This is a genomic window from Bacillus sp. SJ-10 (assembly GCF_002843505.1).
In the GTDB taxonomy this organism is placed as follows: Bacteria; Bacillota; Bacilli; order Bacillales; family Bacillaceae; genus Bacillus; species Bacillus velezensis.
This window is the reverse complement of the sequence record NZ_CP025258.1, coordinates 2,817,665-2,874,718: the sequence shown is the minus strand read 5'-3', so window position 1 is coordinate 2,874,718 and position 57,054 is coordinate 2,817,665. Positions and strand designations below refer to the sequence as shown.

Genomic DNA, 57,054 nt, shown 5'->3' with positions numbered 1-57,054 from the left:
TATCGGACGAGATACACTGGAGAAGATCTATGCTGATGTGTTCGGAGGAGAGGCGGGACTCGTGCGGCCGCAAATCATTTCCGGAACGCATGCGATTTCAATCGCGCTTTTCGGTGTGCTGAGACCCGGGGACGAATTGCTTTATATTACAGGCAAGCCTTACGATACACTTGAGGAAATCGTCGGAGTAAGAGGCGGGGAGTATTCAGGCTCGCTTAAGGAATTTCAAATCGGATACAATGCAGTCGATTTAACATCAGAAGGCAGAGTGGACTTTGAAGCGGTCCGGGCTGCAATCCGGCCGAATACAAAAGTGATCGGCATCCAGCGTTCAAAAGGATATGCGAATCGTCCGTCTTTCAGAATAAATGAAATTGAAGAGATGATTCGTTTCGTAAAGGAAATCAAAGAAGATGTCATTGTTTTTGTGGACAATTGCTACGGAGAATTTGCAGAAGAGCGGGAACCCTGCCACGTCGGAGCGGATCTTATGGCCGGCTCCCTGATTAAAAACCCGGGCGGCGGCCTTGCTAAAACGGGCGGCTATCTTGTAGGGAAAGCCAAGTGGATTGAGGCCTGCTCTTACCGGATGACCTCCCCGGGAATCGGAAGTGAAGCCGGGGCTTCGCTTTATTCACTGCAGGAAATGTATCAAGGTTTCTTTCTCGCTCCGCATGTAGTGGCGCAAAGCTTGAAGGGAGCGGTATTTACCGCCCGTTTTCTTGAAAAGCTCGGCTTTACGTCAAACCCTGCATGGAATGCGCCGAGAACGGATCTGATTCAATCAGTTGAGTTTCAGGACCCTGAAAAGATGATCGCTTTTTGCCAGGCGATACAATATGCTTCACCGATTAATGCGCATGTGACGCCTTATCCGAGCTATATGCCGGGATATGAAGACGATGTCATTATGGCAGCGGGCACTTTCGTACAGGGAGCAAGCATTGAATTATCAGCAGATGGACCTATCAGACCGCCTTATGTTGCGTATGTCCAAGGAGGATTAACCTACGCGCACGTGAAAAATGCGATTTGCAGCGCCGTAAATGCTTTAATGGAAAAAGAGCTGATCTAGGCCGTTTGCAATTTTCAAAGAATTTGATGTTAAGATTCCTCACATTGTGTTGACACAAAATATAACATCACCTATAATGAGACTAAGATAAGAAAAGGAGGAAATTGAGATGAGTGATAACATTCGCCGCTCAATGCCTTTATTTCCAATTGGGATTGTCATGCAGTTAACAGAACTTTCTGCCCGGCAAATTCGATATTATGAGGAAAATGGATTGATATTTCCAGCGAGAAGCGAAGGAAATAGACGATTATTTTCATTCCATGATGTAGATAAACTGTTAGAAATTAAAAATCTGATTGAACAAGGCGTCAATATGGCGGGGATCAAACAAATTCTGGATAAGGCATCTGCCGAACCGGAAGAAAAATCCGAAAAAACCGCCAAACCGATGAAGCACGATCTGTCTGATGACGAACTCAGAAAGCTTCTGAAAAACGAACTGATGCAGGCAGGCCGTTTCCAGCGGGGAAATACTTTCCGCCAAGGTGACATGTCCCGATTCTTTCATTAATCCGTTAGCAACTGTTTTGCTATATACATTTACCTTTTAGAGGAGGAGTTTTACGAAATGGCAAAGTACACAAGAGAAGACATCGTAAAATTAGTAAATGAGGAAAACGTAAAGTATATCCGCCTTCAGTTCACAGACATTCTCGGAACGATTAAAAACGTGGAAATTCCTGTGAGCCAGCTTGAAAAAGCACTTGATAATAAATGCATGTTCGACGGTTCTTCCATCGAAGGTTTTGTCCGTATCGAAGAGTCTGATATGTACTTATATCCTGATCTGAACACATTTGTAATCTTCCCATGGACTGCTGAAAAAGGTAAAGTAGCACGCTTCATCTGTGACATTTACAATCCGGACGGCACGCCGTTCGAAGGTGACCCGCGTAACAACCTCAAACGGATTCTGAAAGAAATGAAAGAACTCGGTTTCAGCGATTTCAATCTTGGACCTGAGCCTGAATTCTTCCTGTTTAAATTAGATGAAAAAGGCGAACCGACGCTTGAATTGAACGATAAAGGCGGATACTTCGACCTGGCTCCGACTGACTTGGGAGAAAACTGCCGCCGCGATATCGTGCTTGAGCTTGAAGAAATGGGCTTTGAAATCGAAGCATCTCACCATGAAGTTGCTCCGGGTCAGCACGAAATCGATTTTAAATATGCCGGTGCCATCCGTTCTTGTGACGACATCCAAACTTTCAAACTGGTTGTCAAAACGATCGCCCGCAAACACGGTCTGCATGCGACATTCATGCCAAAACCGCTGTTCGGCGTAAACGGTTCCGGTATGCACTGCAACCTATCACTCTTTAAAGATAGCGTTAACGCATTCTTTGATAAAGACGCTGATCTTCAGCTGAGTGAAACAGCAAAACATTTCATTGCCGGTATCGTAAAACACGCGACAAGCTTTACGGCTGTTACAAACCCGACAGTGAACTCTTACAAACGCCTTGTTCCAGGCTATGAAGCACCTTGCTACGTGGCATGGAGCGCGCAAAACAGAAGCCCGCTGATCCGTATCCCGGCTTCCCGCGGCATCAGCACGCGTGTTGAAGTCCGCAGCGTAGACCCGGCGGCAAACCCGTACCTGGCGTTAAGCGTATTGCTTGCAGCAGGCCTTGACGGAATCAAAAATAAACTTGAAGCACCGGCTCCGATTGACCGCAACATCTACGTCATGAGCAAAGAAGAGCGCATGGAAAACGGCATCGTAGATCTTCCGGCGACACTGGCGGAAGCTCTCAACGAATTCAAATCAAACGAAGTCATGGTTGCAGCGCTCGGCGAGCACCTGTTCGAACACTTCATCGAAGCAAAAGAAATCGAATGGGATATGTTCCGCACACAGGTTCATCCGTGGGAGCGCGAACAATACATGTCTCAGTATTAATCTCTCAATCCCTTGGCACTATTGGTGTCAGGGGATTTTTTGGTTTCTTAACAAGTTTAATATCTTAATATAAATCAAGTATCACCCACAAAACACCCACAAAAAAACAATAAAAACTTACTCCATAATTGTGGAGGTATAATCCTTGTACTTATTCATTGAATCTCTGTCAATTTTTGTGCTGATGTGTGGGTAAATATCTGATGTAACTTGAATACTTTTATGGCCCAGTCGTTCTTGTATTATTCGATATTTGAAAGGTGAATACTCGGATCATGAACATAGTGTGAAACAGACCATAGATAAAATTATTAATTATTACATGGGCATTGATCAAGATATTAATAGAAAAATAGACGACTGGTTCAATCATGATTTTGAATCAGTTATGAAAGTGATGAAATTACTCGTTCTCTTTTGGGAGAACGGCTGGAGGGAGCTAAAAGAATCCGTTTCAAACTTTGAGAGCGAGGAAAAGGACCAGCTTTCCATAGAAATTTATGATGGGGACATGTCGTATTTTAAGGGGAAGAAAGCATGACAATTATTCACTGTAACTAATCGGAAACGGAGTTAAAAGAAATTCTGGGCAGCATGGTCATAATTGTGGATACGAGGGAGCAAAAAAATCAGCATGTTCTTGATTATCTCCGTAAAAAGAAAGCGGCAATCAATTTCAAAGGAAATTTGAATGCAGCAATTGCGGAAAAACGGAGTGGACGAGCTGGTGCAGTCGATAAAAGACCGCTCCCGTTCTGAAAATGAATTGATTCGGGCATCCAGGCATCCTTTCACTCTTCTGGTGGAAGACCTGGAAGGATACTAAAAGATTCTCATCGGGAAATATCGTTCAAAGTATGAACCGAAAGCGTTGCTGGGTAGCTTGAAAACATTTGAAGTTCGTTACAATTTTTCAACGGTATTTATCAGACCTACGCTACCGGAAATTACATTTACCACCCCTTTCGTTATATGGCCCGGGAACTGTTGAAAGGCGGGCTTGTGTGAATTAAATCTTAAGAAGATCAAAAGGAGGAAATAGTAATGGGATTAGTCAGGAACATTGTATTTGGAGATTTTGCATGCATTGGAACCGGCCGTGAGTTTGTTTTAGTTATTAAAAATAAAATATACGGCCCCTTTAAGAATTGAAGAAATGCTTAGGAAAATAATGTTGTAATTGAAAAAGATTAAGAAGCATGAAACTAATAAAAAGATAAAGGGGCTATAATATTACAGCAGAGCATGTGCAAACTCTGTTTAAATGTCAAATAAATTTATCCTAGAAAGAAGAAACTACTCCATTGCACTATAGGATGCTACTCCATCAAACTTTCGTTGGCTGATTTGTACACCGTTTATTCTGCATTGCCCTGAAGGGTTTTGTATTGGATAGACTACATACAAATGTTCTCTACCACGCGAGTCAAAGAATACTCTGTGAATAAATACACGTGTACCAACTTTCCAAAATTCAGTGTCTGCAGGGGCTCTAACAATTTGGCCTACGCGACCTTCATACTTTCTTTGATCGAATTCATCATGAATTCGATATGAATCAAATTCTTGGTTAACTGAATATGGAACAAAATAAGGGTAATACACTGGATACATTCTCAAACAGCTCCTTTGGAAAATTATTTACAGTGGCATCTTATTTCCAAATTATGTATTACGTGTTAGGTAAATTTTATCGTTCTTGTTTTAGGTATTTAATCACGCGCTTGGGTTTTTATAAACTTGATATTGAATAAAACATTGCCTAATTATGAAAGGAGGACGGGTGTGACAGAACAACTTTCATTCCTTCATCCAGTAGATTTGAAGGCAGTCCGTAAAATCGTGATCAAAGAACTCAAAGATTATCGAGCATTAAAAGTACAGCTTGAGAATAAAAAGGAATCGGTTGACGCTGGCATCAGCCCGTTTCCTTCAATCAGAGATTCTTTCATATATTAAATGAACTGAAGGTTAAGCAGATGGAAAGGGCGTTAGAAAACAGCCTGGATGATGAAGAACGCATGATCATTGAGAAAAAATCCTTAGCAGCCAGCCAAACGAAAGACATCCATATTTATATGGAACCTGGGATTTCAGTATATGCTGGAGCAATTGCAGGGGCAATGTTTGCTGGTAAGTATGCCATAAAAAAAGTATCCGATTATGGAAAGTACGGAATTTCTTATAATTGGATAATTGGTACCCCTGTTGTTGTACCTTGGAGAAATGGTTAATTATTAAGGTGGTAATGTCAAATGAATCGTATATTAGTCTCAATAGCTATTATTATATTCTTAATTGAATATATTGTGGCTCCACTCACAGATATAGATACCGGAAAATACGGCACGTTTATAGGCTTAATATTATTGAGTATTACGGTTCTAAGGCTATCTGATAATGACAAATCATAAAATTTTGAAGGGAGCAGACTTAGGTCTGCTCTTTTTTGTTTATTTTATTTGGGTGTAAAACACGACAAATAAGCGTCAAATTTCCGACAAAACAGGGAACAAATTGGGGGAGAAAAGGGGGACTATTTATGTTTGAAATCTCGATAAACTTAACCTATCAACAAAACACGGGTGACGCGCCTAACCCTTATTAATGGCGTATCCGGATACGGGACAAAGGTGTTGAGGAATGAAGCCGAACGAGAGGAACATTCTGAACCTGGATAGCAGCTAGTCTGCGGCGGCCGTATCGGGGAATAGTAATTTCGTTTTACCTTCGATCTTACTGTACTTGGCTTCCTCTCGAAGTATGTGTGAGGCGCAATTCTTATTAAGCGATTAGCATAAGGAGTTGATAAAAAAGAGCAACTCGAAAAGCGTGACAAACTGTAAAATACAGACGGGTTTCAGTGTTTTACCCTTAATAAAAAGACCGGGGTGTTGTTATCGCCCCGGCTCTGTAATAAAAGATGCCCATCAAAGGGCTTGCTCATCTGATATTCATGATAGACCTATTCCTTCAGGTTCTGAGGCTCAAGGGAGGTCTGTTTTTTTCTTATATACGTCAACAGTGCGTTATAAATGGCTCGAATAAACCATTTATATGTAAATAAGGATATTATAAGATTTCTTCATTTTCTTTTGAAATTTGATTTCTTTTAGGATGAAGGCTAAATGAAGCCAATTATGCTCTAAAATGGAACCGGCCATTTTTATTTTCAAAAAGCAGGAGCTTCATCAATTTTGATACGAAGTAAACTATAAGGTTTCTGTCGTAAGTCTTTTCCATAATGAAATCTAGCCTGCCGATGTAATTGGTTCACGATGACATATAAGTATTCATCCGGACCAATCGAAAAAGTATCCGGCCATAAAATTCTCGGATCATGTGCGATGGTTTCCATTGTGCCATTCGGCAGCATCTTTCGAATACTATTGTTCTCATAATCTCCGGCATAAATGGCGCCTTTTGCATCTGTAATCATTCCATCAGACGCGCCTTTTTCTCCCCAATAAGCTACATGATAAAGTAAATCCATGTCCGGTATATTTCTATCTCTCAGGGCTTCTGTTGAGATCGAGAACAGATGACGGCTGGTCAGTGGGCAAAAAAATAATACTTTTCCGTCAGGAGAAATCGCAATACCGTCGGATGCCAGCCTAAATGGGGAAGTTGAACCATCCCTGTTACGATTCATCAAAATTTTGCCTTCTACTTTCGGTATAAAATAGGAATCCGGTGAAGTAGGATTTGTTCCATTTAACCGTCTGCATGCATTTCCGGTTTCCAAATCAACGACGATAATCGCTCCTGGTCCTTTGGAAGAAGAATCCGTTATATAGGCATAACCTGCAGTTCCAACACGAAAATCAAATCGGACATCATTCAGGTAAGTTGTTGGCAGGACAACATCTTCTGTAAAGGTATACACTCTTCTGATTGTATTGGTTTTTAAATCAACAGCGACTAATTTTGCCCCGCCTTTAATTGGTTCAGAAAAATTGGGCGCCGCTGTATCTAGTACCCAAAGCGTTCCCCTTCCATCAGCAACTACACTTTGGGCACTGATGAAAGTCATTTTGATAGTCTCGGGGTTAACCAAATTGGTTTGTAAATCAGGATAAGGCTGCAATTTATCCCCAACTATTTCTGCCACCGTAAATTTAACATCGTCTCCCCATTTCGGAAAACAAATGAAAATACGACCAGTTTCCGAAACCGTAACACCGGTAGGCATAGCTCCATAAAATGCATAAACCAGTTCTAAATCACCAAAATACTTTTCAAAAGGCAGCATAGGTTTCATAATATCCTCCTCAACCAATTAAACGGGATATCACTTATATATGATTCTCATTTTTTCTAGTGCCTGTTTATTAATACGTTTTTCTATACGAAAAGATGATGGAAGTGCTTATCATTTTATAAGTCAGTCAGGTGACACAGGGGGTTTTTACTTAACGTCTGTCGAAGCAGTCGGCAATTACAACATGGTATGTCCTTTGGTCGGTTTTAAATTCTCTGAAAAAAGAGTTGAAAAAGCAGAAAAGATTTTATAATATGAAATCAAGTTAGTTTGTTCGGTCAACAAACTAATGAAACCCGCTTTAATTATCCATCATGTAAAGGTCTTAAATGGGAGGGGGATAAGAGGCTCGATTTAATTGGAGGTGTAGAAAGCGAAAGCCAAGTTTTTATCCTGTTCACTGCTATCTGATCACCATTTGGATGTTGAAAATGCTCTGTGAAAGTAAACCGCTGTCATTTTTTGAAAGCGCTTTTATATGCCGCTCACTGGCCGATAAAATTGAAGAAATGTTATACCATTTCATCATGTTCCTTATGTAAAGGATCGAAAAGGGGAGGAAATCATGCTCAGTGAAAATGTAAAGAAGATCAGCATGGTTGAAAAAGTTGGATATGCGTCTGGAGATTTTGCATGTAATTTAATTTATGCAACAGTGTCTACGTATCTTTTGTTCTTCTATACAGATGTTTTTGGTTTATCGGCAGCAGCAGCCGGTACGATGTTTTTAGTGGTTAGAATCATCGACGCTCTCGCTGATCCTTTTATCGGAACAATAGTTGACAGAACAAATAGCAGGTTTGGCCGCTTTAGACCGTATCTTTTATACGGAGCTTTTCCCTTTGTCATATTGGCAATACTCTGTTTTACAACCCCGGATTTTTCGGATATGGGGAAATTAATATATGCTTATATCACCTATGTCGGCTTATCGCTTACATACACAATGATAAACGTGCCATATGGCGCGTTAACATCTGCAATGACCAGAAATAATCAAGAAGTTGTTAGTATAACGTCTGTCCGTATGTTATTTGCGAATCTTGGGGGACTTGTCGTTGCATTTTTTGTTCCCTTACTGGCTGCTTATTTAAGCGATACTTCCGGCAGCGAATCTCTTGGCTGGCAGCTAACCATGGGTATTATGGGAGTTATAGGCGGGTGCCTTTTAATCTTTTGTTTTAAAAGCACAAAAGAGCGTGTCACGCTTCAAAAATCCGAAGAAAAAATTAAATTTTCGGATATATTTGAGCAATTTCGTGTGAATCGGCCTCTAGTTGTATTAAGTATTTTCTTTATTATTATTTTTGGAGTGAATTCAATCAGTAATTCGGTTGGCATCTATTACGTAACGTATAATTTAGAAAGAGCGGATTTGGTGAAGTGGTACGGTTTGTTGGGAAGTTTGCCTGCTTTGGTCATTTTACCGTTTATTCCAAAGCTTCATCAATTATTAGGGAAGAAGAAATTACTAAACTATGCATTATTACTGAATATGATCGGCCTCTTAGCTTTACTTTTCGTTCCGTCAAGTAATGTATTCCTCATACTTTCCTTTCGATTACTGGCCGCTGCCGGAAGTCTCACTGCCGGGGGATATATGTGGGCGCTTATTCCTGAAACAATAGAATATGGAGAGTATAAGACCGGGAAAAGAATGGGCGGTCTCATATACGCTATTATCGGATTTTTCTTTAAATTCGGTATGGCTTTGGGAGGGGTTGTACCGGGTTTGGTTCTAGATCAGTTTGGATATGTGGCAAATCAGGTGCAAACGCCGGAGGCATTGACGGGAATTTTAATTACAACAACCATTATTCCCGTGTTCTTACTGGTTCTGGCCATGATTGATATTAATTTCTATAACTTAGATGAGAAAAAATATAAAAGCATGGTTCGAGAATTAGAGAATAGAGATAAAGTTTATTTGGATCATATTGACGATTTCAAAGCTTAAAACATGATGAGTCAACAGAAAATAGCTGAGGAGGAGTTCAAAATGAAGATTATCAATCCAGTACTTAAAGGATTCAACCCCGATCCGAGTATTTGCAGGGTTGGAGAGGATTATTATATCGCTGTATCTACATTTGAGTGGTTTCCGGGAGTCCAGATACACCACTCAAAAGATTTAGTCAATTGGCACTTAGTTGCACATCCATTACAGAGAGTATCGCAATTAGACATGAAAGGAAATCCTAATTCAGGCGGGGTCTGGGCGCCATGTTTAAGTTACAGTGACGGAAAGTTTTGGCTGATCTATACGGATGTTAAGGTCGTAGATGGCGCCTGGAAAGATTGTCACAATTATTTAGTGACTTGTGACACGATTAATGGTGAGTGGGGGGAGCCGATACCATTAAACAGCTCGGGTTTTGATGCTTCTTTGTTCCATGATACGGATGGAAAAAAATATTTATTAAATATGTTATGGGATCAGCGTATTGATCGGCACTCCTTTGGAGGCATTGTCATGCAGGAATATTCTGATAAGGAGCAAAAACTAATCGGTAAACCGAAAGTGATATTTAAAGGAACTGAAAGAAAGCTCACAGAAGCGCCGCACCTTTACCGTATCGGGAACTATTATTATTTATTAACCGCAGAAGGAGGAACGCGGTTCGAACATGCTGCTACAATTGCCCGTTCTGCAAATATTGAGGGTCCATATGAAGTTCATCCTGATAATCCTATCTTAACGTCATGGCATGCGCCGGAAAATCCGCTGCAAAAATGCGGACATGCATCCATTGTACAAACACATACAGATGAGTGGTATTTAGCTCATTTAACGGGACGTCCCATTCATCCGGACGATGATTCAATTTTTCAGCAGAGGGGATATTGTCCTTTGGGCAGAGAAACTGCTATTCAAAAGCTCTATTGGAAAGATGGCTGGCCTTATGTAAAAGGCGGAAAAGAAGGGAGCTTGGAGGTGGATGCGCCTTCTATACCTGAAACAATGTTTGAAGACACGTATCCGGAAGTTGATGAATTTGAGGATGCAACATTAAATATTAATTTTCAAACGTTAAGAATTCCGTTTACGGAGAAATTAGGATCATTAACTCAAGTGCCAAATCATTTACGATTATACGGTCATGAATCCTTAACTTCGACATTTACTCAGGCATTTGTAGCCAGACGCTGGCAAAGTCTCCATTTTGAAGCCGAAACGGCTGTTGCGTTTTATCCGGAAAATTTTCAGCAAGCCGCTGGTTTGGTGAACTATTACAATACAGAGAACTGGACGGCTCTTCAAGTCACGTATGATGAAGAGCTTGGCCGTATTCTTGAATTAACGATATGTGATAACTTCTCTTTTTCACAACCGTTAAAAAATAAAATTGTGATTCCTCGTGAAGTCAAGTATGTCTATTTAAAAGTGAATATTGAAAACGAAAAATATTATTATTTGTATTCATTTAACAAAGAAGATTGGCACAAAATCGACATTGCATTGGAATCGAAAAAATTATCAGATGATTACATCCGCGGCGGGGGATTCTTTACAGGAGCTTTTGTGGGGATGCAATGCCAAGATACGAGCGGTCATCATATTCCGGCCGACTTCAGATATTTTCGTTATAAAGAAAAATAATTAGCACATGAAAAAGGAGATTTCTATTTTAGAACTCCTTTTTCATATAAGAAAGTGTCCTATGTCAGTATTGATTCAGAAATACTCCTAGAATAAAAAAACCCATCTTTAAAGATGAGCGTAAAACATAGAAGTATGTACATTTCAGTTATGAACCATGTCGAGAAAATGATCAATCACAATTGAGGACATTCCTAGAGCAGGGGCATTTTTTCCTAAGATAGATGGTAATAATTCATAGCTATTGTCTAGTTGGGAATAAACCCTGGATGACACTTCACCTTTAATTGAATGTAAAACCATAGGATGCGATTCAATGATGCTGTTTCTTAAAATGATGGCTTGCGGATTAAATGTATTTAAAATATTGGTCAGGCCTATTCCTAAATAGAAACCAAAATTCTGTAATGCCTGTAAAGTTCCAACATCATTCAGATGGGCGAGGTCTATGATATCTTGGCTGGACACTTTTTTCTCTTTCGTCTGAAGAGATGTTAATAAAGCCTTCTCTGAAGCATACAATTCCCAGCAGCCTCGGTTTCCGCAGCTGCATTTAGGACCCTTAAAGTCTATTGTCATATGTCCCATTTCTCCAGAAAATCCGCCAACCCCTCTATATAAATGATTGTTGATTATAACTCCGATTCCTATTCCTGTACCGATACTTGCATAAATCATGTTATCGTGATTTTTTGCCGCACCAAATACTTTTTCTCCATATGCGCCGGCATTTGCCTCATTTTCAATAAAAACGGGCACATTGAACTTCTCTCGGATGAAAGATTTTAAGTCAATATCTCTCCAGTTGGAGTTCGGAGTGAAAACAATTTTTTGATCTTTATCAATGAGTCCAGGCACGCAAATACCTATACCAATAAGCCCGTATGGAGATTGCGGCATATTTGCAATAAAGTGATGAATCATCTCAATTAAAATATCTTTAGTGATTTCTGGAGAATTGCATTCCAAATGATGGTGTTGATCAAGGACGATCGTCCCTTCAAGATCTGTTAAAATGCCATTAACATAATCCACGCCAACATCTATTCCTACGGAGTATCCTGCTTTTTTATTAAAAACAAGCATGACAGGTCTTCTGCCGCCGCTGGATTGTCCCTGACCTATTTCAAATACGAGGTTTTCTTTCATTAAAGTGTTTACCTGTGACGAAACAGTTGATTTATTTAATCCGGTCATTTCAGATAATTTTGCTCTTGAAATAGGAGAATTCTTAAGTATTTCGTTTAGTAATAACTTTTGGTTAACTTTTTTGACAAAGGCTTGATCAGCGATATCCACTTCATCCACTCCATTTGTATAATCTTTAAATTAAGTTGAACGTTCTGTGTTATCGTGCGAAACGCAGTACATAGCGAATCCAACCTTTATTATATCTAATGTGTTCGTAAAAAACTAAAAAAAATATTGAAAATACTGATGAGGTTATATAAGATGAAAATAAGTTAGTTTGTTTGGGCAACAAACTAATGTGCAACATGACATAAAAGCATCTGTATTTGAATGATCATGTTTAGAATTTATTTTTAAGGGGGAAATCACACATGGCTCACTCTCATTCCGGTTCAGTCAACTATTTTGAAAGCGTAAACAAAGTGATTTACGAAGGGAAAGAATCCACGAATCCTTTAGCATTTAAATACTATAATTCTCAAGAAGTAATTGGCGGAAAAACGATGAAAGAGCATTTGCGATTTTCTATTGCCTATTGGCATACATTTACCGCTGACGGCACAGACATTTTTGGCGCAGCTACGATGCAGAGACCGTGGGATCACTATAAAGGCATGGATCTGGCGAGAGCGAGGGTAGATGCAGCGTTTGAGCTGTTTGAAAAACTGGATGCGCCATTTTTTGCTTTTCATGACCGGGATATCGCACCGGAAGGAAGTACGTTAAAAGAGACAAATCAAAATCTGGATATAATCGTGGACATGATAAAAGACTACATGAGAACCAGCGGCGTTAAGCTATTATGGAATACTGCAAACATGTTTACGAATCCCCGTTTCGTCCATGGTGCGGCGACTTCTTGTAATGCAGATGTATTTGCGTATGCCGCAGCCCAAGTAAAAAAAGGATTAGAAACCGCAAAAGAGCTTGGCGCCGAGAACTATGTATTTTGGGGCGGACGTGAAGGGTACGAAACTTTGTTAAATACCGATTTAAAATTTGAGCTTGATAATATGGCCAGATTTATGCATATGGCAGTGGATTATGCGAAGGAAATCGGGTATACAGGGCAGTTTTTGATTGAACCAAAACCAAAAGAGCCGACCACCCATCAATATGATACGGACGCAGCAACAACCATTGCCTTTTTAAAGCAATATGGCTTAGACAATCATTTTAAATTAAATCTCGAAGCCAATCATGCCACATTAGCCGGGCATACATTCGAACATGAATTACGCATGGCGAGAGTGCATGGTCTGCTTGGCTCTGTTGACGCGAATCAGGGTGATCCGCTTTTAGGCTGGGACACAGATGAATTTCCGACAGATTTATATTCTGCGACATTAGCAATGTACGAAATTCTGCAAAATGGCGGTCTTGGAAGCGGAGGATTAAACTTTGACGCAAAGGTCAGGAGATCTTCTTTTGAGCCTGATGATTTACTATATGCCCATGTTGCAGGGATGGATACATTTGCAAGAGGGTTGAAAGCCGCCCACAAATTAATCGAAGATCGTGTGTTTGAAGATGTGATTCAACACCGTTACCGCAGCTTTACTGAAGGGGTTGGTCTTGAAATTGCAGAAGGAAGAGCTGATTTTAAGACACTTGAGCAATATGCGCTAAACAATCAGTCAATTAAAAACGAATCAGGGAGACAGGAGCGGTTAAAAGCGATATTAAACCAATACATTTTACAGGTATAACAAATGAAAAAAGAAGCTCCAGATCCCGCTGTAAAAAGATGCAGGCAGCCAAGTTCCCGGAATTGCCCGTCATGAAGTTACTGTTATGGCGGGCCATTCCAATGGGGATCTATTTAGAGAGGAAGGAGTGAAAAAATGAAATATGTCATTGGAATAGACCTTGGAACGAGTGCCGTTAAAACCATTTTAGTCAATCAAAACGGCATGGTTTGTGCAGAAACGTCCAAAAGTTACCCGCTCATCCAAGAGAAGGCGGGATATAGTGAGCAAAATCCTGAAGACTGGGTGCAGCAAACAATTGAAGCATTGGCTGAATTGATTTCGATATCCAACGTTCAAGCCGGGGATATTGACGGGATTAGCTATTCAGGACAAATGCATGGGTTAGTACTGCTTGACCAAGATCGGCGGGTGCTGCGTCATGCGATTCTTTGGAATGATACCAGAACGACGCCTCAATGTAACAGGATTACCGAGACATTTGGCGATCATCTGCTTGATATCACAAAAAACCGTGTACTTGAAGGGTTTACATTACCTAAAATGTTATGGGTGAAGGAACATGAGCCTGAACTTTTTCACAAAACCGCTGTTTTTTTGCTTCCGAAAGACTATGTGAGATTCCGCATGACTGGCGCCATTCACACCGAATACTCCGATGCGGCGGGAACGTTACTTTTACATATGACCCGCAAAGAGTGGAGCGATGAGATTTGCAATCAATTTGGTATTTCAGCGGAAATTTGTCCTCCGCTTGTTGAATCCCATGACTGTGTAGGATCGCTGCTTCCGAGCGTTGCGGCGGAGACTGGGCTGTTGGAAAAAACAAAAGTGTACGCTGGGGGAGCAGATAATGCTTGCGGTGCTGTCGGAGCCGGTATTCTTTCTTCCGGAAAAACGTTATGCAGCATTGGGACGTCAGGAGTCATACTTTCCTGTGAAGAAGACAAAGAAAGAGATTTTAAAGGGAAAGTGCACTTTTTTAATCATGGAAAAAAGGATTCATTTTATACGATGGGGGTCACGCTCGCTGCAGGGTACAGCTTGGACTGGTTTAAAAAAACGTTTGCGCCAAACGAATCGTTTGAACAATTATTGCGGGGAGTGGAATCTGTTCCGATAGGAGCAAATGGACTGCTGTACACTCCTTACTTAGTCGGTGAAAGAACGCCGCATGCTGATTCATCTATTCGGGGAAGCTTGATCGGAATGGACGGAGCCCATAAAAGAGAGCACTTTTTGAGGGCGATAATGGAAGGCATCACATTCTCTTTATATGAATCAATTGAGCTATTCCGCGAAGCGGGAAAATCAGTTGATACGGTTGTCTCTATTGGCGGGGGAGCTAAAAATGAAACGTGGCTTCAAATGCAAGCTGATATTTTCAATACGAGGGTGGTTAAGTTAGAGAATGAACAAGGTCCCGCCATGGGGGCTGCGATGTTAGCTGCCTTCGGAAGCGGGTGGTTTGACTCTCTTGAAGAATGTGCAGAGCAGTTCATTCATGAAGCAGCTGCATTTTATCCAAAAGAACAAAATGTTCAAAAATATAAAACACTATTCGAGTTGTATAAGAACATTTACGTTCACACAAAAGATCTCAATACAGCTTTAAAGAGCTTTAGACAAAAATGAAGAAAGAACCTCGCCAAATTGGCCAGGTTCTTTTTATATTGCACAAAAACAGACACGGTGATATAATCAGAACACGCGTGCTTTCTGTGTGAAAAGTCATAGTTATCCATCTTATATTATGATTATATCATGCTGAAAAGCTCTTGTCAAATTTTTTTGAAGGGGAGATATAGAATGAGTTCTTTGGTTCTCGGCATTCACGAAATTGAAAAAACACAGCCTTTGCTCGTTGGAGGAAAAGGGTTACATTTAGGGGAATTATCAAAAATTCAAGGAATACAAGTACCGGAAGGATTTTGTGTCACAACCGCAGGATATCAAAAAGCCATTGAACAAAACGAAACGTTACAAGCGCTGTTGGATCAACTGACCATGCTGAAAGTGGAGAATCGGAATCAAATTGGTGAAGTCAGCAAAAAAATCCGGCAAACCATTATGGAAGCAGAAATTCCTTCAGATGTAGTCAAAGCAGTTGCTTGCCATCTCTCCCGATTCGGCGAAGAACATGCCTATGCCGTACGTTCCAGTGCGACAGCTGAGGATTTACCGCATGCCTCTTTTGCCGGTCAACAAGACACCTATTTAAATATTACCGGCGTCGATGCGATCTTGCAGCATATCAGTAAATGTTGGGCGTCCCTATTTACGGATCGCGCGGTCATTTACCGTATGCAAAATGGATTTGATCACAGCCAAGTTTATTTATCCGTTATCATCCAAAGGATGGTGTTCCCTCAGGCTTCGGGAATTTTATTTACCGCTGATCCGATAACCGGAAACCGAAAGCTGCTGTCCATCGATGCCGGTTTTGGACTTGGTGAAACACTTGTCTCCGGCTTAGTCTCTGCCGATTGTTATAAAGTACAGGACGGGCAAATCGTCGATAAGAGAATAGAAACTAAAAAATTGGCTATCTATGGACGAAAAGAAGGCGGAACAGAAACACAGGAGATCGCTCTTGATCAGCAAAAGATTCAAACACTGACTGATGAACAAATTTTACAGCTGGCACGTATCGGGAGACAGATCGAAGCTCATTTCGGCCAGCCGCAAGATATCGAATGGTGTTTGGACCGCGATACTTTTTATATTGTCCAAAGTCGTCCGATCACAACGTTATACCCCGTTCCTGAAGCGAACGATCAAGAAAATCACGTCTATATCTCTGTTGGTCATCAGCAAATGATGACGGATCCCATAAAACCCCTTGGATTGTCTTTTTTTCTGTTGACGACTGCTGCACCCATGCGTAAAGCCGGCGGAAGGCTATTCGTTGATGTCACACATCAACTGGCATCTCCTAATGTCAGAGAAGTTTTCTTAAAAGGCATGGGGCAGCACGATCCGCTCTTAAAAGACGCACTTATGACCATAATAGAGCGAGATGATTTCATTAAGCCGGTACCTGATAAAACGGCACCGATTCCCGGCAAAGGCAATGCAGATATGCCGGAACAAGCTGAAAACGATCCGGCAATTGTTTCTGATTTGATTAAGAGCAGTCAGGCATCGATAGAAGAGTTAAAACAAAACATCCAGACGAAATCAGGATCTGATTTATTTCGTTTTATTTTGGAAGATATCCAGGAATTAAAGAAGATTCTATTTAACCCGAAAAGTTCGGTGTTGATTCGAACTGCAATGGATGCTTCATCATGGATTAACGAAAAAATGAACGAGTGGTTAGGTGAAAAAAACGCAGCAGATACGCTTTCTCAATCTGTACCCCATAATATTACCTCAGAAATGGGGCTTGCGCTATTGGACGTCGCCGATGTGATCCGCCCTTATCCAGAAGTAATTGCCTATTTAGAGAATGTAAAAGATGATCACTTTTTGGATGGGCTGGTGACGTTTGAAGGCGGGCGGGAAACCCATGACGCTATCTATGCTTATCTCAACAAGTACGGAATGCGATGTGCCGGAGAAATTGATATGACAAGAACTCGATGGAGCGAAAAACCAACTGCACTTGTCCCTATGATTCTTAATAATCTCAAAAACTTTGAGCCAAATGCCAGCCAGCGGAAATTTGAGCAAGGGCGGCAGGAGGCGTTGAAGAAAGAACAAGAGTTATTAGACCGATTGAAGCAATTACCGGATGGTGAACAAAAAGCCAAAGAAACCAAACGAATGATCCGCATCATCCGGAACTTCAGCGGGTTCAGAGAATATCCAAAATACGGCATGATCAGCCGCTACTTCGTTTATAAGCAGGCTTTACTGAAAGAAGCCGAACAACTCGCAGAAGCGGGCGTTATTCATGAAAAAGAAGACATATACTATCTCACTTTTGAAGAACTTCAGGAAGTCGTACGCACACATAAATTGGATTACCAAATCATCAGCACACGAAAAGGCGAGTATAAAGTATATGAAAAACTATCTCCGCCGCGTGTTATCACGTCTGACGGTGAAATCATTACAGGCGAGTACACACGAGAAAACCTCCCGGCCGGAGCGATTGCAGGGCTGCCCGTTTCCTCGGGAGTCATAGAGGGGCGGGCACGGGTTATTTTAAACATGGAAGATGCCGATTTGGAAGATGGAGATATATTAGTTACCTCCTATACTGATCCCAGCTGGACGCCATTGTTTGTATCCATAAAAGGCCTGGTCACTGAAGTTGGCGGACTGATGACCCATGGAGCGGTTATCGCGCGTGAATACGGCTTACCTGCAGTTGTTGGAGTTGAAAATGCAACCCAATTGATAAAAGATGGGCAGCGAATCCGCGTTCATGGAACAGAAGGCTCTATTGAAATATTATAATAGCGGGGGTGTGCAGCACGTCACCAGATATTTCCCGCATTTTACTAAGAAAAGCCGGAACCTCTTAAAGGAGGAATCCGGCTTTTTTTATGTGAAAGCCATTTTGCTTAACAATTATTTATATGAATGGTAGCGTTTTATTAAAGAGAGAAGGTGATTTATGAGATGGTCTGTTTGATATGTAGTATTGGTGCCGGATGACAATTATTTTTTTACAAAGGGGTTATTTTCATGAACAAGTCTTGTGTTAAAGATGAAGACAAGTCTGGTGTCTTTGAGACAGAAAAGTCTGCAGAAGATAAAACGGGCTCATCATCAAACATGATGAGTGCTAAGGGTTGGACTGGATGTGTATCAGATTGTTTATGCGATAAGAATATTAGCCAATGGGCAATCACTGGTTTAACTATTTTATGTGGAACTGCTTGCTATGCTTGTATAAATACTGCAGGTATTATTGGTGTCAATGCAAGCTTTGATTGGGAGAAATGTAAATGATTAATATTTTAAGTAAGATACTATTTATTTTGTCTGGTTGCGCATTGTTGATCTTTGGGATCATTTTAAAGAATGGATCAATGGCTTTTGGATTGTTCGCCTTAATCTTCATAGCGGCAATATTAGTCCGAGTATTCCATAAAAGATCTGAAAAGGATTAGCAGCCGTAGGCAGGGGAGGAAACTCTCCTGCTTATGAAAAAACTTCAGAGTAAAAATAAAATGTTTATTTTAAATGGATTTGTTTTTCAAAAGTAAAAACGCCATAAAACTTCTTATGGCGTCTGTCCGAACTAAGGGATGCAATGTTTGGGAGACGAATATAAATCGTCAATGTGCTAGAAAAGGAATGCAGCACCTACAATGATTAACAAAATGAACAGCACAACGATCAATACGAAAGAGCTTCCACCGTAATTTCCACCGTAGTTCCCCATATTATTGCCACCTCCTGTTGTTAGGATAGTACATAATATGCCGGACGATAAATTTCGACATAGATTTAAGTCTAAATAAGAAAAAATGGATGTTATGTCTAAAATGAAGAGCTTCTAAGAATATGAAATAATGGGAAGTTAACTGAAAGAGAGAAATGGATGGGACGGTTTGCTGTTTAAAGAGGAGGGATATGGCTAAACATGCAATAAAACTGTGTATGAAAGTGGTGAGCCATGAAGTTACTTCATCATGCAGAGCCACATACGAAGAGGTACAGGGAAATTATAGTTAACGAAAATATTCATCATTTCCCGGGCAAGCGCAGTATACGACAAATCAAAACAAATCACAAAGGGACGGAAGGTACGATACAAGGAGGCTGCTTGCGGGTTTGTGGTGCAGATAAAGTTATAGGCAACGATGACCGGGGCGGCTGCGGATCAACTGAAACGAAGTATATTCCCAGGCAAGGAGTATTTATTTAACCTGAAACTTTTATAAAGCATTAACGTATTACTTTATAAAGGTAAGTAAGGAGGCTTCTGGATGGGATTAAAAAATTTCTTTAATACTGAGTTAAAATGCTCTATCTGCGGAAAAACATTAAAATCTGGGGATGAGATAACAGCTTATCTTACACTTCCGAGTGAGAAGAAGATGCCTGTGGGGAGAATGGACAAAGTGTTAAGCAAACACTCTGATAAGGTCTGCTGTAAAAAGTGCAGTGAGTAGGTTTTTAGTGTTATGAGGAACCTCTGGCGGGTTTCCTCATAACAAATATCAACCAATTAAATGAGAAAAAAGCGAAATTGTGATGATTAAAGTAGATAAAGAACTGAGGGATACCAAAGGGATCATTTTTCGTTTACTTTGCTTTTTTGAAGGTTTGTTTAGCTCGTGGATCACTGCACCCCATAAAAGCATGGATGCTAAAATGATAAGATTCATATGTAACAACACTCCTTTGTTTCTTTTCTATAAATTTTACCATATATATCACAAGGATGTCGATTGACCGAACATCTCTTCTAAAATTGTTGAGAGATTCAGTGAACTATTATGTAGATTAAATTGGGCGTCAAATTACTCAGTGAAGATGAAGCTGTATACATAAGCAAAGGTTCAACAGGCGTTTTATTGAATATCAAATGAAGCAATAGAAGGGTTTATCGGTGTCGCAAAGTATAAAGCATATGGTAATTCGCGTATTATGCGGTTAGGTGAAAAAATTAAGCTTTCTGCGTGGTATCTTGAAGTGACAGGAGGTGAGCGGCATAAATGTGTCAGAGCAAAAAGAGCACTTCCAATTCTAATAAGGAAAGGAATTGAGAATTGAAATTAGAACGTTTGTTATCAATCATATTCAAGCTCTTACATAATGAAATTTTATCTGCTTCCAGTTTAGCTGATGAATTTCAAGTATCAACGCGGACAATTTATAGAGACATCGAAGCGATTTGTGCAGCTGGAATACCAGTCGTTTCATACCAAGGGGCTAACGGCGGTTTTGGGATAATGAGAGGATACAAATTTGATAAAAGTTTAATCGGTTCTCATGATGTATTGAATTTAGTTACAGTATTAAGCAGTTTGTCGAGTGTTTTTGAAGATAAGGAAGTTGAACACACGATAGATAGATTAAAATCTCTGGATACAAGCGAAAGCAGCAGGACTTTGTATGTTAACTTGGAAAGCCTTAGAACAGAACCGAATTCATTAATCCGGCTGCGAAAAGCTATACAGGAAAAAAAGGCAGTACGCTTTGATTATGTCAGTAATAAAAATGAATTTACATCACGTGAAGCAGAACCTATCCACCTTCAGTATAAGTTTCGTAGTTGGTATGTATATGGCTTCTGCAGAGAACGTCAAGATGATAGAGAATTTAGAGTATCACGTATGATGAATATAACGCTTACTCAAGAAGAGTTTTTGCGCAGTCACAAAGTGAAAGATGAACCATCTTATTCAGAATCCGACCTGGGAGGGTTTGCGGATGTAGTCATTTGGGTTAATCCTAATTCCATAGCTAAAGTATTAGATCAATTTCAGAACGCTTCAAAAGTCATGAACAGAGATGGAAGTATGACGTTTACAATCTCTGTGTATCGGCCTCAGCATGCCGGATGGCTTAAATCAATTCTTTTAAGCTTTGGCAGTGGCGCTAAAATTATAAAACCGGTGGAACTTCAATCAATTTTAATGGATGAAGCTGAAAAAATAATGAAAATTTATAAAGATGTATGACAATCTGCTGTCATATATCTTTTTTTATAATCACAAGTATCAACTTTAAAGGAGAGATGTTAAATGAACCATGCGAAAAATATGTATCAGTACCATGTTTGGGCGAATAAAGCGTTATTAGAAAGAATAAAGGAATTACCAAGTAATGTCCTTTATGAAGAGGTTCACAGTTCATATCCTACAATTGCTCAAACGTTCAGTCACATTTGCGCGGTGGATGTTATGTGGCTGCAAGTACTTAAAGGAATAGACATGCAGGAAGCATTGGAAGCTTCTATGGGTTATTCAGAAAGGGCTCATTTATATTCTGCAGATGAATTTGCGGCGTCTTATGAAGAACTGGCTTCACAGTTTGAAGAATGGATGAATAGCCAAACAGATTTAGAACAAAAAATGAACTTAAATAATCCTTGGTTAGGTTACAGAGAAACTGCTTACTCAGAAATTTTATTCCATGTTGCCAATCACGGAACTTATCATCGGGGCAGCATAACAACTATGTTAAGACAGCAGGGCTACGCTTCGGCAATGACTGACCTTGCATTATATTGGTATCAGGGTTAGTTCAGGCAGTACTCGCTAAATGAATGTCCGCTGAATGGTCTGTAGAGCTTCTTTTCTGAACTAAATGACAAAGTCTCATTCAGTCTGGGTGGGGCGCTGAGCAAGAATCGAGATCAAAGGCTGCCGTATCATTCCCGGCAGCCTTAAGATTAGGAAGTAAAATCGATAACCATGCGGCCGGTCACTTTACCTTGCTCCATTTCTTCAAAAATATCATTCACATCTTCAATCGGGCGCTTTGTCACTTTAGGTACAACTTTACCGTCTGCGGCAAATTGAAAAGCTTCCTTCAAATCTTCTCTGGTACCTACTAATGAACCTACTACCTGAATCCCATCTAACACGAGACGGGGAATATCTAAATCCATTTTGTCCACCGGTAAACCGACAGCGACTACACGGGCTCCTGCTTTTACAACATCAATCGCTTGATTGAAAGGGGTTTTAGAGACAGCCGTGATGACCACAGCATCAAGCCCTGAATCGTTAGTCACTTCTTTTGCTTTAGCGACGGGGTCTTCGTTTAAACTGTTTACAACCGCATCAGCGCCTAAGCTCTTAGCAAAATTCAATTTTTCATCGCTAATGTCGAAAGCAATTACTTTAGCGTTAAAGACATTTTTTGCATATTGAACAGCCAAGTTGCCTAAACCGCCGACTCCAAATACACCGATCCATTGACCTGGTTTAATTTCACTGACTTTAACCGCTTTATAAGTTGTTACACCTGCACAAGTAATGCTGCTTGCTGCTGCAGGATCTAAATTTTCCGGCACCTTTATTGCATAATCAACCGCTACGATTGCTTCTTCAGCCATTGCGCCGTCAACTGTATAGCCGGCATTTTTTACATCCCGGCACAAGGTTTCACGGCCAGTTAGGCAATATTCACAGCAGCCGCAGCTTTCAAACATCCAGGCAATAGAGACGCGGTCGCCCTTTTTCAGACTTGTTACACCTTCACCGATCTCAGTTACAATGCCTATTCCCTCATGACCTAAAGTGACGCCAGTAACATCCCCGAAATCAGCATTTTTAACATGCAAGTCAGTATGACATACACCGCAGTATTCCATCTTAACTTTGGCTTCACCATGTCGCAAAGGACGTAATTCTTTTTGTACGATCGCTATACTTTTGTCTTTTGTTGCTACTACTGCTTTCAAATCATACACCCCTTTCAAATATTAGCAGAAAATTTTTACTTATCTTACAATTTAACATACCGCTCTTATTTTGAAAACCCTTACATTTTGCGGATAAGTGTCTCTACAAAAATTGAGGGAGCTGTGCAGGGAGGATTCTATTGATGATTTGTCATCTCCAAATGCACAGAATTTACATATATACATGAATAGATACGTTTTCAAAGGAGGCCTTTTTTTGAGCGATAAAAAGCTGACGGAAGATAAATTTGACAATCACCGGCTCACTAAGTTTTTGCCCTTATCAGCCCTAACCCTGTTACATCATTTAATCCGGTTCAAAGACACCCTAAAATCGATAAAACTTCGTTCATAAGTCCGTTTTCCAGCGTGAAAGGAGACGTGAGAATAAAGGACAATGTTTAAGTAACGTCAAATGCAGCTATTCGTGCGATTGGTTCAAATCAAGACGGAGTCATTTTACATGGTTTGTTAACACAATTTGTTTCAGTCAAAGATAAGGCATATTTCATTTATATCGGAAACAATGTAAGTGTCGGACATGATGCTCTCATTCATGGCCCTAAAGCTTCGCGAATGAGCCTAAAATCGGCTCTTTTATAACTTTCCTTTAGCGCTTTAATGGAGAAATGCAGCACTCATGGTTCTGCTGGATAAGACAACTTTTCTTATACAATTAAACATCTTGCAAGTTACTTATTTTTACATAACTGTTGGAAATCGTCTTTCTATCTGAGATAATAAAAATCATATTGATTGATACATGGGGGAGTAAGGATGGGCCGTTTTTATCAAGCGGCAGGCAAACCATTTTACAAACAATTCCTCAAGCGGTTTTTAAAATCAGTGCTTTGGATAAACGCTGTAAGAAAGACTCTCTGTTTAAATAAACGAGGTGAAAATCAATGAATGGTATAGAATTCTTAGAATCTGTGTCGCGACTTGGACAACTCATTTTGGTGTTTTCCTGCTACGCCGTTTATTGGAAATTGGGTAAAACGAAAAGGGAGCGAAGACTTACAAAATTCGAAGCTTTGCTTAGGTTCTTTGTAATGTTTGGTCTATCTGCATGGGGGCTGTCGTTTCTTGCTTTGAATTTGTGGTCATAATCTTTCTGCCGATATTTGAGCTTAAACTGCAGAGAATTACACTGGCAGGAGATGATTTTACCCTTTGTGAAAAGAATTTCACGGGTAATCATTTGAACTTGAGCGCGGCTGATAAGGTGAAGGAGCCGGCTGCGGAGATGTGTGGATTAAAGGCTTTTACGGATTCGAACACGATGAGCCGGATGCAGATTGGTGAGCGATACACAGTCAAGGTATTTCCTTGACCTTTTTTAATGGCAATAAAATTTCTGGATATTAAGATAGTGAATTGATGATCTGCCAAAAAACATAGATCTTTTAAAGTGATGGATATATACTGATTTTAAACAATAGGAAAAAATGGATACTTTATTTTTATAAAAAGCAGGTGAAATATATGGAAGCAGCGTCTTGGAGCAAAAGTCAAAGCTATACTTACACATTGGCTTTTTCAAGTTTGTCGTATGGTTTGATCTTCGGGCTATATATGTTTGTATACTCGGGTTTTGTGCCATTTGCATTGGTTACTGTGGTTATCATTGCTTTTTACGCATTCATTACTTACCTTTTGTTTGCTGTTCCTGTGCAACTATGGCTAAGAAAGAAGCCTAAAAAGTTTAGTTTGGTTCATCTTTTCATTTATACAGCAGTCGCTTTTTTAGCTGTGTTCTTGTTCTGGTACATAGATAATCCGCCAATTGATTTCTCAGTTTTTAGAACTTTCATTTATTACATAATGAGCATTGTTGCTGCGTTCATATATTGGTTCTGGGACTCTATATTTCTGAGAAATTACAATACTCCCCAGAAGTAAAGCTGATTTTCTAAAAAAGACCGACTAGCGCCATGCACAGTCTGCATTGTTCAAATTGAAATTCATGTGATGAATCCAGAAAGCGGGTGAGGAAAAATGGAATACATTGAGTTGACTAGGGACAATATTGATGACAATCATATTTGCTGTGCATTAGGTACGAAACAATATGAGGATGCGGTAAATGAAAAGAAGAGCTGGCTCAAAGATCGAATGATTGATGGCTTGGTGTTCTATCGCCTAAACAAACGGGCAAAAGTTTTTATTGAATATTTACCTGCAGAAGAAGCATGGGTTCCGGTAAGCGCACCTAATTTTATGTTTATTAATTGTCTTTGGGTCTCAGGTAAATATAAGAATAACGGACATGCGAAACACTTGTTAGAAAAATGTGTGTCAGATGCAAAATCCCGAGGTATGGATGGGATAGTTCATATAGTGGGGAAGAAAAAACTCCCTTATTTAAGTGATAAGCATTTCTTCGAGCATATGGGATTTGCTGTGCAAGATGAAGCAGAACCCTATTTTCAGTTGGTGTCACTGACGTGGAATGAACATGCACATCCTCCTGTATTTAAAAAACAGGTGAAAAGTAATTCCGTTAATGATAAGGGAATCACAATATTTTATACAGCTCAATGCCCATTTGCAGTCGGATTGTTAAAGGATTTAAAGGAACTGATTGAAAAGAAAGGACTTCATTTTCAGGCCCGGCGAATAACGTCAAAAGATATGGCGCAAAAATCCCCGGCAGTTTGGACGACTTTCAGCGTGTTTTATAATGGGACATTTCTCACTCATGAGATGATGAGCGTGAATAAGTTTGAAAAAATACTCAATGGCTTAATTTAAACTATCTTAAGACTAACTTCGAGGGAAATGAATTCTGTAATGACCTTTACTGCGCTGTTAGCTGTTTTTGGCATAAATAATATTGGGTTGTCACATATGAAGGAATCTAGGTGTACTCGTTATCTCACTTCCCTGCATTTAAGACTGGGATCCATACTCTTTATAACCATCAGCCGATGCATTTTCCGCGATTTGACTTGCGGGAGAAAACATCAGTTTGATGGTTATTTTTATGAACGGAGAAAGTTCAACGCAACAAAAAAGAAGTTCTTCAGGCATTATATCCTATGGTAAAATTTAGACAGAAAGAAGCGGAAAGGAGACGTAAATGAAAGTATTTGAAGCAGCCTCGTTCATTTCAGCCGCAGAAAAGCGGGCTAAACAATACGATCAGATTAGAGAACAATTTATTAATCTCAGAAAAGCGTTTCAGGAAATGGCTGACTTAGACGACAGTGAGTTTTCAGGCAAAGGCGCCGACAATATCAAAGCCTTTTTCCAAGACCACGCCAGCGTCACGGACAGCTGGCTTGATCTGATCGATATGAAGATTGCGTTTCTTAACAGTATTTCAGGAAAAGTAGCTGATGCCGGATTGGCCGATTCGTTTGTGGAAGAGTCATTTTTAGAACATGAGTTGATACATGCGAAGAATACATCACAAGCTATCATGCAGGAGCAGCGCAATGAAATGAAAGGTATCCTTGATGAAATCAGTGATATCATTCATCTTGATGTTTTCTCTACAGAAGATGTCGATCAAAAGCTGGATTCAGCAGACAAAAAACGGGATAAGACCATACATAAACTCGGAAAGCTTGATCACGATCTAACGAAAGAATACGCAGAAACCGAGGCAAATGAACATTTCATTCAGGCAGATTTTCAGCAGCTCCAAAATGCTACAGGCAAAGGGAAAAATGTAACACCACTTCACTATAACGCCAAGGCGTACAGAGAAAGTGACATACATAAGAAAAAAGGCGAGATTGCAAGACACTCAGACACATATTTAACGTTTAAGAAGGAAGAAGCGAAAGAGCGGGAAATCAAGGATCTAAAGAAAAAGCTGGCTGACGGTGTGACCGATCCGGATGAATACTTGGAAATTGCGAAGAAGATCGGTTACGAGAATCTTGAACCTTCCCAGCAGCAATATGTGATCCAGCTTGAACAAGCAAAACAGATGGAAGAAGCCGGAGAAGTGACTTGGGATATTTTAAAAGGAGCCGGCGTTGGTTTATATGATGTCGGGAAAGACACGGTGACCGGTCTATGGGACTTCATAACCGATCCGGGGGAAACGCTGTCAGCACTGGGGAATGCAGTACTTCATCCTGTTAAAACATATGATGCTGTTAAAGCGGCAATTGAAGAGTCGTATCAAAAGGATATGGTGAACGGAGATGCTTACTCCAGATCAAGATGGGTGACATATGCGGTCGGTTCAGTGGCTGTGGCTGTCGTCGGAACGAAAGGCGCAGGAGCCGTTAACAAAGCTGATGCGGCGGGGAAGGTCATAAACAAGGCAGGACAGGCAGGGAAGAAAATTAAAGACGTTAAACTTCCAGATCTGCTTCCTTATAACTCTAAGTATGATCTTGCTCTGACAGGTGACGTGCCATACAATGTAGTAAATGGTGAAAACCTTAAGAAAGAACTTTTGACTAATGCAAAGAAATTGGATGAAAGCAGAAAGCCATTTACTGGTCAGAAAGTAAATGTCCCTTGGTTAAATAAAGAGAAGTATGAGGCCTATGAAATAGACGGCAAAGTAAAAACAAAAGGGAAAATTAGAGATGTAAGCCGTAGGGTATATACAATGAAAGATATTGATCTTAATCAAAAAAATCGTAAAGGCTTTACGAATCTTCAACTGATGAAAAATGGTAATGCTCCGTTTGCTAAAGATGGCACGCAAATAAATTTACATCACTTAATTCAAGAAGAGCCTGGTACTATGCTGGAGATACCTGAAAGCTGGCATAATAAGTACAGTGATGTTTTGCATGGATTAAAAGGGAATGGACAGAGTTTTAGAAATGATCCTGTGCTTGATAAACAATATAAAAGTTTCAGAAGAAGGTATTGGAGATGGAGAGCTCAGCAATTTGAGAATCAAGAATAAGAGGTGAAAGTTTAATGGATTATTCGAAAATAAAAACTTTCTTTGATGAAAATAAAGAAAATTCTATTCTCACGGGAGGAGTCACTGAGGAGCGGATTAGAGAAATAGAAGAGGATCTCAATGTAACCCTTCCAGACAGCTATAAGTGGTTTTTAACTGAGTATGGTTCAGGGGGAGCATATGGAACAATGATACTCGGATATGACTCTCACGGTGCTGAAGTTGTCGAGCAGACCAATGAATATAAAAAATATTATAACCTTTCCGATGGTCTTGTAGTGATCGAATATGTAGATGAATTTTCTTATTGTCTTGACACTAACAAGATGATAGATGGAGAATGCCCAGTCATTCTTTGGGATAACCAAGAGGGATATGGTAAACAAGTTGGTAGTACATTCCTTGAGTTTTTAATAGAAGAACTTGAAGAAGCGAAAGACGACTGGATCGATGACGAGGACTGGGACGATTAAAACTAAAAAGAAGGTCTATAACTTGTTTTTCCATAGCATATCAAGGAGTATTAAAATGAGCTTCACAAAGATCGAACAAAAGTTGAAAGAGTTTACGATTGATGCTAGCACAGATCCTAGCATTAATACAAATGAACAACTCAAAGAGCTTGAAATGAACATAGGAAATCAATTACCTTCCGACTATAAGGATTTTTTGAAGGGATATGGAGGCTGTTATTTAGATAGTAAAAAAACAACAGATGAAGTTGAGTATGACGTTTGCTACAAACCATTAGAGAAAGATCCTTGGATGGGCAAGGAAGATGATACACAATTATTAGAGAACTTCTATGGTTTAGCTAACGATCATAACAGTCTCCAAGAAGCAATCAATACTTAAGTTCCATTTATATGTCGTTAAAAACAATATACAGTTACCAAAACGAAAAGAACCTTGTTAGAGACAGGTTCTTTTTGTATTTGAGTTGAATTTATCAATAGAATTACCGATAAATAACGTGAGAAATAATACCAGGTAGTTACAGAATTGAAAAATGCTTAGGTGTGTAATACTTGCACTAGCTGTCACTTTGATACAGAAGCTGCTGAAGCTTCAGTCTTCAGATTCTTCCGTTACATCTTAAAGGCCCCTTTATGGGCTCAAATTCAACCGTCATTAAAGCCAAAGGCGGAAGGAATTTGTTATACAAAGGTGAAGCAAACATATACAAATATGATGCTATACTTGGGCAAAACAGGGTAGTGATAGACATTGAAATTACAATGAACGAACTTCCTTCAAATGAGATTCAAGTTGAAGGACTTGGAAAAAATGAAAATCATTTATAGTAACGTTGTAAAATTTGAGAGAGGGTGAATGCTATGGAAGGTCTAAATAACTCTTACAATTGAGAAATCAAGCAATTCACGCTTATAAAACATCTATTTAATTTTAAATCGGCGTTTCAGGTGAACTTTATATCATTTCTGTTTTAGTAAACATATTTAAAAACGAAATAAGAATTAAAATATGCAGACAAAGCGGCTAAGCATATCGCATAAAGGTGTTATCAGATGTATGACCGTGCCTAAAAATAAAACTTATGAAGAAAGGAACTCTAACTTGAAATCAAATTTAGTTTCGTTTCTATTAGCATTGTCAGGATTTATATTCAGTATTTATATGCAGTCAATGGCTTACTGGAGCAATGACTCTATGTTGTGGTATTGGGTCGGTGCGGTTTTGTCGTATCTATTTGCTGCAGGATCAGTGGTTACTCTGATTCTTAACAAAAACAAAGACTCAATTCTAACAATAAGTTGTCTCTTTTTAATGATTGTAACCGTTATGCTTATTTTAGTCACAACTTTTTGGACGACTTTTATCATTATTGCATGGCAATCTGGGATGTGAGGCTAAGGGGAATATGATCTTCTTAGTATTTTTTTATTCCTGGGATTAGAATCCCTTTTTATTATTCTTTCAAATTAAATGTAACAATTCTAATATTCATACGTTCTAAATGATAAAGGCGGGATGTCATGAAAAAACGTAAAGTCATTAAAACATTGCTGGTTATTATCACTGTTCTCATAATAGCAGCCGGATGTGCACTGTTTTCTTTAATTTCAGGAGAAAAAGTTAAATATATCGGCTGTAGCCAAAGCAAGACGTGGGAAGCGTCAATCGAAAAATCAGGCAAGACCTCTATCGGCCCTAACTATTTCTTGAATTTGTATTACAGAGGTAATAAAGTGAATGAAAAGAACACGGTGATTAAGAGATTAACATTATTTGTTGACGGCCGGAAATATGGTGAATATAAAGACTATCATCTTTCAGAATACACCGGAGAGAAATTAGAAGGCGGCGGAACGGGAGAAGACCATATTCAGACGTTTGAATATATGCCGGAAAATGAAGTGATCGGTCATGAAATCACTGTTGAAGCAGTATGGAAAACCGATCATGAGTCCTATTCAGAAAAATTCAACCTGAAAAGAACGCATTGGTATGACTGAAAGAATAAAAAGAGGGCGGTATAACCCTCTTTTTGACGCGGAGCCTTTATTTTTGTTTGTTTTTCCTCGATTTGCTGAAGTCGATAAAAGAGGCATTGGAGCCGATAAAATTACTTACTAAGACATACATAAAGAAACCATTAAAAGCTCCCTGCCGGCGTCCGTTAAAAAGAATGGATAATGAGATAAGCAATACAGCCGTAAGCAAGTCTGCAGCCAGACTTATTTTACGGTGAGACCGGAAATATTCTCTTAATCTTCTGATGTTGTTCAAAGCGGACACCTCTTGATGCTTATGTATAAGAAAATAATACCATTGAAATATATGTAATATCAATGAATAAGGTTGGAAACGGAGGGGTTCAAAGTTGGGGCGATCTTGTGTAAAAGAAAGGATCAGGATGAATGTGACCAGCATCCACCCTGATCAATGGGGTTCACAGTGTTCTATTTCATTGTATTCCAATCGGAATAATATTACAAGGGTGAAAAAGAAAAAAGCGGAATGTTCTCGGCTCCTTCTGCTTCTGGAGCGGGAAACGGAAAGTGAGATGTTTGTATGAAAATAAATGATTATCTGAAGGAAAGGTTTCCGACTTTAAAATTAGTGCCCGGCATTTATCATCAATGGGACGTTGGAATTCATTTTTCTCTCGGCGGCAATATGTATCAATTTAATGAAAGCGGTGCTTTGAATCTTGAGTATTTTCAGCTTGTTCATCATCAAACCGCCGCACTTTTCAATGAGCTGTTTGAACATAGCGATGACATGTTCCTTGTTGCCAACGTGTATAAGCACAAATCTCAAGGTAATCACGCGAGAAAATTAAAGGTTTATCAGCCGTTTCTGAAGTGTAAGGATGATTTATATCGGATTCAAGTGAAGACCTGTCAATGCCCGGTCGAAGAAGAATATGAAATGCAGCAGTTTTCTTTATTATGTAAACGGAAAGATCTGCGTATCCCCCAATTACTTAAGGCAGCCGTCCACGAAGATTTTCCGCTGAAGCCAAGGTTCGGGGGCTGTTCCGTTGGATATCCTGATGTTTTCTTTGTGAATATGACAAAAGATATTATTTTCTTTCTGTATGATGACAGAGGGTGTGAAGTCATTGCTCTTGATGCCGGAAGAATACGAAAGCTTTATGATCAATATTACGATTGGATTGAATTGGACTGAAAATGAACACATGAATTCGAATCCGCTTGTGCCGGCTTTGTTCTTGCCTAGTCCGGCTGCATGAGTGTAATGGGCTGAATTGAAGGGCGCCGGAAACTTTTTTTCCTCTCATACCGACCTTCTGCATGTTAAGCTTCTGTATTTATTTTGAACGAATTCCTATTTGTAAAACGGCTGAATAGAATAACATAAAAGCTTTTTTACACAGTGCAGGAGGAGAGAAATGTGAGGGCTGAACACCGTGATTGTATGGAAATTGGAATTTATTCATTTGCAGAATTATATCCCGATCCTCTGACAGGGAAAACAGTCAGCGCAAAGCAGCGGATAGATGAATTGATGAAGCTGGCGAAATTGGCTGACGACGCAGGGCTTGATGTATTCGGTGTAGGCGAGCATCATCGTCTTGATTATGCGGTATCTTCGCCGCCGGCCATCTTATCAGCGATTTCACAGATCACCGAAAATATTAAGCTGACCAGTGCCACGACTGTTTTATCCACCGCAGATCCCGTCCGTTTATTTGAGGATTTTGCAACGCTTGATCTGATTTCAGACGGCCGGGCGGAAATCATTGCGGGACGGGGCGCATTTTTAGACTCGTTTCCTCTTTTCGGTTATGACGTAGGCCATTATAAAGAACTGTTTGAAGAACACATTGACCTTTTTTTAAAATTAAATTCCGGGGAAGAATCGGTTACCTGGAAAGGACGTTATCGGCCGCCGCTGCGAGAGGCAGAAATTTCTCCTCGGCCTTTTCGCGGAAGCATTCCGCTATGGTTAGGTGTTTCGGGGACTCCGGAAAGCGCAGAACGGGCCGGGCGTGCAGGTGCGGGTTTGGCATTAGCTGTACTGAGCGGTGATCCGGTGTCATCTAAGCCGCTTGTTGACAAATACCGGGAAGCGGCTTCTAAAGCCGGTCATCCTCCGGAAAATGTGAAGGTTGCCGTAACCGGACATATGTTCATTTCAAAAACGAATGAACAGGCAATACAAGAATTTTACCCGTACCATTCAAATTACTGGTCTCATGTTCATTCATATCACGGGATCGATGAGCCTTTAACGAAGGAAGATTTTGAACGGGCGTCCGGAAAAGAAACTGCTTTATTTGTGGGAAGCTCACAGCAGATCATTGAAAAAATCATGCATCAATACGAGTTATTCGGACATCAGCGATTTCTCGCGCAAATCGATATAGGAGGTATGCCGTTTAAAAAAGCCGCGGAAAACATCGAACGATTAGCAGCGGAAGTAGCACCGGTTATCCGAAAAGAAACCGGCAAATCCAGCGAATGAAGTTCTGAGCAAAAGGGGCGGGCCGGTTTTTGGCAATCGCGGATTCGACAACAGAATCGGCCCGGCTTTTTCTTTATGATTATAAAAAACAAAGGGGAAAGCGCGAACCTCATTGCTTTTTCCTATCAAGAAAAGGAAGGTCATTTCATCCTCCATCGTGAAGTGTATATACCGAAAGGTTTTTATTAACAAAAGAGGGAGGATGATGAAGTAATGAAGGGTTTAGTCAAAGCTGCAGTTTTAACTGTTACTCTTGGTATTGGAGGCGCTTTCTATTCAAGTGATGCATCTGCGCACGGGTATATAAAAGAGCCCGTCAGCAGAGCGTACATGGGGGCATTAGAGAAACAAACATTGGGCTGGACGGCCGCTGCGCAGAAATATGGCTCCGTCATTGATAATCCTCAGTCTGTAGAAGGGCCAAAAGGGTTTCCGGCTGCAGGTCCGCCGGATGGAAGAATTGCGTCTGCAAATGGGGGATCAGGACAAATTGACTTCGGTTTAGACAAGCAGACTGCAGATTATTGGGTAAAACAAAACATCCGCGGCGGTTTTAACACCTTTACTTGGTACTACACGGCCCCTCATGCGACATCAAAGTGGCACTATTATATCACCAAGAAAAACTGGAATCCGAATAAACCTTTGTCAAGAGATGAATTCGAATTAATCGGAACGGTAAACCACGACGGTTCCAAGGCAGATACGAATTTGACTCATAAGATTTTTGTGCCGACTGATCGAAGCGGGTATCATGTCATTTTAGGGGTATGGGACGTTGCGGATACTTCCAATGCCTTCTATAACGTCATCGATGTAAACCTTACACAATAATCTATGAATTACTGATCGGCTGCATGTTGATACATCGGCCGATCTTTTTAGTTTTTATGTGTGAATGAAAAGGGGAAAAACAGCAGAGCGCCATAAACATTTCATTTATGGCGCCGTACGATCATGGAGGTGCTGCTGACATGGATGCGGAGGTAAGAGGATTCTTAATAACCGCCGAGGAAAGAAGCCCCAACGATGATTAATAAAATGAATAGCACCACGATTAACGCAAAGGAGCTACCATAACCACCTGAGAATCCCATATAATCTCACCTCCTAAAGAGGATTAATACATATTATGCCGAAATGAAAAGTTTGATAGGGATGCTAGTTTACTTTTTGAAAAAAGGGTTTTAGTCTGCATATATTTTCTTCTCGCATTTCTTTTAAAGGGGGACCGTAAATGCTTCCTGTAATAGAAACGGACAGACTTATTCTTAGAGAAGTTGAAAAGAAAGATACAAAGCAAATATTTGCTTGTTTTTCAAATACAAATGTAACACGCTATTATGGTTTGGAACCTTTTGATTCAATGGAACAGGCTGAAAAAATGATTGGCTGGTTTAAAGATCAATATCATGATAAAAAGGGAATGCGATGGGGAATCGAGAGGAAAGATGCGAAGGGAATAATCGGAACTATTGGTTTTAACTCTTGGGTGCCCAAGCATAAGCGGGCGGAGATCGGTTATGAGATTCATCCGAATTATTGGAGGAATGGCTATGCTTTTGAGGCGTTGGAGAATGTTCTTTCTTTTGGGTTTGAAAAGCTTGGGCTGCATCGTATAGGCGCTGTTGTTTTCATTGAGAATGCAGCGTCTCATCAATTACTGATAAAGGCGGGGTTTCAATCTGAAGGAATTTTGAGAAGATATATGTATCAAAACGGACTGCTCCATGATACACGTGTATATTCTATACTGAATGAGATCGTTAACGAATAAATTGAAAATTCGTCGTTTTGTCAGGTGTTCTGTGGTTTAAAAAAGCCGGTGAAGGCTTATTGCAGAACTTTAAAATTGATTAGAAGCCATAAAGCATTCTTTCCGCTGCGCTTTCTGCAGACGGAGTTTGATTGAAAGAAACGATTCCGATAATCACTAACAAGATGATGAACACCAATATGCTCCACAACATTATTTTTAAAGACTTTGACATGGCATACCCTCACTTTGAAAGACTTTACCGGGGCTGCGATCGGAGCCCGCACTTCAAGTATAGTCGTTATAACGGTGAAAAATGTGCAGTATCCCGTTATCAAAATAAAAACTTGCGGGCGCTGCCGCAAGTTTTCTCCGTATTAAGGTCTGTGGAATTCAATATGCTGATTATCACGATCGAACCACCCTCTGAATGCCCAATTGATCCAGCCCCCGTCCCCTTTGTTATCGAAGGACCCGTCTTCGAAGACCCAGATTCCGTAAGTAATGCCGTCATAAACGGCTGATCCGTAAAACTGAACGCCGTTAAAGCGGTCTTCATATTCTTGATTTAAATTGAACACCATGACGTTGTACTTCTGTCCTGATGCGTAAAATGTTGTTTCCATAACATTTTTTACCCAGCCGGTTCGGTTTTGATCTGACTTAACCGCTTCAGCAATGCGATCTGAGATTCCGAGAACATCTACGTTTACGTTCAGCCCGGCATCAACACCTGCTGCTTTTACGTTTTGGTCTGCTGTTTGGGATAATTTACTTTCTAACGGATTTGCAACAGGTGAAACGTGAGGCGCGTTTGCGTGTTCAGACTGACTGGCTGCTGAGGCACTGGCTGTGAAAGGAATTGTTAGAGATAAAGCTAAGCATGATCCGACTATCGTTCTGGCGATTTTCATGGCTATGACCTCCTGAGGAAATTTTTAAAAATTGTTGCAAATTCATGGTATCGCAGAAAAATTGACCAAGCAAAGAGTAGATTTTCTCAAAAGTCATGTCATTCTATTTGTGTTGTTTTCTGTAAATGAAAACCTTTTAATTAGGCGAAAAGGGAAGAAAATAATAGAGTCTTTTTATGTATTGTGATAGGATGACCTGATTTTGGGTGAAAATAGCCCGAAGAAACGCCATAATAAGAAAAACACCCGGAGTTTACCGGATGTAAAAAGTGTTGATATGTCAAGTTAGCAGCATTTTTTACATTTTTTGCATTTTCTTTTATAAACAACGATGTAATCATAATCAAGATGCTTTTTATCTTGTTTCTTCTTTTTTTGTTTAGGCTGCTTTGGGTGGTGATCATAATGTCCGTTCATATCCATACCCATATCCATACCCATATCCATACTCATATTCCTCCTTTTTTCATCTGACGGTAGTATTCTATGACAGAAAGCATGGATGGCTTGGACAAATGAAACGGTATGCTGAAAAAGAGGCATCTCATTCGGTATAAAAAACAAGATCATACCCGCCCGATAGAAAAGAGAGGAGATGATCCTGATATTGAGTCCCTATTTGATAACCGCAATTGCAATGCCGTACCCTTTTTCAGAACTGTACAAGGCCGTCAGTTTCAATACCTTCCAGCCTTCCGCGGCTTTAGTCCCGATTCCGTTATGGGCCGTGATATAATCTCCCGGGCTGACCGTACCGTCGACCCGTACGTAATGCCGGCCGTTGAGTCCGACAATGTGCCATTCGTCTCTGGCCGCGCGTGCTTCATAGTCAGCTTCAAGAGCCGGACTGCAGTCTGGGTTTTGTTTCGGCACGCGTACCGTTTCTCCTGTTTCTTCGTCAGTCACATTTTCGTATATGAAACCGCCGAACTCGTTTGTCAAAAAGCGGCTTTGCCATCCGAAGCTTGCCGCTCCTGAGATAAAAGCGGCTGTTTCTGAAATGACGCCGAGCATGTAATCTCCGACGTGAGCCGATTCAATTTTTTCGCCTTTCACTGTGACGATCGTCCCGGCGGGAATTGTCTGGCCGGTTACACTTTCAAAATATTCTCCGTACCCTGACAGGGAAGAGGTGACAGCTCCGGCGAACGTACCGTGGCCGCCCGCTGAATCCAGTTTCCATTTGATGGACTGATGCCCTCCGGCAACCGTGTATGGTTCTTCCAATGTAATGCTTTCTGATGACAGAATCGTTCTGGAGACTTTGCTGCCCGTAATATGGACATTGTTTGAAGCGGCGATAAATGCCCTTGAACCTTCAGAACTTGAACCTCCGGAAGAGCTGATGATCGCATTTCTGTCACCTCTGGCCGTAATATCGCCTGTTCCCGCAATAACGGCGCTTGTCGGGTTGAATGCAAAACCGGAGCTGGTCGCGAGCTGTGCGCCTCCCTTTAAATTGACGGGGATCTGCTCATAAGTCTGTCCTTTTATAGATGCGGCCGCGCTGTAACCTTCCGCTTGCACCCCGAGAATGACGGCCTGACTGTTAGGGGACGTAATTCCGACGGAACCGCCGTCTCCGATCATCGTACCGTTCATAATATTTACGTTATATTGGCCTCCGCCGATTGAGATGCCTTTAGGAGAAGACTTGTATATATCAAAATTTGAAATTTTAACATAATCGGTTTTATTTGATCCGCCGGATATATTGATGTCAACACCGGCTTGTGTAAAGCCGCGTATTTTAATGCCGTTAATCGTAATATTTTGACTGCGGTATTGAAGAGCCACGACTGGATTCCCGCCATAGTCGTATGAGGGATCACCAATAGCTGTGAATCCGTTTACATTAACGTTTTTATAGGCAGAGATGACCAGCGCCCTCGGGGTCACACCGTCATAGAGAGCATTGAATACCGGTTCAATCGCGGTGCAATCGGTTAAAGTAACATCATAAGCCGTCGTGCTTTCGGGGTCTGAGGCCTGATGATGGCCGATATGACGAATATCAAATGAACGTACATCACGATACGAAACATGACCGATAATATGAACATTTTGAGAAGCCGGCCACAGGCTGTGCGCCTTTACCTCAATCCCGCGGATATTTCCGCTCGTATAGTTATTTAAAAGCCATACATGTTTAGAGCCGTCGTCAATTTCAATGCCGTTCGAGTTTGCGCTGCCCTCAGCATGCTCTGTGCCGCGGGGGTTTCCGGAATGGCAGTTGGAAATGAAAATATACTCGCTGTAATGGGTGGTAATGCCGTCGTCTCCGGCGCCGTATGCCACACAGTTATCAATCCATATATATCGGCAGCCGTCTTTCGTCCATTCTGTTTCAGGCAAATGATCGTAAGTCGGAGATGTAATATCAATACCATGGAGACCCGCGTTAACCGTTTCAACATTCTTAATCCAGCCGTATTGCACATTAGCAAACGTTAAACAGCTGGAAAACTGTCCTCCGGGGTTCCTGACCCCGCATTGACGATCAGGATTCCAGTCTAAAGTCATGTTCTGGACAAAAATATTACGGTTTCCATTATCGTAATCATCGTTAGTAATGACCCATTCGTATGCGGGAGTGTCCTCATGAAGCTTAAGCACGGTAATCCCTTGTCCCTCACCGGAAATGGTAGTCCATGAGGGGAGTTTTATCCCTTGAACCAAAAATTCTCCTGCGGGGACATTTACTTTGACCCGGCCGTTCCCGATCGCTCTCCGAAAGGCTTCCGTATTGTCCCGGCCGTCAGGGACCGCTCCGTAGTCCTCCACATTCACTTCCCGGGTGATTTTATTCATAAGCATTTCGTATTCTGTATCAAGCCGTTCTTTTAAAAGTGAGGTGACCATTCCTTCCGCCGTCACCCGGGCATCTGCGATCTCAAGATTATCATCCGTTGCGGAATGCTTAATAAAATTCTGCATCCTTGCTTTGAGATGCTCCAATTCAGAGGGCTGTGCAGGGCGAGACTGCAATGGGGCGTTTAAAGACGGATCAGGAAAGTTTTTAAATTGAACCATTCTAAAGACACCTCTTTCTTTTGATATAAGCGCCTGAGGCAGGGGACAGAAAAGAGTCGCGCACCCTTTAAGCGCTTATTCTTCAAATTCTTTATTCAGAACGAAATTCCTTTTGAAACCAAGGTGAAATTTTAAAAAAGCTCTGTTGAAAGAACGGATATAAAGCTTTGCATTATTATAATTGAAGCTGTCATGTGAAAATGGAGGAAAAAACTGATAGGAAGGGCCCTCATTTTAGGTTTATTCTCATTGACTTCGCTGTGCTTCCTCTTCGGCTGCAAATACACCAAAATCAACATTCTTATCAGTTAAATGGTATAATGGGGCACGGATTGGTCATCAATACGACTGAAATAGGGAAGCAAAAGGAGCAGCGAACATGACTTTACAAATCAAAATTAAATATTCAGATGATACGCAAACGAGAATCAGTAAAATTGAACAGGGCGATTGGATTGATCTGCGGGCAGCTGAAGATATCACAATCAAAAAAGGTGAATTCAAACTTATCCCGCTTGGAGTTGCGATGGAACTGCCGGAAGGATATGAGGCCCATGTCGTTCCGCGTTCAAGTACATATAAGCATTTCGGTATCATTCAGACAAATTCAATGGGAGTCATTGATGAATCATATAAAGGCGACAATGACTTCTGGTTTTTTCCTGCATTCGCGCTTCGGGATACCGACATTTCCAAGGGGGAGCGGATCTGCCAATTCAGAATCATGAAGAAAATGCCTGAAGTGGAGCTGATCGAAGTAGACAAGCTCGGGAACAATGACCGCGGCGGACTGGGATCAACAGGCACGAAATAAAACGAAAAAAGACTGCTTAACAGCAGTCTTTTTTTATGGAAACAGCAGTTACATTCAATTTGTTTCGGGATTCTTGAATTGGGAAATCATACGTCACGTTCGAATTTGACTTCGAAATAAGCGGCCGCTCCGTAACCGTCTATGCCAAGAGCAAATATTTAAGCCTTCCGTCTCTTTGAACAGAAAGACTTTTTTAGGTTAAAGGATAGAAGTTGTTTTGATGTTTTTATTCTTCAAGATGAACGGAGGTTTTGTCCAACGTATATAATATTGTGACAAAAGTGTAAACAAAAGAAAGGATGATGTTATGGCAAAAAGGGTTAGAAGAGTAGACCGTAAAGCAGCTGGCAAAGAGGCAGAGCAGAAGAAACCGTCCAAAGTCACCCTGTTCTGCCGTTCGCTTCAAAGGCTGAAGCATTTGTATTGTAACATAAACATACAAATGCCATCAATAACCAAAAAAGGAATTTTAGTTTTGATTTTACCGTTTTTGCTCCTGCCGTTCTTTCAGGCTAATGCCGCTTCAGATATTTACGGCAGTTTCGAGGAATTAAAGCTGAATGAAAATCCTTCCGATTTTTCCATTTCAACGCGAGAACATAACCCTTCTGTCCTCATATTAGCTATACACGGCGGAGGCATAGAGCCGGGGACCAGTGAGTTAGCCAGAGAAATTGCCGAAAACCGGAGTTTATATTTATTTGAAGGGTTAAAATCAGCCGGTAATGCGGCTCTGCATTTGACAAGTTCGCATTTCGATGAACCTAAGGCCGTGCAAATGGTGAAAGAGCACTCTAATGTCATTTCATTGCACGGTTACGGCAGTGATGATAAAAAGATAAAAATCGGCGGTACAGACAGAGAACGGGCCGAACTTTTGACCGATGTGCTGAAACGGCACGGGTATCCTGCCGTTCTTCTCGGCATAAATGATAAATATGCAGGCGTCAGTCCGAACAACCTTGCCAATCAATCTTCATCCGGATTGAGTATTCAAATCGAAATGAGCACCGGCTTCAGAAAATCACTATTTGACACTTTTACGCTGAAAAGCAGAGCATCCACACAAAACGGGACCTTTTATCAATTCACAAAAACGATTTCTGATTTTATCAGTGACAATTATGAATAAGCACGCCTATTTTGTCGGCGGGGCTTTTTCTTTTGAAATTTATGAAACTTTAAGTTCTTAAGATCGTATACATAATTGACAGGATGAAAGAAAAGAGGTGGGCAAATGAAAGTGATGATCGGGTCTATCATTCTTCTTGTCATCATCGGATTCGGTTTATGGCTGATGCTTAGTCCAATCTTTAAACAAGTGGGAAGCAGAGCCAAAAAATTCAAAAAGTCATGGGAGGAAGAAGATCAGCATGAGCGAAAATAAGCGCGGAAACACAAAAAAAATTCTCGGCGGTGTGATTATAGGTGCAGCCCTTTTAATTGCGGGCGTTACAGCGTCACTATTCATTGAAAAAATACCGAACGGTTATGTCGGGGTTGTATACTCACCGAATGGCGGGGTAAAATCCGACACATTGGACCAAGGCTGGCACTTAGTCGGTTTATTTAATAAAGTAACGGAATATCCGGTGCGTATGCAGACAGTGAATAATGAAAATATAAAAGTGGCAACCTCAGACGGTAAAAATATAGAAATGGATATCGCTTACAACTATGTCGTGCAGCCTGATAAAGTAGTCGATCTGTTTAACAAATTCGGCGCGGTAAACGTTGAAACGATTGAAAATACATATTTAAAAACAAGGCTGTGGGATGCGGCGCGAAAATCAATCAGCAAATACTCGGTTATTGACACATACGGGCAAAAATCTGCAGAAGCCGCTGCCGATGTTCAAAAGAGATTTGCTGATGATATGAAGAGTCTTGGATTTTTAATTGATGATCTCACGCTTGGCGTACCGAAGCCGGATAAAGCCACACAGGAAGCTATCGATGCAAGGGTGAAGTCTTCACAGGAACTTGAACGGACACAAACTGAAATTAAAATAGCCGAAGCCGAAGCGAAAAAGAAAAAAATTGAAGCGGAAGGGATCGCTGATTACAACCAAATCATAAAGAAATCAATGTCCGATGAAATGATTAAATATAAATGGATTGAAAAATGGGACGGAAAAACGCCGAAAGCGACAGGCACAGACTCGCTGCTGCAGCTGCCGCTGGACGATCAGAAGCAAAAATAAAAAGAGAAGGAGGCGATTGCCTCCTTTTTATGTTTTTTCCTGAGGGTCTTTTTCCGGCACTAATTCTTCAGACGCCTCGGTTTGATAGCTCCATAGCGTGCTATCCGCCTCTGTTGTGTCCTGATAATCTTCGGGAAGTACATATTGCTGCAAATACCGGTGAAAAAATGCCTCAAAAACAGAAATGCCAAGTGCAGAGATAACCGATGCCGCGGCAGGAGAGACATTAAATCCGCCAATGTTCATAAGGAATATCCATAATATAATGAATGAAATTCCGAAATCAGCTGCAACGGCTGTGAAATTGCTTGTTCTCGGCAGAATCATGCAATCACCCGCAAAATAAGTGATTAAACTTAAGATCACTGTAATAAACAGAACGTTTAAAAAGGTTACTTGGTACATAAGATCCAGAACAATGTACAGTAAAGCAAGTGTGAGCGCCGTTTTAGAAGCGAAAGCAATTACGTGTTTCATTTGAACCACCTTCGTTATTTCGTTTAGTCTTCATTGTAAGCAATCCGCAAATTTTTAAACTGGTATATAGTGGTTATAAAGTATACGTTTTAATAAAATGTGAATAGACATCACAGGATTCACAAGTTAAAATATGTAAAAAGGGGGATGCAAATGAAAAAATACTGGATTTGTATTGCTGTTTTTTTATTATGTTTTAGCGGAATACACTCAGCTAAAGCGGCTACCACTGAATTCGGATCAAAAACAAGCTTCACTTTGGAGGGAAATGCAAAAGAGTTTCATATTGAAAATCCTGGGGCTGTAGCTGCCGACGATTACTTTTTAGGATATAAGTTCACCATCATGAACAACTCTTCGTGCGGTTTAAGCATGAAACTCCAGCGGATGGCGCTGAACGGAAATTTTTATACATTAAGTTCTAAAAACTACAGCGGCAGCTGGTTAAACCTCAGTGCCCAGGATAAAAAATCAATTGATCCGTATCACAAATACAGAATTCTGGTTGAAAGTTCTTCAAACGTCTGTGGCCCCGCCTATATTAAAGGGTTATACGGTGTAGAATATTATCATTTTGATTGAAAATAGATACTCGCTAAAGGCAGCGGGTTTTTTTATATTTAAATATAACCTATTGTACTATGTACTAAATATTCATATATAAATTTTGATCGCCCGCCCAAAAGAAAAGATAGACAAAAACAAATTCATCACGCACAAATATACAAAGTTGAAAAATGGATGAAAAGTTTCTTTAGGGAAACATTATTAGTTGACTTCAAAAGTGTGATGTCGGATAATAAGAATGTAAGTTTTTCCTCCTTAGCAGATTCGTTTCTTAAGCCAGGGCGAATCTGCTTTTTTTATGCAAAAAAACCCCTCTGTAAGGGGTTTTTTACGATAAATGAAGTTTAATAGAATTAATGTACGGCTCTGAATACGCCGATAACTTTCCCCAAAATGCTTACGTTTTGCAGGATAATCGGCTCCATCGTCGGATTTTCCGGCTGCAGCCGCACATAATTGTCTTCTTTATAGAAGCGCTTAACCGTCGCTTCATCATCTTCGGTCATAGCTACGACGATTTCTCCGTTATTGGCCGTGTTCTGCTGTTTGACGATGACGTAATCTTTGTCAAAAATGCCGGCGTCAATCATACTTTCTCCCATGATTTCTAACATAAAGACATGTTCGCCCGGAGGAACCATCCGGTTAGGAAGCGGAAAATACTCGTCGATATTTTCAACAGCCGTAATCGGAATACCCGCCGTCACTTTCCCGATGACCGGAACGTTTACGACCTGGCTTTTCGGAATTTGGACTTCTTCTTCATCCAATACCTCAATCGCTCTCGGTTTAGTAGGGTCCCGTCTGATCAGGCCTTTTGTCTCCAGCCGCGCCAAATGGCCGTGCACGGTTGAACTGGAAGCCAGTCCTACTGCTTCTCCTATCTCTCTTACAGAAGGCGGATATCCTTTCGTTTTTACCTCTTCTTTAATAAAACGCAGGATATCAAGCTGCCTTTTTGATAGCTTCGTCATATTTCGCACCTCAAAACGTCGATTTTAAGTAGATTATAGCATGATTTTCCTGACAGTACAAACATAGGTTCGAAAAAAACGATTGACAGAAACGTTTGTTCGTATATACTGAAAGGTATAAAAAGCGAACAAACATTCTTATTGGAGGTTGTTTACATGGCGAAAGAATCTATCATATTTGTCGGACTGTTTACTGCGATTTTAAGTGCCGCTATTTTACTTGTCTCATGTGCGGGAAATGATCAGTCCCTCAGCCAATATGTTAAAATAAAGGTTCAGGACGGCGATACACTCTGGTCACTTGCGGATCATGTAGCAGAAAAGAAACACATTAATAAAGAAGATTTCATTGAGTGGGTGACGGAGAATAACCATCTCCAAACTGCTGATATAAAGCCCGGAGACGAACTTATTCTTCCGGTTAAGAAGAAGCATCCGGCCGTATATCAGCTGGCCATTGTCAATTAGAGAGGAAAGAGAGAAATGAAGGCGCTCATTTATGCCCGCGTAAGCACAAACAAAGAACAGCAGCAAACGTCATTAAAAAGACAGGAAGAGGAGCTCAGTGAGATCGCTGCTGCAAACGGCATGGAAGTCGTGAAAGTCATTTCTGAGAAAGCCAGCGGTTACGAAATGGACCGCGACGGAGTATTTGAAATGCTTGATGAAATTAAAAAATCACATATTGACGCGATATTGGTGCAGGACGAAACGAGATTGGGAAGAGGAAACGCCAAGATTGCGCTTTTGCATTGCATTTACAGGGAGAACGTAAAGATATATACGACGGCTCATAAAGGTGAACTGGAGCTTTCCGAAGCTGATACGATGGTACTTGAAATCGTCAGTATTGTTGAGGAATATCAAAGGAAAATTCACAATATGAAAATCCGGCGGGGAATGAAAAGAGCCGTGAAAAACGGTTACAAACCTGAACGGAATCTGAAAAACAGGCATGAAAACAGCGGAAAAGAAAAAAAAGAGGTTCCGGTTTCGGAAATTATCAGGCTGAGAGCCAACAAGCTTACCTTTGCAGAAATCGCAGCGACCTTAAGAGGATTCGGCTATGATGTGTCCAAAGCCACGGTTCACCGGCGGTTTCAGGAATATACCGCAGACACAGAAGGCAGCTGACGCGCATCAGTTGTAAAAAAGACTGCGTTTTAGTAGTATATAATCAACACGCACCAAAGGAGCTTATTATGATTTCTAAAGAAAAAATCGCAAGAATTAACGAATTGGCTCAAAAAGCTAAATCAAACACAATAACGGATGAGGAAAAAGCTGAACAGCAAAAGCTTCGCCAGGAATATTTGAAAGGATTCCGCTCCTCAATGAAAAATACGTTAAAGAGCGTAAAAGTGATTGATCCGGAAGGCAACGATGTCACCCCTGAAAAATTAAAAAGAGAACAACAGAAAAATAATCTTCATTAAACAGAAAGAATACGGCAATACGTATTCTTTTTTCGTATATACTAATATCAGGATGTGCTTTACGACAATTTTCAACAAGTTTATCTCAAATTTAAGCTGAAAGAGTTGAGAAAAAGTCAGCATCGCTTTATGATGAAAAGGTACAACAATAAGGAAGGGGATTATAATGGATACAATTGAAAAGAAATCAGTTGCCACCATTCGTACACTATCTATAGACGCAATTGAAAAAGCGAATTCCGGACATCCGGGCATGCCGATGGGAGCCGCTCCGATGGCATATACATTGTGGACGAAATTTATGAATGTAAATCCGCAGAATCCGGGCTGGTTTAACCGCGACCGCTTTGTTTTATCAGCAGGCCACGGTTCAATGCTTTTATACAGCATGCTGCATTTAAGCGGATATGACCTCAGCATTGAAGACTTGAAACAGTTCCGTCAATGGGGAAGCAAAACACCGGGACATCCGGAGTTCGGGCACACAGCCGGAGTAGACGCTACGACCGGACCGCTTGGACAGGGTATTGCAATGGCAGTGGGAATGGCAATTGCAGAACGCCATCTGGCTGAGACATATAACCGTGATTCATTCAACGTAGTTGATCATTATACATACAGTATTTGCGGAGACGGCGATTTAATGGAAGGCATTTCTTCCGAAGCAGCTTCTCTTGCAGGCCATCTTGAATTAGGCCGTCTGATCGTATTATACGATTCTAATGACATTTCCTTAGACGGCGATTTAGACCGTTCTTTCTCTGAAAATGTAAAGCAGCGTTTTGAAGCAATGAACTGGGAAGTTCTTTATGTTGAGGACGGAAACAACATCGCTGAATTGACGGCTGCAATTGAAAAAGCGCGCCAGAATGATAAAAAACCGACATTGATCGAAGTGAAAACGACAATCGGTTTCGGTTCTCCAAACCGCGCGGGCACATCCGGCGTTCACGGCGCTCCGTTAGGACAAGAAGAGAGCAAGCTGACAAAAGAAGCGTATGCTTGGACGTTTGAAGAAGATTTTTATGTTCCGGAAGAAGTATACGGGCATTTCAATCAAGCTGTAAAAGAAGCCGGCTCGAAAAAAGAACAGGAATGGAATGAACTGTTCGCGGCTTATAAAGAAAAATATCCTGAGCTTGCTGAACAGCTGTCACTCGGCATGAAAGGCGAGCTTCCTAAAGACTGGGATCAGGAAGTTCCCGTTTATGAAAAAGGCAGCAGCCTTGCTTCCCGTGCATCTTCAGGTGAGGTGCTGAACGGGATCGCCAAGAAAATTCCTTTCTTTGTCGGGGGATCTGCTGACCTTGCGGGTTCAAATAAAACGACAATCAAAAATGGAGGAGACTTCACGGCAAAAGACTACGCCGGGAAAAACTTCTGGTTCGGTGTCCGTGAATTTGCGATGGGCGCTGCATTAAACGGAATGGCGCTTCACGGCGGCCTCCGCGTATTCGGCGGCACATTCTTTGTGTTCTCTGATTATTTAAGACCTGCCATTCGTCTGGCGTCATTGATGGGTCTTCCCGTCACTTATGTATTCACACATGACAGTATTGCCGTAGGAGAGGACGGGCCGACTCACGAACCGATTGAGCAGCTTGCTTCTTTACGCGCACTTCCTAACCTTTCTGTGATCAGACCTGCTGACGGAAATGAAACCGCAGCTGCATGGAAGGTTGCCGTTCAAAGCCAAGATCATCCGACAGCTCTTGTATTGACACGCCAAAACCTGCCGACGATTGATCAGCAGGCTGAAGAAGCGTATGCGGGCGTGGATAAAGGGGCTTATATCGTTTCCAAAGCCCAAACAGAATCACCGGCCGCTCTTCTTTTAGCGACAGGTTCTGAAGTCGGACTTGCGATCGAAGCTCAAGCGAAACTGGCTGAAGAAAACATTCACGTATCTGTAGTCAGCATGCCGAGCTGGGACCGCTTTGAAAAACAATCGGCCGAGTACAAAAACAGCGTGCTTCCTCCGAATGTGACGAAACGTCTTGCGATCGAAATGGGTTCAAGCTTCGGATGGGGCAAATTTACCGGTCTTGAAGGAGACGTTCTCGCAATTGACCGTTTCGGTGCTTCAGCTCCGGGAGAAACAATTATGAAAGAATACGGGTTTACTGCAGAAAACGTGGTTGACCGCGTGAAAAAACTTTTAAACAAATAACGAGACAAAAGAGGATGAGTCAAATCGTCCTCTTTTTCCTGTTTATGCGACAAAAATAGAAGGGGCGGCGCAACAGTAATAGACAATTCTTTCTTTTCTCCTTTTGTATAATAGAAAGCAATAACGAAGCGCTGTAAAAGGGGATGAGGAAATGGAACGTCATTACTATACGCACCTGATAAAGGATGAGTTTGCGAACCACTACTTCGGGCGGGAAACGGCTATGTTTGAGTTGTTTCGAGACTATCATTGGACAGATCTGACACCCCAGGAATATCAAATGACAGAAAAGCAAGTTCAATATATAACGGAACCGATTCCGGTGATACATATGCATCAGCGTCTCCAGCTGCATTTAAACCGAATGAGTTACAGCCGTTTGGATTCCATTTACCGGCTTACACTGCCCGGAGAAAAGGGTTGCGCCACCTTCATGATGAAAGACAGTTTAATTGAGATTGCAGCTTCGGGAGATTATGAGGCGGAAACGATTTTCTTTGAGATTCTGCGTAAAATCAGCCCCTGTTTTCTTGCAATGGATTTCAAGACACGGCGCTACGGGTGGTTAAATCCGGTCAGAGAAAGAAATTTTGTCTAAAAACGAGGAAAAAGAGATGTAAATGTTGTATAATAGCCTTTGGTTTAGTACACTTTAAACTAGACAACATGAAGGAGGAAATAAAATGACTTTATGGGTTGGCATCCTAGTGGGCGTTGTCGCATTGCTCATAGGTGTTGCACTCGGGTTTTTTATTGCTCGTAAATATATGATGAGCTATTTGAAAAAGAATCCGCCTATTAATGAACAAATGTTACGCATGATGATGATGCAAATGGGAATGAAACCTTCTCAAAAGAAAATTAATCAAATGATGAAAGCCATGAATAATCAAGCGAAATAATACGTACAGATTATGATATAGAGATACATGGTTATAAAAATAAAAAACCCGGAGAGGGTTTTTTATTTTGGCGTCATGTTTCACCCCAACTGCCGGTGTGCAGTTCTTTTTGATATTGTATGAGAAGGTGGTCAAGCTCCTGGCTGAGTTCTATCGTAATGTTTGATGTCATTCCGTTTGTCATGACGATTTTAAGCAGCTCTGCCCGTTTTTTTTCAATTTCATTTAATAGATGCTCTCTAATCACAGGGATATATCCTTTCATACATAAATCTTTCACCTGAGTCGCTATTATTATATCCACATTTATACTGTTTTTCAAATAAGAAGGAGTATAATATCTCGATGTCAAATTAAATTATATAAGCTTTTTCTATAAAAAGTAATCCTTCTCGGGAAAGTGTTAAAAAAATGAAATGATTTTGTCATAACTCGAAGGGAGTGTGTCATCGTGAGTTTTAATTACTTTCTGACGTTTGGGGCCGGATTTCTGTCTTTCATTTCTCCATGCTGTCTGCCGTTGTACCCCGCCTTTTTATCTTACATAACTGGTGTCAGTATGGACGAGGTGAAAACAGAAAAGGTGATGCTGCAAAAGCGCGGCCTCGTGCATACACTTTGTTTTTTGCTTGGTTTCTCCGTGATTTTTATCGCATTGGGATATGGAACTTCATTTATCGGCAGTTTTTTCACCCAATATCATGAAGCGATCCGCCAGTTTGGCGCTATCATGCTGATCCTTTTCGGGCTGATTACTGCCGGTGTGTTTCAGCCGAAATTCATGATGAAAGAGCGGCGCATTCACTTTAAGCGCCGTCCGGAGGGGTTTATCGGTTCGGTTCTGATCGGTCTTGCGTTTGCAGCCGGCTGGTCGCCGTGCAGCGGGCCTATTTTAGGAGCCGTGTTTTCGCTGGCAAATACAAATCCTTCTTCAGCAGTGCCGTATATGTTTTTATATGTTCTCGGTTTTGCGATTCCTTTTCTTGTTCTTTCATTTTTTATTACCAGAATGAATTGGATTCGCAAGCATCAGCTGCTTATCATGAAAATCGGCGGCATTCTTATGATTCTGATCGGAGTTATGCTGTTTTTTAACTGGATGAGCTACATTCTGATCGTTCTGTCAAATCTTTTCGGAGGATTTACGGGTCTGTAACGGGTTAATAACTTTTGAACTATTATATACCCTTTCGTTTTTGGTACAATAAGACTAGTTAATGTTAAATATGTGGAGGGGAATATGACACGAGTTTTAGTTGTAGATGACGCCAAGTTCATGAGGGTGAAAATCAGAGAGATTCTGGAATCGGCGAATTACACAGTGGCCGGGGAAGCGGCTGACGGGGAGGAAGCCCTGGCAGTATATCAAAAAATCCGTCCCGACCTGGTGACAATGGATATTACCATGCCGGTCAAAAACGGTATACAGGCGCTGCAGGATATTTTAGCTTTTGACCCGAAAGCCCGGATCATCATGTGCACCGCCATGCGGCAGCAGCGGATCGTTCTGGAAGCGATTGAATTAGGCGCTAAAGACTTTATCGTTAAACCGTTTGAAGCATCTAAAGTGCTGGAGGCCGTAGGCCGGGTAACGGGAACGTAAACGTGTTCTCTTTTCAAATTGGTTTTTTTTATGTTTTTGGAGTATAGTATATAGTATCAAACTCCGTGCAAGCAAAGGAATGATAAAGATGATGATTATAATTTCATCCGTTATTGCAGCGGCCATGGCAATTTCCGTGATGATCGTCAGGATTAAATCCTCCGACAAGCCCGCTTCACCTAAAAAAATAATTCTCCCGCCGATTTTCATGAGTACGGGAGCGCTTATGTTCCTTTTTCCGATTTTCAGAGTGACGGGCGAAGAATTTTTGGAGGCCATTACGCTGGGCGTAATCTTCTCTATTTTTCTGATTAAAACATCTAAATTTGAGATTAAAAATAATGAAATCTATTTAAAACGGTCAAAAGCGTTTGTGTTTATCCTGATTGGTTTGCTGGTTATCAGAATCGCTATGAAATCCATTTTGAGCACGACGATTGATTACGGAGCTTTAAGCGGGATGTTTTGGATTCTTGCTTTCGGAATGATTGTCCCGTGGCGCATCGCGATGTTTTTGTCTTACCGCAAACTTTCGAATGAACTGAAGACCGCTGATATTCAGATGAATTAAAACCTTTCCGTCCGCCGGAAAGGTTTTTTATTTGAGCAGGGCTTGATAAGGAGTAAGATCAATCTGTTTTTCACGGAGATGCTTTTTTAAAAATTGATGATCACGCTTAGGAGTGGCCAGTATGTAACCCCTGATGATTAAATCACGGTTTATTTGTTCAGCTTCCTCCGCTAAGGAAAGTTCACCGATTTTTCCGGCGATTTTCGCTTTGGCTACATCCCGAAAGAGCTCCGGCACGGGGGCGACCAGTTCATCCAAAAACGCCTTGTCACCCTCATTCCATAAGTGCTTGCTTTTTTCAATATAATAGTCCTGCCAATCCAGTTCTGACCGGCCGTCTTCTTTCGGTAAGCGTTTTAAAAATTTTCGAAACATAAAAAACCCGCCGATAGACAGCAATCCGATCATCACGATGACCCAAAATAAAATAAACCACATAAACCAGCCTTCCAGCATTGTTCTATCTCCTCCTTACTTTAACCATATTGTAAACGAAGACAGAATAGAAGAACACATGAAAAAAAGAATAGAAAAAAAAGAATAGAAAAAATGATAGATGTCCAGTCATTCCGGTTGCTAGAACATATTCTATCGTATAGTGATTCTGCTATTTGGCCATGGGAGATTCACTTTGAGGGTATATGACTGATATGACCGGACAAAAAAGCCGCTTCCATTGAGGGATGAAAGCGGCTTTTTTATGTTATAGAGGAAATTGAAAGGAAAAAGAGGCAGGAGTCTCATTTGGCTCCTTGTTCATGGAGACGGTCAGAATATGGTTGGTGAAATCAGTGAAAATATGTTTGTCGTTCAGATAAAAAGGAAGCATCATTTGTTTGTTTAACGTCCGTTCAAGCGTTTTAACAGAGAGCATAAACTCATTTCCCGAAAGAGTGACGGTTATCGCTTGCACCTGCTTCAGCGCCGTCAGGTCGGCTTCAATGATATATTGACGGCTTGTTTCATATAGATCGATCGGCAGCGTCTCGTCATACCAAGCATACGGGTCCTCGTAAAACTGCCGCAGCCATTCTTCCGTATCATCAAATTCTTCAGCGTTTTTTGAGTGATTCATGGAAGCATCCCTCCATATTAAAAAGCCTTGCTATAACGTATGCAGAAGCTTTGAATGGGTGAATGGCACAAAAAAACAGACACCGGGGTCTGTTTTACATATCGTGGCTTGTATTATGTTTTTGTCTTGTATGGTTGCGGTTTTTCACTTTTTTGCTTCCGCTCAGCGGTTCCGGCTGGCCGGGGTTATGGCCCTTCGGAGCATTTTTATGCATATCTTTACTCGTATTTTTATTTGTCATGTTAAAGCCTCCTTTTTAAGGTGTTCCGGCTATTGGTTTGTTTTTCTTTTTTTATTGTTCTGCCGTTCTTCTTCCGTCAGGACGAGCTGGTCATTTTCTATATAACCCGCGCCTTTGCCTTGGCTTTTCGCATCATTCATGCCGTTAATTACATGATTGGCTTTCCGTTTTACCATGATCATCACCTCAACATTAATATGGCTCTTTACAGCCCGTTGTATGAGGCGGAAAATCGGACAAAATTTACCGAAAATCATACTGATAAGACGATCTTATTGTATTTAATAAAAACATTGATATTTACTTATGTATGATTTTATACTAAGATGAAATTGTGAGAAAATTGTGATGGAATGTGAACATTCATCTAAAGAACGATCTTGATCATTGAAGGGGGATTTTGGAGAATGACAAATCAGCAAAAAGTCGCAACACAAGACGTTTTCCAAGCAAGAAAAACATTTTCTTCAAATGGGAAAACATACAACTACTATTCATTAAAAGCATTGGAAGACGCAGGGGTCGGCAATGTTTCAAAACTTCCTTATTCTATTAAGGTTCTTTTGGAATCTGTTTTGCGTCAGGTAGACGGACGTGTCATTACAAAAGAACATGTTGAAAATTTAGCAAGATGGGGTACTGCTGAATTAAAAGATATCGATGTGCCGTTTAAACCGTCACGGGTTATTCTACAGGACTTTACCGGCGTTCCGGCCGTAGTTGACCTGGCATCTTTAAGAAAAGCCATGGCCTCTGTCGGCGGAGACCCTGATAAAATCAATCCTGAAATTCCGGTTGACTTGGTCATTGACCACTCCGTACAAGTCGACAAAGCCGGTACGGAAGACGCGTTAGCCATTAATATGGACTTAGAATTCGAAAGAAATGCAGAACGTTATAAATTTTTAAGCTGGGCAAAGAAAGCGTTTAACAATTATCAGGCTGTTCCGCCTGCAACAGGTATCGTTCACCAGGTAAACCTTGAGTTTTTGGCAAGTGTCGTTCATACGAAAGAGGAAGACGGAGAACTTGTGACATATCCTGATACATTGGTGGGAACAGATTCCCATACAACAATGATTAACGGAATCGGCGTCCTCGGCTGGGGTGTCGGCGGTATTGAGGCGGAAGCGGGAATGCTCGGCCAGCCTTCATATTTCCCTGTTCCTGAGGTCATCGGCGCGAAACTTGTCGGAAAATTGCCTAACGGAACGACGGCGACTGACTTGGCGCTGAAAGTCACTCAAGTGCTGCGCGAAAAAGGCGTAGTCAATAAATTTGTTGAATTCTTCGGTCCTGGTGTTGCTGAGCTTCCGCTTGCGGATCGTGCGACTATTGCCAATATGGCGCCGGAATACGGAGCGACTTGCGGATTCTTCCCGGTTGACGAGGAAGCACTTTCTTACCTGCGTCTGACCGGCCGTGAAGAAGAGCAGATCGATATTGTGGAAGCATACTGCCGCAACAATGGTTTATTCTATACGCCTGACGCGGAAGAGCCGATTTTTACAGACGTTGTGGAAATTGATCTGTCAAAAATCGAAGCGAACCTTTCAGGACCGAAACGTCCGCAGGATTTAATCCCGCTTTCCGTTATGCAGGAAACGTTTAAAAAACATCTTGTCAGCCCGGCCGGCAACCAAGGATTCGGAGCGGATGCTGCTGAAGAGAACAAAGAAATTTCATTTAAACTTAACAGCGGCGAAGATGCGGTTATGAAAACAGGGGCGATTGCAATCGCTGCTATTACAAGCTGTACGAATACATCAAACCCTTATGTATTAATCGGTGCCGGATTGGTAGCCAAAAAAGCGGTAGAATTAGGCTTGAAAGTGCCGAATTATGTTAAAACGTCACTTGCACCGGGGTCTAAGGTTGTTACTGGATACTTAGTCAACTCAGGCCTGCTTCCTTACATGAAGGAGCTCGGCTTTAACCTCGTAGGGTATGGCTGTACGACATGTATCGGGAACTCCGGCCCGCTTTCTCCAGAGATTGAAGAAGCGGTTGCTAAAAATGATCTCTTGATCACTTCTGTCTTGTCGGGTAACAGAAACTTTGAAGGCCGGATCCATCCGCTTGTCAAAGGAAACTACCTTGCGTCACCTCCGCTTGTTGTCGCATACGCATTAGCAGGCACTGTGAATATCAACCTGAAAACGGATCCGATCGGTGTCGGAAATGACGGACAAAATGTTTATTTCGATGACATCTGGCCGTCCATGGATGAAATCAATTCTCTCGTCAAACAGACTGTTACGCCGGAATTATTCCGCAAAGAGTATGAAACGGTATTTGACGACAACCAGCGCTGGAACGAAATCGAAACGACGGATGAAGCGCTGTATAAGTGGGATCAGGATTCCACTTACATTCAAAACCCGCCGTTCTTTGAGGAAATGTCTGTAGAGCCGGGAAAAGTTGAGCCTTTAAGAGGACTTCGCGTTGTCGGCAAATTCGGCGATTCCGTGACGACTGACCACATTTCTCCGGCCGGAGCGATCGGAAAAGACACACCGGCGGGCAAATACCTGCAGGAAAAAGGCGTTTCTCCTCGTGACTTTAACTCTTACGGCTCACGCCGCGGAAACCATGAAGTCATGATGAGAGGAACATTCGCCAATATCCGCATTAAAAACCAAATCGCACCGGGTACAGAAGGCGGATACACAACACATTGGCCTACCGGGAAAGTGACATCTATTTATGATGCCTGCATGCGGTATAAAGAAGATAAAACGGGTCTTGTCGTCCTGGCCGGAAAAGATTACGGAATGGGCTCTTCACGTGACTGGGCTGCAAAAGGAACAAACCTGCTCGGCATCAGAACAGTCATTGCCGAAAGCTTTGAAAGAATTCACAGAAGCAACCTCGTCTTCATGGGTGTGCTGCCGCTTCAGTTCAAACAGGGTGAAAACGCGGATACACTCGGCTTAACCGGTAAGGAAGTCATCGAGGTGGATGTTGATGAATCTGTACGTCCGCGCGACTTGCTGACTGTCAGAGCAATCAGTGAAGACGGTACGGTAAAAACATTTGAAGTTGTTGTCCGTTTTGACAGTGAAGTGGAAATTGATTACTATCGCCACGGCGGCATTTTACAAATGGTGCTTCGCGATAAAATGAAACAGTAGCAGAATGAACAAAGGAGAGAAAGCAGTCTGCTTTCTCTCTTTTTATGCGGGAGGCCTTGAGATGCTTGCGAAATGGCTGGGCGGAATATTACTTATCGGGTTGTTAGTGTATGCGGGCTGGAACATTTATTCTGTACAAAAAAGTCCGAAAGAAGGGACAGAAGAAGGGATGAAAGCCCCTGACTTTACACTTGATACATTGTCAGGAAAAAGCATCTCCCTTTCTGATTATAAAGGAAAAAAAGTGCTCCTCAATTTCTGGGCGACGTGGTGCAAGCCGTGCCGAATGGAAATGCCCGATATGCAGGAGCTGCAGAAAGAATATCCTGATATTGCGGTAGCAGCCGTTAATTTTACGTCCTCTGAAAAAAATATACAGGCTGTGAAATCATTTGCTGATCATTATCAGCTGACATTTCCTATTCTGATTGACAAAAGCGGAATTAACGGAGATTTCAACGTGCTTTCTTATCCGACAACATACATATTAGACGAAAAAGGAACCATTCAGCACATTCGCGTAGGCACGATGACAAAAAAAGAAATGAAAGAAAAACTGGATCTCAAATAGAGGTTCAGTTTTTTTATTGTGAAGGGCTTAGGTTTTGAAAAATTGGAAAAAATGAATGAAAACACGGAGGTGAGAAGATTGAAAAAAATGCGAAAACGTTCTTTTCATGAATTGGTTATGGAAAATAAACGTGAGCTGATGACCAATACGGAATATTTGAATCAGCTTGAAGAAAAGCTGGAGCAGCGGTTCAAACAAAAATAACCTTTAATTTGCAGTCATGTTTGCACCTCCTTTTGCAAAATATACTCTTAAGGAGGGATGAACATGGGCATAAACAAGAAAGACGGCCAGCCGCAATACGCTCCGAGCCACTTAGGGACAAAACCCGTTAAATATAAACGCAACAAAGGGGAAAAGTTTCATGACAAGTCAAACGGACATCCGATTGTCATGCAGACGAAAGGCGAATAACATCATCAAAGGAGAGCAGACATTATGACAAACAATTATCAAAAACCGAATCCGGATGACCGTTCCGATAACGTTGAAAAGCTGCAGGATATGGTGCAGAATACAATTGAAAATATAGAAGAAGCCAAAGAATCAATGGGATTTGCGACAGATGAGGAAAGACAGCGCATTCAAGAGAAGAATGCCAGACGCAATGAAAGCATTGAATCGTTCCGCAGTGAAATCCAGGATGAATCGGCTGCAAGAGAAAACGGCTATCAATCATAATAAAAACCAGGGAAACCTGGTTTTTTTCTCTTTCCGGCTCGTTGTGATAAAATGGGGCTAATCTGATAATAAGGGAGCAGAGAACGTTGCATGTGTCAAAAAAAGAAATAGAAGTGCGTTATGCGGAAACAGATCAAATGGGCATCGTCTATCATGCCAATTACTTAGTCTGGATGGAGGTCGGCAGAACGGCGCTGATTAAGGAACTCGGATTCCTTTACAAGGATATGGAAGATAGAGGTGTGCTGTCCCCTGTATTGGATATCAGCATTTCTTATAAAAAGCCGCTCCGCTACGGAGAAACGGCTGTCGTACATACTTGGATTGAAGAATATAACGGATTTAAAACCGTTTACGGCTACCACATCTATAATCCGGATCAAGAACTTGCCATCAAAGCGACATCCTCTCATATATGCGTTGATAAAGAGAGCTTCAAACCGATTCAGTTTCGCAAGGCTTTTCCTGATTGGCATGCCGCTTACGAAAAGGCAAAAAAATAAGGAGCGGCTGCACTTATGGCATTTGGAATTACGCGTAAGGAACTGGAAAGATGGAAGCGGGATGTATCGGAAGGGAAAATCGCTTTTTTAACGCATTACTGGCTGGACGACCGCTTTCCGGAGGCTAAGACCGTGACGAAGGCCGGTTCAAGCGATCTCAATAAACTGATCAGATGGGGAGCGGAGTACGGGCTGAAGCCGGAGTGGATTCACCATAAAAATGAATTTCCCCACTTTGACCTGCTCGGTGATACGCAAAGAAGCATATTAGAAAAAGAACATCTGACTGATCATCTCAAAAGGTTCAGGCTGTAAAAAAAAGAACGCATCCGCTGCGTTCTTTTTTTTACACATAATCAAATACCGGCTCTTCTGCCTGATCTGAATATGTGACTGACAAATCGTGATTATCAAAGTACCATAAGTCGCTTTCTTCAATAAAAAAGGTAATGCCTTCAACTTCCGTGCTGGTGCCGATGTTCATCGGCCGGTCTTTTAAAATGCCGAGAGAAAAGCCTTTCTGAACGT

At 41.2% G+C, this 57,054-nt stretch carries 65 protein-coding genes and 2 pseudogenes (2 of these 67 only partly in view); 50 read left to right on the top strand and 17 right to left on the bottom strand.

From position 1 onward, the window contains the following. From CXL14_RS14435 to CXL14_RS20435, 7 genes and pseudogenes are all read left to right on the top strand, one after another. Positions 1–1,075: the 3' portion of a methionine gamma-lyase family protein gene (locus CXL14_RS14435; RefSeq protein WP_014417839.1), read on the top strand. It extends 191 nt beyond the left edge of the window; 1,075 of the gene's 1,266 nt are visible here — the last part of the coding sequence; its start codon lies beyond the left edge, outside the window; it ends in the stop codon at positions 1,073–1,075. Positions 1,076–1,184: 109 nt separating this feature from the next. Further along, positions 1,185–1,589, top strand: coding sequence for a transcriptional repressor GlnR (glnR, locus tag CXL14_RS14430; RefSeq protein WP_007611631.1), 405 nt, complete (start codon positions 1,185–1,187; stop codon positions 1,587–1,589). 57 nt (positions 1,590–1,646) lie between these two features. After that, positions 1,647–2,981: a type I glutamate--ammonia ligase gene (gene glnA, locus CXL14_RS14425; RefSeq protein WP_014417840.1), complete on the top strand. Its 1,335-nt coding sequence runs from the start codon at positions 1,647–1,649 to the stop codon at positions 2,979–2,981. A 286-nt stretch (positions 2,982–3,267) separates the two neighbouring features. Beyond that, complete coding sequence (locus tag CXL14_RS14415; protein WP_224759936.1) at positions 3,268–3,522, top strand: hypothetical protein; 255 nt, start codon at positions 3,268–3,270, stop codon at positions 3,520–3,522. Positions 3,523–3,575: 53 nt separating this feature from the next. Next, positions 3,576–3,989: pseudogene (locus CXL14_RS14410) on the top strand (ERCC4 domain-containing protein). A 777-nt stretch (positions 3,990–4,766) separates the two neighbouring features. Further along, entirely contained in the window at positions 4,767–4,940 is a 174-nt protein-coding gene (locus CXL14_RS20440) for an ArpU family phage packaging/lysis transcriptional regulator (RefSeq protein ID WP_014417984.1), read from the top strand. 20 nt (positions 4,941–4,960) lie between these two features. Beyond that, the gene (locus CXL14_RS20435; RefSeq protein ID WP_232489688.1) at positions 4,961–5,215 is read left to right on the top strand and encodes an ArpU family phage packaging/lysis transcriptional regulator; all 255 of its coding nucleotides are present in this window, start codon (positions 4,961–4,963) and stop codon (positions 5,213–5,215) included. 938 nt (positions 5,216–6,153) lie between these two features. Here CXL14_RS20435 and CXL14_RS14395 read toward each other — a convergent pair. After that, positions 6,154–7,242 (bottom strand): L-dopachrome tautomerase-related protein, encoded by a 1,089-nt coding sequence (locus CXL14_RS14395; RefSeq protein ID WP_014417986.1) that lies wholly within the window; start codon positions 7,240–7,242, stop codon positions 6,154–6,156. 565 nt (positions 7,243–7,807) lie between these two features. On the opposite strand from CXL14_RS14395, the gene CXL14_RS14390 reads away from it, so the two are divergent. After that, positions 7,808–9,199, top strand: coding sequence for an MFS transporter (locus CXL14_RS14390; protein ID WP_014417987.1), 1,392 nt, complete (start codon positions 7,808–7,810; stop codon positions 9,197–9,199). A gap of 42 nt (positions 9,200–9,241) precedes the next feature. Further along, entirely contained in the window at positions 9,242–10,843 is a 1,602-nt protein-coding gene (xynB, locus tag CXL14_RS14385; RefSeq protein ID WP_014417988.1) for a xylan 1,4-beta-xylosidase, read from the top strand. Positions 10,844–10,987: 144 nt separating this feature from the next. Here the strand turns inward: xynB and xylR are convergent, their stop codons facing one another. Beyond that, a complete protein-coding gene (xylR, locus tag CXL14_RS14380; RefSeq protein WP_014417989.1) occupies positions 10,988–12,142 on the bottom strand; it encodes a transcriptional repressor XylR in 1,155 nt (384 codons plus the stop codon). A gap of 263 nt (positions 12,143–12,405) precedes the next feature. Between xylR and xylA the strand changes: the two genes are divergently transcribed. The 4 genes from xylA to CXL14_RS14360 all read left to right on the top strand — a co-directional run bounded on the left by xylA (position 12,406) and on the right by CXL14_RS14360 (position 18,648). Next, positions 12,406–13,743: a xylose isomerase gene (xylA, locus tag CXL14_RS14375; protein ID WP_014417990.1), complete on the top strand. Its 1,338-nt coding sequence runs from the start codon at positions 12,406–12,408 to the stop codon at positions 13,741–13,743. Positions 13,744–13,878: 135 nt separating this feature from the next. Further along, entirely contained in the window at positions 13,879–15,378 is a 1,500-nt protein-coding gene (gene xylB, locus CXL14_RS14370) for a xylulokinase (protein WP_014417991.1), read from the top strand. Between the two features lie 174 nt (positions 15,379–15,552). Further along, on the top strand, positions 15,553–18,150 hold the full coding sequence (gene ppsA / locus CXL14_RS14365; protein ID WP_014417992.1) for a phosphoenolpyruvate synthase: 2,598 nt from the start codon (positions 15,553–15,555) through the stop codon (positions 18,148–18,150). A gap of 231 nt (positions 18,151–18,381) precedes the next feature. Beyond that, entirely contained in the window at positions 18,382–18,648 is a 267-nt protein-coding gene (locus CXL14_RS14360) for a hypothetical protein (RefSeq protein WP_021493437.1), read from the top strand. 337 nt (positions 18,649–18,985) lie between these two features. On the opposite strand, the gene CXL14_RS14355 is transcribed toward CXL14_RS14360, so the two are convergent. Next, entirely contained in the window at positions 18,986–19,084 is a 99-nt protein-coding gene (locus CXL14_RS14355) for a YjcZ family sporulation protein (RefSeq protein ID WP_003154037.1), read from the bottom strand. A 547-nt stretch (positions 19,085–19,631) separates the two neighbouring features. On the opposite strand from CXL14_RS14355, the gene CXL14_RS14345 reads away from it, so the two are divergent. The 3 genes from CXL14_RS14345 (at position 19,632) to CXL14_RS14335 (ending at position 21,896) form a co-directional block, all read left to right on the top strand. Continuing rightward, entirely contained in the window at positions 19,632–19,817 is a 186-nt protein-coding gene (locus tag CXL14_RS14345) for a hypothetical protein (protein WP_003154035.1), read from the top strand. A 600-nt stretch (positions 19,818–20,417) separates the two neighbouring features. Beyond that, complete coding sequence (locus CXL14_RS14340) at positions 20,418–21,332, top strand: helix-turn-helix transcriptional regulator (RefSeq protein WP_014417993.1); 915 nt, start codon at positions 20,418–20,420, stop codon at positions 21,330–21,332. 63 nt (positions 21,333–21,395) lie between these two features. Further along, positions 21,396–21,896, top strand: a complete 501-nt coding sequence (locus CXL14_RS14335) for a DinB family protein (RefSeq protein ID WP_014417994.1) — start codon at positions 21,396–21,398, stop codon at positions 21,894–21,896. Positions 21,897–22,045: 149 nt separating this feature from the next. Here CXL14_RS14335 and adhP read toward each other — a convergent pair whose 3' ends face one another. Further along, a complete protein-coding gene (gene adhP, locus CXL14_RS14330) occupies positions 22,046–23,062 on the bottom strand; it encodes an alcohol dehydrogenase AdhP (protein ID WP_014417995.1) in 1,017 nt (338 codons plus the stop codon). Between the two features lie 905 nt (positions 23,063–23,967). Here adhP and CXL14_RS20430 point away from each other — a divergent pair. The 9 genes and pseudogenes from CXL14_RS20430 to CXL14_RS14275 all read left to right on the top strand — a co-directional run bounded on the left by CXL14_RS20430 (position 23,968) and on the right by CXL14_RS14275 (position 30,421). Next, a complete protein-coding gene (locus tag CXL14_RS20430; RefSeq protein WP_017417852.1) occupies positions 23,968–24,171 on the top strand; it encodes a hypothetical protein in 204 nt (67 codons plus the stop codon). A gap of 376 nt (positions 24,172–24,547) precedes the next feature. Beyond that, positions 24,548–24,964, top strand: coding sequence for a UPF0715 family protein (locus CXL14_RS14310; RefSeq protein WP_014417997.1), 417 nt, complete (start codon positions 24,548–24,550; stop codon positions 24,962–24,964). A 96-nt stretch (positions 24,965–25,060) separates the two neighbouring features. Further along, a complete protein-coding gene (locus CXL14_RS14305; RefSeq protein ID WP_014417998.1) occupies positions 25,061–25,816 on the top strand; it encodes an N-acetyltransferase in 756 nt (251 codons plus the stop codon). Positions 25,817–26,144: 328 nt separating this feature from the next. Beyond that, positions 26,145–27,944, top strand: coding sequence for a T7SS effector LXG polymorphic toxin (locus tag CXL14_RS14300; RefSeq protein WP_014417999.1), 1,800 nt, complete (start codon positions 26,145–26,147; stop codon positions 27,942–27,944). Between the two features lie 14 nt (positions 27,945–27,958). Continuing rightward, positions 27,959–28,417 carry an SMI1/KNR4 family protein gene (locus tag CXL14_RS14295; protein ID WP_014418000.1) on the top strand — a complete coding sequence of 153 codons (459 nt, stop codon included), beginning with the start codon at positions 27,959–27,961 and terminating at the stop codon, positions 28,415–28,417. 55 nt (positions 28,418–28,472) lie between these two features. Continuing rightward, a pseudogene (locus tag CXL14_RS14290) lies at positions 28,473–28,796 on the top strand (SMI1/KNR4 family protein); the annotation flags it as partial. A gap of 302 nt (positions 28,797–29,098) precedes the next feature. Further along, positions 29,099–29,248 carry a hypothetical protein gene (locus tag CXL14_RS20425; RefSeq protein WP_223257613.1) on the top strand — a complete coding sequence of 50 codons (150 nt, stop codon included), beginning with the start codon at positions 29,099–29,101 and terminating at the stop codon, positions 29,246–29,248. A gap of 181 nt (positions 29,249–29,429) precedes the next feature. After that, positions 29,430–29,813 (top strand): DUF3902 family protein, encoded by a 384-nt coding sequence (locus CXL14_RS14280; protein WP_316249981.1) that lies wholly within the window; start codon positions 29,430–29,432, stop codon positions 29,811–29,813. Positions 29,814–29,941: 128 nt separating this feature from the next. Beyond that, on the top strand, positions 29,942–30,421 hold the full coding sequence (locus CXL14_RS14275; RefSeq protein WP_088056489.1) for a DUF4944 domain-containing protein: 480 nt from the start codon (positions 29,942–29,944) through the stop codon (positions 30,419–30,421). 46 nt (positions 30,422–30,467) lie between these two features. Here the strand turns inward: CXL14_RS14275 and CXL14_RS14270 are convergent, their stop codons facing one another. Further along, the gene (locus tag CXL14_RS14270; RefSeq protein ID WP_225513857.1) at positions 30,468–30,704 is read right to left on the bottom strand and encodes a hypothetical protein; all 237 of its coding nucleotides are present in this window, start codon (positions 30,702–30,704) and stop codon (positions 30,468–30,470) included. A gap of 276 nt (positions 30,705–30,980) precedes the next feature. Between CXL14_RS14270 and CXL14_RS14260 the strand changes: the two genes are divergently transcribed. The 3 genes from CXL14_RS14260 (at position 30,981) to CXL14_RS14250 (ending at position 33,734) form a co-directional block, all read left to right on the top strand. Then, the gene (locus tag CXL14_RS14260; RefSeq protein WP_101287852.1) at positions 30,981–31,601 is read left to right on the top strand and encodes a DUF3885 domain-containing protein; all 621 of its coding nucleotides are present in this window, start codon (positions 30,981–30,983) and stop codon (positions 31,599–31,601) included. A 225-nt stretch (positions 31,602–31,826) separates the two neighbouring features. Further along, entirely contained in the window at positions 31,827–32,900 is a 1,074-nt protein-coding gene (locus CXL14_RS14255; RefSeq protein ID WP_014418008.1) for an LLM class flavin-dependent oxidoreductase, read from the top strand. Positions 32,901–33,113: 213 nt separating this feature from the next. After that, on the top strand, positions 33,114–33,734 hold the full coding sequence (locus tag CXL14_RS14250; protein WP_003154023.1) for a lytic polysaccharide monooxygenase auxiliary activity family 9 protein: 621 nt from the start codon (positions 33,114–33,116) through the stop codon (positions 33,732–33,734). Positions 33,735–33,898: 164 nt separating this feature from the next. On the opposite strand, the gene CXL14_RS14245 is transcribed toward CXL14_RS14250, so the two are convergent. After that, entirely contained in the window at positions 33,899–33,997 is a 99-nt protein-coding gene (locus tag CXL14_RS14245) for a YjcZ family sporulation protein (RefSeq protein ID WP_003154022.1), read from the bottom strand. A gap of 140 nt (positions 33,998–34,137) precedes the next feature. Between CXL14_RS14245 and CXL14_RS14240 the strand changes: the two genes are divergently transcribed. Next, entirely contained in the window at positions 34,138–34,677 is a 540-nt protein-coding gene (locus CXL14_RS14240; protein ID WP_014418009.1) for a GNAT family N-acetyltransferase, read from the top strand. A 356-nt stretch (positions 34,678–35,033) separates the two neighbouring features. Here the strand turns inward: CXL14_RS14240 and CXL14_RS14235 are convergent, their stop codons facing one another. From CXL14_RS14235 to CXL14_RS14230, 3 genes are all read right to left on the bottom strand, one after another. Further along, positions 35,034–35,570, bottom strand: a complete 537-nt coding sequence (locus CXL14_RS14235; protein ID WP_007410338.1) for a hypothetical protein — start codon at positions 35,568–35,570, stop codon at positions 35,034–35,036. A gap of 285 nt (positions 35,571–35,855) precedes the next feature. Beyond that, the gene (locus tag CXL14_RS20220) at positions 35,856–36,017 is read right to left on the bottom strand and encodes a hypothetical protein (protein WP_162147386.1); all 162 of its coding nucleotides are present in this window, start codon (positions 36,015–36,017) and stop codon (positions 35,856–35,858) included. Positions 36,018–36,185: 168 nt separating this feature from the next. Continuing rightward, complete coding sequence (locus CXL14_RS14230) at positions 36,186–38,603, bottom strand: peptidase G2 autoproteolytic cleavage domain-containing protein (RefSeq protein ID WP_014418011.1); 2,418 nt, start codon at positions 38,601–38,603, stop codon at positions 36,186–36,188. Between the two features lie 379 nt (positions 38,604–38,982). Between CXL14_RS14230 and CXL14_RS14220 the strand changes: the two genes are divergently transcribed. From CXL14_RS14220 to CXL14_RS14210, 4 genes are all read left to right on the top strand, one after another. Beyond that, positions 38,983–39,417: a dUTP diphosphatase gene (locus tag CXL14_RS14220; RefSeq protein ID WP_003154017.1), complete on the top strand. Its 435-nt coding sequence runs from the start codon at positions 38,983–38,985 to the stop codon at positions 39,415–39,417. A gap of 307 nt (positions 39,418–39,724) precedes the next feature. Then, positions 39,725–40,549, top strand: coding sequence for a poly-gamma-glutamate hydrolase family protein (locus CXL14_RS14215; protein ID WP_014418012.1), 825 nt, complete (start codon positions 39,725–39,727; stop codon positions 40,547–40,549). Positions 40,550–40,654: 105 nt separating this feature from the next. Next, positions 40,655–40,804, top strand: a complete 150-nt coding sequence (locus tag CXL14_RS20215) for a hypothetical protein (protein ID WP_014418013.1) — start codon at positions 40,655–40,657, stop codon at positions 40,802–40,804. After that, positions 40,791–41,621 (top strand): prohibitin family protein, encoded by an 831-nt coding sequence (locus tag CXL14_RS14210; protein WP_014418014.1) that lies wholly within the window; start codon positions 40,791–40,793, stop codon positions 41,619–41,621. The genes CXL14_RS20215 and CXL14_RS14210 overlap by 14 nt, the downstream gene beginning before the upstream one ends. A 27-nt stretch (positions 41,622–41,648) precedes the next feature. On the opposite strand, the gene CXL14_RS14205 is transcribed toward CXL14_RS14210, so the two are convergent. Continuing rightward, positions 41,649–42,098 (bottom strand): YndM family protein, encoded by a 450-nt coding sequence (locus CXL14_RS14205; protein ID WP_014418015.1) that lies wholly within the window; start codon positions 42,096–42,098, stop codon positions 41,649–41,651. A 153-nt stretch (positions 42,099–42,251) separates the two neighbouring features. Here CXL14_RS14205 and CXL14_RS14200 point away from each other — a divergent pair, with 153 nt between their 5' ends. Further along, the gene (locus CXL14_RS14200) at positions 42,252–42,680 is read left to right on the top strand and encodes a hypothetical protein (RefSeq protein WP_014418016.1); all 429 of its coding nucleotides are present in this window, start codon (positions 42,252–42,254) and stop codon (positions 42,678–42,680) included. A 338-nt stretch (positions 42,681–43,018) separates the two neighbouring features. On the opposite strand, the gene lexA is transcribed toward CXL14_RS14200, so the two are convergent. Next, complete coding sequence (lexA, locus tag CXL14_RS14195; protein ID WP_088056487.1) at positions 43,019–43,639, bottom strand: transcriptional repressor LexA; 621 nt, start codon at positions 43,637–43,639, stop codon at positions 43,019–43,021. 156 nt (positions 43,640–43,795) lie between these two features. On the opposite strand from lexA, the gene yneA reads away from it, so the two are divergent. From yneA to CXL14_RS14165, 6 genes are all read left to right on the top strand, one after another. Beyond that, the gene (gene yneA / locus CXL14_RS14190; protein WP_003154001.1) at positions 43,796–44,107 is read left to right on the top strand and encodes a cell division suppressor protein YneA; all 312 of its coding nucleotides are present in this window, start codon (positions 43,796–43,798) and stop codon (positions 44,105–44,107) included. A gap of 15 nt (positions 44,108–44,122) precedes the next feature. Then, complete coding sequence (locus tag CXL14_RS14185; RefSeq protein WP_021493418.1) at positions 44,123–44,773, top strand: YneB family resolvase-like protein; 651 nt, start codon at positions 44,123–44,125, stop codon at positions 44,771–44,773. Positions 44,774–44,841: 68 nt separating this feature from the next. Beyond that, positions 44,842–45,075 (top strand): DUF896 domain-containing protein, encoded by a 234-nt coding sequence (locus CXL14_RS14180; protein ID WP_003153997.1) that lies wholly within the window; start codon positions 44,842–44,844, stop codon positions 45,073–45,075. Between the two features lie 166 nt (positions 45,076–45,241). After that, complete coding sequence (gene tkt / locus CXL14_RS14175; protein ID WP_014418018.1) at positions 45,242–47,245, top strand: transketolase; 2,004 nt, start codon at positions 45,242–45,244, stop codon at positions 47,243–47,245. Between the two features lie 151 nt (positions 47,246–47,396). Then, positions 47,397–47,843, top strand: a complete 447-nt coding sequence (sirA, locus tag CXL14_RS14170) for a sporulation inhibitor of replication protein SirA (RefSeq protein ID WP_014418019.1) — start codon at positions 47,397–47,399, stop codon at positions 47,841–47,843. Between the two features lie 85 nt (positions 47,844–47,928). After that, the gene (locus CXL14_RS14165; RefSeq protein WP_003153994.1) at positions 47,929–48,147 is read left to right on the top strand and encodes a YneF family protein; all 219 of its coding nucleotides are present in this window, start codon (positions 47,929–47,931) and stop codon (positions 48,145–48,147) included. Positions 48,148–48,220: 73 nt separating this feature from the next. Here CXL14_RS14165 and CXL14_RS14160 read toward each other — a convergent pair whose 3' ends face one another. Next, entirely contained in the window at positions 48,221–48,394 is a 174-nt protein-coding gene (locus tag CXL14_RS14160) for an aspartyl-phosphate phosphatase Spo0E family protein (RefSeq protein ID WP_012117647.1), read from the bottom strand. Positions 48,395–48,595: 201 nt separating this feature from the next. Between CXL14_RS14160 and CXL14_RS14155 the strand changes: the two genes are divergently transcribed. From CXL14_RS14155 to CXL14_RS14145, 3 genes are all read left to right on the top strand, one after another. Then, a complete protein-coding gene (locus tag CXL14_RS14155) occupies positions 48,596–49,303 on the top strand; it encodes a cytochrome c biogenesis protein CcdA (protein WP_088056486.1) in 708 nt (235 codons plus the stop codon). 84 nt (positions 49,304–49,387) lie between these two features. Beyond that, complete coding sequence (locus CXL14_RS14150) at positions 49,388–49,750, top strand: response regulator (protein ID WP_007410327.1); 363 nt, start codon at positions 49,388–49,390, stop codon at positions 49,748–49,750. 79 nt (positions 49,751–49,829) lie between these two features. Next, positions 49,830–50,321: a CcdC family protein gene (locus tag CXL14_RS14145; RefSeq protein ID WP_007611735.1), complete on the top strand. Its 492-nt coding sequence runs from the start codon at positions 49,830–49,832 to the stop codon at positions 50,319–50,321. 27 nt (positions 50,322–50,348) lie between these two features. Here the strand turns inward: CXL14_RS14145 and CXL14_RS14140 are convergent, their stop codons facing one another. The 4 genes from CXL14_RS14140 to sspO form a co-directional block, all read right to left on the bottom strand. Then, positions 50,349–50,777, bottom strand: a complete 429-nt coding sequence (locus CXL14_RS14140; protein ID WP_014418020.1) for a DUF2621 domain-containing protein — start codon at positions 50,775–50,777, stop codon at positions 50,349–50,351. A gap of 247 nt (positions 50,778–51,024) precedes the next feature. Continuing rightward, positions 51,025–51,396 carry an Hsp20/alpha crystallin family protein gene (locus CXL14_RS14135; protein ID WP_007410324.1) on the bottom strand — a complete coding sequence of 124 codons (372 nt, stop codon included), beginning with the start codon at positions 51,394–51,396 and terminating at the stop codon, positions 51,025–51,027. A gap of 94 nt (positions 51,397–51,490) precedes the next feature. After that, positions 51,491–51,637, bottom strand: a complete 147-nt coding sequence (locus CXL14_RS14130) for a small acid-soluble spore protein P (RefSeq protein WP_003153984.1) — start codon at positions 51,635–51,637, stop codon at positions 51,491–51,493. Positions 51,638–51,666: 29 nt separating this feature from the next. Then, positions 51,667–51,813 carry an acid-soluble spore protein SspO gene (sspO, locus tag CXL14_RS14125; protein ID WP_003153982.1) on the bottom strand — a complete coding sequence of 49 codons (147 nt, stop codon included), beginning with the start codon at positions 51,811–51,813 and terminating at the stop codon, positions 51,667–51,669. A gap of 231 nt (positions 51,814–52,044) precedes the next feature. Here sspO and acnA point away from each other — a divergent pair, with 231 nt between their 5' ends. The 7 genes from acnA to CXL14_RS14090 all read left to right on the top strand — a co-directional run bounded on the left by acnA (position 52,045) and on the right by CXL14_RS14090 (position 56,841). Then, entirely contained in the window at positions 52,045–54,771 is a 2,727-nt protein-coding gene (gene acnA / locus CXL14_RS14120; protein ID WP_017417878.1) for an aconitate hydratase AcnA, read from the top strand. A 61-nt stretch (positions 54,772–54,832) separates the two neighbouring features. Next, positions 54,833–55,342, top strand: coding sequence for a TlpA family protein disulfide reductase (locus tag CXL14_RS14115; RefSeq protein ID WP_014418022.1), 510 nt, complete (start codon positions 54,833–54,835; stop codon positions 55,340–55,342). Between the two features lie 78 nt (positions 55,343–55,420). Beyond that, the gene (locus tag CXL14_RS14110; protein WP_012117651.1) at positions 55,421–55,546 is read left to right on the top strand and encodes an FbpB family small basic protein; all 126 of its coding nucleotides are present in this window, start codon (positions 55,421–55,423) and stop codon (positions 55,544–55,546) included. A 63-nt stretch (positions 55,547–55,609) separates the two neighbouring features. Further along, the gene (locus tag CXL14_RS14105) at positions 55,610–55,756 is read left to right on the top strand and encodes an acid-soluble spore protein N (protein WP_003153977.1); all 147 of its coding nucleotides are present in this window, start codon (positions 55,610–55,612) and stop codon (positions 55,754–55,756) included. Positions 55,757–55,780: 24 nt separating this feature from the next. Continuing rightward, the gene (tlp, locus tag CXL14_RS14100; RefSeq protein ID WP_014418023.1) at positions 55,781–56,023 is read left to right on the top strand and encodes a small acid-soluble spore protein Tlp; all 243 of its coding nucleotides are present in this window, start codon (positions 55,781–55,783) and stop codon (positions 56,021–56,023) included. Positions 56,024–56,109: 86 nt separating this feature from the next. Continuing rightward, positions 56,110–56,526: a YbgC/FadM family acyl-CoA thioesterase gene (locus CXL14_RS14095; RefSeq protein WP_003153973.1), complete on the top strand. Its 417-nt coding sequence runs from the start codon at positions 56,110–56,112 to the stop codon at positions 56,524–56,526. A gap of 15 nt (positions 56,527–56,541) precedes the next feature. Beyond that, complete coding sequence (locus CXL14_RS14090; protein WP_007410319.1) at positions 56,542–56,841, top strand: hypothetical protein; 300 nt, start codon at positions 56,542–56,544, stop codon at positions 56,839–56,841. A gap of 31 nt (positions 56,842–56,872) precedes the next feature. Here CXL14_RS14090 and CXL14_RS14085 read toward each other — a convergent pair whose 3' ends face one another. After that, positions 56,873–57,054 carry the 3' portion of a HesB/YadR/YfhF family protein gene (locus tag CXL14_RS14085; protein ID WP_007410318.1) on the bottom strand. It continues 106 nt past the right edge of the window, so 182 of the gene's 288 nt are visible here — the last part of the coding sequence; the start codon falls outside the window, past its right edge; it ends in the stop codon at positions 56,873–56,875.

Bases quoted from the DNA above. Each gene is read 5' to 3' on its own strand.
- CXL14_RS14090 (WP_007410319.1), top strand. From the start codon at position 56,542: ATGGCATTTGGAATTACGCGTAAGGAACTGGAAAGATGGAAGCGGGAT.
- CXL14_RS14115 (WP_014418022.1), top strand. From the start codon at position 54,833: ATGCTTGCGAAATGGCTGGGCGGAATATTACTTATCGGGTTGTTAGTG.
- CXL14_RS14205 (WP_014418015.1), bottom strand. From the start codon at position 42,098: ATGAAACACGTAATTGCTTTCGCTTCTAAAACGGCGCTCACACTTGCT.
- CXL14_RS14280 (WP_316249981.1), top strand. From the start codon at position 29,430: ATGCAGACAAAGCGGCTAAGCATATCGCATAAAGGTGTTATCAGATGT.
- CXL14_RS20430 (WP_017417852.1), top strand. From the start codon at position 23,968: ATGAATGGTATAGAATTCTTAGAATCTGTGTCGCGACTTGGACAACTC.
- acnA (WP_017417878.1), top strand. From the start codon at position 52,045: ATGACAAATCAGCAAAAAGTCGCAACACAAGACGTTTTCCAAGCAAGA.
- CXL14_RS14105 (WP_003153977.1), top strand. From the start codon at position 55,610: ATGGGCATAAACAAGAAAGACGGCCAGCCGCAATACGCTCCGAGCCAC.
- CXL14_RS14180 (WP_003153997.1), top strand. From the start codon at position 44,842: ATGATTTCTAAAGAAAAAATCGCAAGAATTAACGAATTGGCTCAAAAA.
- xylB (WP_014417991.1), top strand. From the start codon at position 13,879: ATGAAATATGTCATTGGAATAGACCTTGGAACGAGTGCCGTTAAAACC.
- CXL14_RS14295 (WP_014418000.1), top strand. From the start codon at position 27,959: ATGGATTATTCGAAAATAAAAACTTTCTTTGATGAAAATAAAGAAAAT.
- CXL14_RS14240 (WP_014418009.1), top strand. From the start codon at position 34,138: ATGCTTCCTGTAATAGAAACGGACAGACTTATTCTTAGAGAAGTTGAA.
- sspO (WP_003153982.1), bottom strand. From the start codon at position 51,813: ATGGTAAAACGGAAAGCCAATCATGTAATTAACGGCATGAATGATGCG.
- CXL14_RS14355 (WP_003154037.1), bottom strand. From the start codon at position 19,084: ATGGGGAACTACGGTGGAAATTACGGTGGAAGCTCTTTCGTATTGATC.
- CXL14_RS14215 (WP_014418012.1), top strand. From the start codon at position 39,725: ATGGCAAAAAGGGTTAGAAGAGTAGACCGTAAAGCAGCTGGCAAAGAG.
- glnR (WP_007611631.1), top strand. From the start codon at position 1,185: ATGAGTGATAACATTCGCCGCTCAATGCCTTTATTTCCAATTGGGATT.
- tkt (WP_014418018.1), top strand. From the start codon at position 45,242: ATGGATACAATTGAAAAGAAATCAGTTGCCACCATTCGTACACTATCT.
- sirA (WP_014418019.1), top strand. From the start codon at position 47,397: ATGGAACGTCATTACTATACGCACCTGATAAAGGATGAGTTTGCGAAC.
- CXL14_RS20215 (WP_014418013.1), top strand. From the start codon at position 40,655: ATGAAAGTGATGATCGGGTCTATCATTCTTCTTGTCATCATCGGATTC.
- CXL14_RS14130 (WP_003153984.1), bottom strand. From the start codon at position 51,637: ATGACAAATAAAAATACGAGTAAAGATATGCATAAAAATGCTCCGAAG.
- CXL14_RS14345 (WP_003154035.1), top strand. From the start codon at position 19,632: ATGGGATTAAAAAATTTCTTTAATACTGAGTTAAAATGCTCTATCTGC.
- CXL14_RS20435 (WP_232489688.1), top strand. From the start codon at position 4,961: ATGGAAAGGGCGTTAGAAAACAGCCTGGATGATGAAGAACGCATGATC.
- CXL14_RS14335 (WP_014417994.1), top strand. From the start codon at position 21,396: ATGAACCATGCGAAAAATATGTATCAGTACCATGTTTGGGCGAATAAA.
- CXL14_RS14165 (WP_003153994.1), top strand. From the start codon at position 47,929: ATGACTTTATGGGTTGGCATCCTAGTGGGCGTTGTCGCATTGCTCATA.
- CXL14_RS14360 (WP_021493437.1), top strand. From the start codon at position 18,382: ATGAACAAGTCTTGTGTTAAAGATGAAGACAAGTCTGGTGTCTTTGAG.
- CXL14_RS14245 (WP_003154022.1), bottom strand. From the start codon at position 33,997: ATGGGATTCTCAGGTGGTTATGGTAGCTCCTTTGCGTTAATCGTGGTG.
- tlp (WP_014418023.1), top strand. From the start codon at position 55,781: ATGACAAACAATTATCAAAAACCGAATCCGGATGACCGTTCCGATAAC.
- CXL14_RS14260 (WP_101287852.1), top strand. From the start codon at position 30,981: ATGAAAATAAATGATTATCTGAAGGAAAGGTTTCCGACTTTAAAATTA.
- CXL14_RS14140 (WP_014418020.1), bottom strand. From the start codon at position 50,777: ATGCTGGAAGGCTGGTTTATGTGGTTTATTTTATTTTGGGTCATCGTG.
- CXL14_RS14310 (WP_014417997.1), top strand. From the start codon at position 24,548: ATGGAAGCAGCGTCTTGGAGCAAAAGTCAAAGCTATACTTACACATTG.
- CXL14_RS14390 (WP_014417987.1), top strand. From the start codon at position 7,808: ATGCTCAGTGAAAATGTAAAGAAGATCAGCATGGTTGAAAAAGTTGGA.
- xynB (WP_014417988.1), top strand. From the start codon at position 9,242: ATGAAGATTATCAATCCAGTACTTAAAGGATTCAACCCCGATCCGAGT.
- CXL14_RS14250 (WP_003154023.1), top strand. From the start codon at position 33,114: ATGAAGGGTTTAGTCAAAGCTGCAGTTTTAACTGTTACTCTTGGTATT.
- CXL14_RS14395 (WP_014417986.1), bottom strand. From the start codon at position 7,242: ATGAAACCTATGCTGCCTTTTGAAAAGTATTTTGGTGATTTAGAACTG.
- lexA (WP_088056487.1), bottom strand. From the start codon at position 43,639: ATGACGAAGCTATCAAAAAGGCAGCTTGATATCCTGCGTTTTATTAAA.
- CXL14_RS14210 (WP_014418014.1), top strand. From the start codon at position 40,791: ATGAGCGAAAATAAGCGCGGAAACACAAAAAAAATTCTCGGCGGTGTG.
- CXL14_RS14275 (WP_088056489.1), top strand. From the start codon at position 29,942: ATGAAAAAACGTAAAGTCATTAAAACATTGCTGGTTATTATCACTGTT.
- yneA (WP_003154001.1), top strand. From the start codon at position 43,796: ATGGCGAAAGAATCTATCATATTTGTCGGACTGTTTACTGCGATTTTA.
- CXL14_RS14235 (WP_007410338.1), bottom strand. From the start codon at position 35,570: ATGAAAATCGCCAGAACGATAGTCGGATCATGCTTAGCTTTATCTCTA.
- CXL14_RS14150 (WP_007410327.1), top strand. From the start codon at position 49,388: ATGACACGAGTTTTAGTTGTAGATGACGCCAAGTTCATGAGGGTGAAA.
- CXL14_RS14230 (WP_014418011.1), bottom strand. From the start codon at position 38,603: ATGGTTCAATTTAAAAACTTTCCTGATCCGTCTTTAAACGCCCCATTG.
- CXL14_RS14300 (WP_014417999.1), top strand. From the start codon at position 26,145: ATGAAAGTATTTGAAGCAGCCTCGTTCATTTCAGCCGCAGAAAAGCGG.
- CXL14_RS14135 (WP_007410324.1), bottom strand. From the start codon at position 51,396: ATGAATCACTCAAAAAACGCTGAAGAATTTGATGATACGGAAGAATGG.
- CXL14_RS14220 (WP_003154017.1), top strand. From the start codon at position 38,983: ATGACTTTACAAATCAAAATTAAATATTCAGATGATACGCAAACGAGA.
- ppsA (WP_014417992.1), top strand. From the start codon at position 15,553: ATGAGTTCTTTGGTTCTCGGCATTCACGAAATTGAAAAAACACAGCCT.
- xylA (WP_014417990.1), top strand. From the start codon at position 12,406: ATGGCTCACTCTCATTCCGGTTCAGTCAACTATTTTGAAAGCGTAAAC.
- CXL14_RS20220 (WP_162147386.1), bottom strand. From the start codon at position 36,017: ATGGATATGGGTATGGATATGGGTATGGATATGAACGGACATTATGAT.
- CXL14_RS14185 (WP_021493418.1), top strand. From the start codon at position 44,123: ATGAAGGCGCTCATTTATGCCCGCGTAAGCACAAACAAAGAACAGCAG.
- CXL14_RS14305 (WP_014417998.1), top strand. From the start codon at position 25,061: ATGGAATACATTGAGTTGACTAGGGACAATATTGATGACAATCATATT.
- glnA (WP_014417840.1), top strand. From the start codon at position 1,647: ATGGCAAAGTACACAAGAGAAGACATCGTAAAATTAGTAAATGAGGAA.
- CXL14_RS14145 (WP_007611735.1), top strand. From the start codon at position 49,830: ATGATAAAGATGATGATTATAATTTCATCCGTTATTGCAGCGGCCATG.
- CXL14_RS14200 (WP_014418016.1), top strand. From the start codon at position 42,252: ATGAAAAAATACTGGATTTGTATTGCTGTTTTTTTATTATGTTTTAGC.